Origin of the sequence: Stenotrophomonas sp. STK17_22 (genome assembly GCF_051983905.1) — a bacterium.
GTDB lineage: Bacteria > Pseudomonadota > Gammaproteobacteria > Xanthomonadales > Xanthomonadaceae > Stenotrophomonas > Stenotrophomonas maltophilia_A.
This window is the reverse complement of record NZ_CP197010.1, coordinates 228982-285129: the sequence shown is the minus strand read 5'-3', so window position 1 is coordinate 285129 and position 56148 is coordinate 228982. Positions and strand designations below refer to the sequence as shown.

Genomic DNA, 56148 nt, shown 5'->3' with positions numbered 1-56148 from the left:
TGCACGCGGCAGTCACGCAGCAGGCGCTCGATCGGGTATTCGCGGATGTAGCCGTAGCCACCGTGGATCTGCAGTGCTTCGTTGCAGACGTTGAAACCGGCATCGGTGGCGAAGCGCTTGGCCATCGCGCACCAGACGTTGGCATCGCTGGCACCGGCATCGAGCTTGCGCGCGGCGGTGTGCACCATCTGCCGTGCAGCCACCAGCTGGGTGACCATGTCGGCCAGCTTGAACTGCAGCGCCTGGAACTCGGCCAGCGCCTTGCCGAACTGGCGGCGCTCGCCCATGTAGCGGCGCGCGGCATCCAGCGCGCCCTGCGCGGCACCCAGCGAACAGGCGGCGATGTTGATGCGGCCGCCGTCCAGCCCCTTCATCGCCAGCTTGAAGCCGCCGCCTTCCTCGCCCAGAAGGTGGCTGACCGGCACGCGGACGTTTTCGAAGGTGATGCCACGGGTGGGCTGGCTGTTCCAGCCCATCTTCTCTTCCTTGCGGCCGAAGCTGATGCCCGGCAGGTCGGCCGGCACCGCAATGGCGCTGACACCACCGGCACCGGCACCACCGGTACGCGCCATCACCACCAGCAGCTCGGTGGCACCGGCGCCGGAAATGAAGGCCTTCGAGCCGTTCAGCACATAGAAGTCACCATCGCGCACGGCGGTGGTCTTCAACGACGCCGCATCGGAACCGGCACCGGGTTCGGTCAGGCAGTACGAGGCCAGCTTGTTGCCCGAAGACAGATCGGTGCCCCACGCATCGCGCAGCGCCGGCTGGCCCCACTTGGACACCATCCACGAGGCCATGTTATGGATGCTGATGTACGCCGCGGTCGACGGATCGACGTTGGCGAGCTCCTCGATGACGACGGCGGCGTCCAGTCGGCTCAGGCCGCTGCCGCCCACTTCCGGGTCCATGTACAGGCCGCAGAAACCCAGTTCACCGGCCTTGGCGATCGCCTCGCGCGGAAAGATGCCCTCCGCATCCCATCGCGCGGCGTGCGGCGCCAGTTCGGCCTGTGCGAAGTCGCGCGCCGCCTCGCGGTACGCCTGCTGCGCTTCTTCCAGTTCCGTCGTCATCGAGTGGCTCATGGCTGCTCCTGCCGTTACTTCAGGCTGATCGTGGTGTTGACGCCATGGCTGAGCGTCTCGTCATCGAACCAGCGCGCGGTGACCGTCTTGGTCTGGGTGTAGAACAGCACCACCTGCTTGCCGTACGGGCCCAGGTCGCCCAGCTTGGAGGCGCGCGAACCGGTGAACGAGAACAGCGGCACCGGCACCGGAATCGGCACGTTGATGCCGACCTGGCCGACGTCGATGTCTTCCTGGAACTTGCGCGCGGCGGCGCCGGACTGGGTGAACAGTGCGGTGCCGTTGCCGTTCGGGTTGCTGTTGACCATCGCGATGGCCTCTTCCAGCGTCTCCGCTTCGAGGATGACCAGCACCGGCCCGAAGATTTCTTCCTGGTAGATGCGCATGTCGGTGGTGACACCGGCAAAGATGGTCGGGCCAACGAAGTTGCCCTTCTCGAAACCATCGACCTGCGGCTTGCGGCCATCCAGCACCAGCTTGGCGCCCTGCTCCACACCCGATGCGATCAGGCCTTCCACGCGCTCGCGGGCGCTGCAGGAAATGACCGGGCCCACATCGGTGCCGGCGACGGTGCCGCCGCTGACCTTCAAGGTCTTGGCCTTGGTGACCAGGTCCTGCACCCAGTTGCGTGCTTCACCGACCAGCACCAGGGTGGAGGCGGCCATGCAGCGCTGGCCCGCGGCACCAAAGGCGGCACCGACCATCGCGTTGAGGGTCTGTTCCTTGTTGGCGTCCGGCAGCACCACGGCGTGGTTCTTGGCGCCCATCATGCACTGCACGCGCTTGCCGGCCAGCGAGGCACGGTTGTAGACGTGGGTGCCGACGCGGGTGGAACCGACGAACGACACGGCCTTGATGTCCGGGTGGTCGCAGATCGCGTTGACCACTTCCTCGCCGCCGTGGACGACGTTCAGCACGCCCTTCGGAATGCCTGCTTCCAGCGCAAGCTCGACCAGGCGCATGGTGACCATCGGGTCCTGCTCGGACGGCTTGAGGATGAAGGTGTTGCCCGTTGCAATCGCCATCGGGAACATCCACAGCGGGATCATCGCCGGGAAGTTGAACGGGGTGATGCCGGCGCACACGCCCAGCGGCTGCATGATCGTATAGGTATCCACGCCATTGGCCACGTTGTTGGCCAGCTCGCCCAGCTGCAGGTTGCCGATGGCGGCGGCGTGCTCGACCACTTCCAGGCCGCGGAACACATCGCCTTCGGCGTCCGGCAGGGTCTTGCCCTGTTCGGCGGTAAGGATGTGGGCCAGCTCGCTCATGTTTTCGCGGATCAGCTGCTGGTACTTCAGGAAGATGCGCGCACGGGTGCCGATCGGGGTCTTGCGCCAGGTCTTGAAGGCTTCCTTGGCGGCGGCGACGGCGGCGTCCACTTCGCCGGTGGTGGCGAACGGCACCTTGGCCAGCACGTCCTGGGTGGCCGGATTGATCACGTCCTGCCAGTGGGAGGTGGCCGATTCAACGAACTGGCCATCGATCAGCATGCGGATACGGGGCGCTGCAACAGTCATGACGACAATCCCACAGGGTGCGAAAGATGCTTGGCATTATTCACAGCACCCACCTCGATTTCCGGGCTGAATCCGCTTAATCTGGCCAACACGCCAGACGATTCATGTTAATTCTGTGAATTATTCAGCCACCCAGCGGCAGCTTGGCCTGCGCTTGCTACGGCTGCGCGAGCAGCGCGGCTACAGCCAAGTGGACCTGGCCCGCGCCTTGGGCCTGTCGGCCAGTTACCTGAACCAGATCGAGCGCAACAAGCGCCCACTCACCCCGGCCGTGCAGAAGAAGCTGGGCGAGGTACTGGGCGATGTTTCCTCACTGTTCGACGAAGATGAGCCCGCTGCCCTGCAGGAAGCGCTGGGCGAGACCCTGCGCGACCTCGGCTTGGCCGAAGTCAGCGCGACCGAGCTGCGCGCCCTGGCTGGCAACCTGCCGCAGGTCAGCCGCGCGCTGCTGGACCTGCACCGCCGCCACCTGGCGCTGCGCGAGCATGCCGCCGCGCTGGAGTTCCAGCTGGGCGAGCCCGGTGCCGGCAGCACCCTGCCCGCCGGTGACCAGGTGCGCGAGTTCTTCAACCGCATGCACAACCACATCCCCGAACTGGACGAGCTGGCCGAGCAGCTGTTCGCCGAATGGGGGCTGTCGCCCGGGCATGTGGCACCGCGGCTGCGCCAGCTGCTGGCCGACCGCCATGGTGTGCTGGTGGAAGTGGCCGCACTGCAGGCCGGGCGCGAGAAACGGCAATACGATGCCGGTGCGCGGCGGCTGTGGCTGCCCGATTACCTTGAGCCCGGCCAGCAGGCGTTCCAGATGGCGGCCGAGCTGGCCCTTCACGGCTACCTGCCGCAGATCGATGCGGTAGTGGCGCGCGCTGGCTTTACCGATGAGGCACGCATCGCGCAGGCGCGGATTGGCTTGTCGAATTACTTCGCCGGTGCGTTGGTGATGCCGTACATGCGTTTCCTGCGTGCGGCCGAGGCCAGCAGTTACGACATCGAGCTGCTGGCGCACCAGTTCGGCGTGGGCTTTGAAGCGGTCTGTCATCGGCTGAGCACGTTGGCGCGGCGCAGCGCGCCCGGCCTGCCGTTCTTCTTCATCCGCGTGGACCGTGCCGGCAACGTGTCCAAACGCCATTCGGCCACCGATTTCCATTTCTCGCAGGTGGGAGGGTCGTGCCCGCTGTGGATCGTCTACGAGGCGTTCAACCAGCCGGGGCGCATCCTTACGCAGACCGCGCGCATGCCCGATGGGCGTCGTCATTTCTGGCTGGCGCGGCAGGTCAGCAGTGGTCCGGTCGGCCATGGCCAGCCGCGCAAGACGTTCGCGGTGGCGCTGGGCTGCGATCTGCAGCACGCCGAGCGGCTGGTGTATTCACTGGGGCTGGATGTGCAGAGTCCGGGTAATTCGGTGTCGATCGGACCGGGGTGCCGGGTGTGTCCGCGTGAGGACTGCATGCAGCGCGCGTTCGCGCAGTTGCCGGGGCGGTAGGGTTGGTTCGGCAGGGCTGCGCCCTGCACCTGCGGTAGTGCCGGCCGCTGGCCGGCAACCTCAAAAGCAACAGCTGGCATTCCATGGGTTGGCGGGGCGGGTCCGGACAACCGATTTGGTAGGTGCCAACCTTGGTTGGCACAACCTTGCCGTGCGCGAAGTGCATCCACGCGTGGCGTGGCTCTACTAGTCCCAGAACACGGTCAACACGCGGTGACCTGTGGAGGGCGCAGGCGCGTCGATGTGTTGCCCGTACGGCCAGCCTTCGCCGACGCCGTCGCATTCCAGGCCCTGCAGCCAGCCTTCCACGGTTGCGGCATCGGCGCTGGTCAAGACGTGCACGTTCTCTGCAGCTGGCCATTCGCTGTCGTCTTCCAATGCACTGCCCCAGTCTTGGTGCAGGCCCACGTAGACACCTTCCACTTCAGGCTTTGCCGCAATCGCAACCAAGCGTGCGTATACCTCGGCAATCGGTGGGCGCCCATAGCCCCACTGGTTCGGTGCGATGCACTCCTCGAAATCGTTGCCTTCGAAATACGCGGCCAGCGGCACCACCGGCAGGTGCTCCGGATCGCGTTGATCGAGGCGTTCAAGCACGTCCAGCAGCTTCTGGCGAGGGGACATGGGGCATTCCTTGCAATGGGGAGCCGCGATTGTATCCATCGCGATCAATAGATCGGCGTCACCTTCATCTGCGGCAGCGGGCGCGGTGCGCCGTCGGTGAGGTCCGGGCCGAGGTCCTCCCAGGTACGTCCCTGCTCGACCATCAGCCCCCACAACTGCTGCGATGCCAGCCGCTTGTCTTCCGAGCCCAGCTTGTACGACGGTGGCGCCGGCTGGCCACTGGCAACCATCGAGTACGCCGCGCGGTAGGCCAGTACCTGCTGCGCCGGGTCGTCGGTGCGCGCCACTTCCAGCGTGTAGCGCTGGTAGGCCGAGGCCAGGTTGCGCCAGCGGATCCAATAGTGGTTCTCGAACGAGAACGAACAGAAGCGCGCACCGGTCAGGCTGCCCTTGTCGGCGATGCGGGTCAGCACCTCCTGTGGCATGTCCAGGTTCATGCCGCCTTCGTCGCCCTGCAGGCTGACGTGCACGATGCGATCGCGGTAGCCCGGTGCGCGCGCCTGCAGCAGGTCGCGCCAGTTCTGCATGGTCGCCACCACCGCGAACAGGAAACGGCCCAGTTCTGCGGCCGCCAGCGGCGTAGCGATCGACTGGTAGGTACGCTGCCAGCCGTGGCGGTTCTCGGTGGGCAGGAACACGGCGTGTTCCAGCGCCTGACGGCCACTGCTGCCGTGGCTCACGTCTTCGGCGTGCTGCGGGTAGACCAGATTGATGGCGAAGGTTGGCCAGCGCGGCAACGCGGCATCGAACAGGTGGATCGGGAAGTTGCTGCTGATGCCACCATCGGAGAACCAGCAGATGCGGAACGCGGTGATCACCGGTCCGCAGGTCTGCCCGGCACTGGTCAGCCCTTCCATGCTGTCGGCGACGTTGTGCTCCTGGTCGGCCGCAGGTGCGGTCGGTTCACAGCGACGCTCGCGGCGTGAGGGCTCATGCAACGGCACCGCGCTGATCAGCAGCGGGAAGCTCAGGCTCATGCGCGTGGCCACCAGCACCGGCAGCTTCGGGCCCTGCGGCAGGTGGTAGTACCGGCGCCCTTCCACCTCCAGTGGCGGGCCGGCCTGCGTCACCAGCCACTGCACCACGCTGGCCGGAAACAGCTGCTCGAACTCCTCGCGCAGGAACCAGAACTGCGCGCCGCCCAGCGGCAGCGTGCGCGGCTCGTTGTGCGACACACAGGTGGTGATCATCTGCAGGCTGATCGCATGCGGGCTGTCCGGCTCGCCGGCATAGCGCGGCGCATCGTGCAGGTCGGCGAACGTGAGCGGTGCATCCAGCGGCTTGCCGGACAGCTGCTGCAGGCATTCATGCAGCCACTCGGTCAACGCCGGCGTGCGTGCATCGCGGCCGAGGCCGCTGCACAGGCCCAGCAGGTTACGGCGCGCCACCCGCGCTACCCGCAGCGCGGCACCGGCCACGCCGGCACCATACGCGCACAGCAGTGATGGCAGCAGCGTGGCGGCCACACCGCTCCAACCGCCGCCCCACCAGCCCAGGCCGAGCAGCAACGCCAGCGACACCAGCACCTCCAGTGGCGCAATCTCGAACACCGCGATGGCCAGGCACAGCAGCTTGTGTGGCAGGCCGGCATTGCCGGTCAGCACCACCAGCAACCGATAGGCGGCGCGCGCGCCCCGTGCCGGCTGGAACAGGCTGTAGATGAAGCCGCGCCGCGACAGCTGCGCCGACACCGCCGACAGCCCGCCGTAGCCGGCATCGCCGGGCAGGTGCTCGCCGGCCTGCTGGCGACGATCACCGCACGCCGCCGCGGCCGCCACCGCTGCGGCAATGGCGCCGGCCGAGGTGCCGCCGATGCTCTTGAAGCGATACTCGCGCGCCAGCGCCAGTACCGCATTGGGGTACACGATGCCGCTGGTGATGCCGCCTTTCATGACCAGATCGCAGTACTTCGCCGCCACGAGCCACCTCCCGTCTGTCGGTGCCCAGTATGGCAAGAGGCGCTCTCACAGCCTGAGAAGCGAGCCACAGCCCTGCGCTTTCATTGGCCCTTGACCATTGGCCTCGACGCGTCCACCGTGGGCACGCCGAAGGTATCCTTGCCGTGGCATTGATGGCGGCAGGGATTTAAACGGGAATCCGGTGAAGGCGCCTTGCGCGCCCATTCCGGAGCTGCCCCGCAGCGGTGAATGGAAACGAATCCTGCCAACAGCACTGGGCTCACGCCTGGGAAGCGGCAGGTAGTAGGTGGGCTGCGGCCCGTGTCCATCAGCCCGAATACCGGCCCCGGCCGGGGGACACGACCGTCCCCTGACTCGACCTGGAATCTCCGCGGGGAGGTTGCCGGGGCCGTCGTTGTCCTGCGCCTGCAGGCGGTGCGGCCGCGTGCGTCCTGTTCACGGTTTCCGGCCAGACTGTTCACCCACGCGCTGATGCATGGGCCACCGCCGTTGCCGGCGGTCCATGCGGTACCTGACGATGACCGAGCTCCAACGCCCCACCCTGTCCCTGCCCGAAAACGGCCAGCGCCTGCTGCTGCACTCGTGCTGCGCCCCCTGCTCCGGCGAAGTGATGGAGGCGATCACCGCCTCCGGGATCGACTACGCGATCTTCTTCTACAACCCCAACATCCACCCGGTGAAGGAATACGAGCTGCGCAAGCAGGAGAACATCCGCTTCGCCGAACAGCACGACATCCCGTTCATCGACTGCGACTACGACACCGACAACTGGTTCAGCCGTGCACGCGGCATGGAAAACGAGCCCGAGCGCGGCATCCGCTGCACGATGTGCTTCGACATGCGCTTCGAGCGCACTGCGCTGTACGCGCACGAGCACGGCTACGACACCATCAGTTCGTCGCTGGGCATCTCGCGCTGGAAGAACATGGCGCAGATCAACGACTGCGGCATCCGTGCCGCGTCGCGCTATGAAGGCCTGCAGTACTGGGACTACAACTGGCGCAAGGGCGGCGGTGCCAGCCGCATGATCGAGATCAGCAAGCGCGAGCAGTTCTACCAGCAGGAATACTGCGGCTGCGTGTACTCGCTGCGCGATGCCAACCGTCACCGCCGCGAGAATGGCCGCGAACGGATCAAGATCGGCCTGCTGTACTACGGGCAGGACGCTGAGACGCCGCAGGGCGATTGACGTGTGGGCATGGGGCGGCCACGCTGGTCGCCCCTTCTGCTGTACCGGAACTGCCATGACCGCCCTGCCCGCCGATGTCGCCCTGCTGGTGATCGACCTGCAGCCGGACTTCATGCCCGGCGGCGCGCTGGCCTGCGACCAAGGCGATGCGCTGGTGGCACCGATCGCCGATCTGCTGGCACAGCGCCGCTACCGCACCGTGGTGGCAACACAGGACTGGCACCCGGCCGACCATGCCTCGTTCGCCAGCCAGCACCCCGGCCAACGCCCCTTCGAGACCATCCTGCTGCACGCGCAGCCGCAGACCCTGTGGCCGGACCACTGCGTGCAGGGCAGCGCCGGTGCCGCGCTGCATCCGGGCGTGGACTGGACCGTGGCCGACCTGATCCTGCGCAAGGGCACGCGCCAACAGGTGGATTCATACAGCGCCTTCCGCGAGAACCATGGCCCCGATGGCGAGCGCCCGGCCACCGGCCTGGCCGGCTGGCTGCACGAACGCCGCATCCGCGAAGTGCACGTGTGCGGCCTGGCCCGCGACTACTGCGTGCTGTGGAGCGCGCAGGACGCGGTGAAGTCCGGCTTCCGGGTGAAATTCCTGTGGGAGCTGACCAAGCCGGTGACCGACGCCAACGACGCGATGGTGCGCGAGGCGCTGGGCAAGGCGGGGATTTCGATCGCCTGAGGCGTGACCGCCGGGCATGGCCCGGCGCTACCGCGCACGTCGCTTATGCCGCTTGCGCGCTCCTGCCCACGACAACACAATCGATTCATCCAGCCCCCTAACTACGCCCCCCTACAGATCGCGGGACGGCCGAACCGGGGGCTTTTCATTGGATGAAATCAGGATTCGGTAGTGCCGGCCGCTGGCCGGCAACCTCGGGATCTCTGCAGTTGCCGGCCAGCGGCCGGCACTTCCGGATAGCACCCGTGGTAGCGCCGGGCCATGCCCGGCGGACGCGGGATGGGCGATTACCGGAACACCACCGTTCGGTGCCCGTTGAGCAGGATGCGGTGCTCCACATGGCGGCGCACGGCGCGCGCCAGCACCAGCGATTCGGTATCGCTGCCCAGCCGCACCAGCTCGCGCGGCGCCATCGCGTGGTCCACGCGGGCCACGTCCTGTTCGATGATCGGGCCTTCGTCCAGATCCTCGGTGACGTAGTGCGCGGTGGCGCCGATGATCTTGACCCCGCGCGCGTGTGCCTGGTGGTACGGCTGCGCGCCCTTGAAGCTGGGCAGGAAGCTGTGGTGGATGTTGATCGCACGGCCGGCCAGCGCGCGGCACAGCGTGGGTGACAGGATCTGCATGTAGCGCGCCAGCACCACCAGATCGATGCGTTCGCGCTCGACCAGGTCGATGATCTGCTGCTCCTGCACCACGCGCGTATCAGCGGTCACCGGCAGGTGGTGGAACGGCACCTGGTAGGACGCCGCCAGCGGCGCGAAGTCGGCGTGGTTGGACGCTACTGCGGCAATGTCCACCTTCAGCTGGCCGCTGTGGGCACGGAACAGCAGGTCGTTGAGGCAGTGCCCCTGCTTGCTGACCAGCACCAGCAGGCGTGCACGGCGGCGGCCATCATGCAGCTGCCAGTCCATGCCGAAGCCGGCGGCGAGCGTGGCCATGGCGGCGTGCACGGTCTCCAGCGGCAGGCCGGCATCGCGATCGAAATGCACGCGCAGGAAGAAGCGGCCACTTTCCTCATCACCGAACTGCTGGGCGTCGAGGATGTTGCAGCCGTGGTCGAACAGCAGGCCGGATACGCGGTAGACGATGCCGGTACGGTCGGGACAGGACAGGGTGAGGATGGAATCGGGGCGCATCGCCCGAGTGTAGGGCAGCAGCCTGTCCTCGGGATCGATGGTCACCGATGCAACCGACCTGCTTGGTTCAGTCCCAAGCGATACTTGGGTTTCTCCATGGCAAGCTGGTCGGTCATGAACCTGTTGCAACTGATCCGCAGCTTCACCCGCACCGCAGAGACCGGCAGCATTGCCGCAGCGGCCCGCATCCTTGGCATCAGCGCCACCGCAGTCGGCCAGAACATCAACCGGCTGGAGGCGCATCTGGGCGTACGGTTGCTGAACCGAAGTACGCGCCAGCTGGCCCTCAGCGAGGCCGGCGCGCTGTACCTGGCGCAGGTGCGCCACATCGAAGCCGACCTGGCGCGCGCGCAGGCGATGGTCACCTCTGGTGACATCGAACCGGCCGGACCACTACGCATCGCCAGCAGCAGCGCGTTCGGTCGCCACGTACTTGCCCCCTTGCTGCCTTCGCTGCAGCAGCGCTACCCGCAACTGCAGCTGGAGCTGCGCCTGACTGACCGCGCCGTGCAGCACGGCCCGGAAGCGGTGGATGCCAGCATCCGCATCGGTGCACAGCTGGAGGACGGGGTCGTCGCACGGCAGCTGGCGCGCGTGCCGTTCGTGTTCTGCGCCTCGCCGGCCTACCTGAAGGCACACGGCACCCCGCAGCAACCCTCCGAGCTGAGCGGCCATCGCGGGCTGCTGCACCGCTTCCCCACCGATGGCCGGCCGCTGCGATGGGGCCTGTTGAAGGATGGCCAGCGCGTGGACGCCGCACTGCCGCCGAGCATGGTCTGCGATGACATCGATGCGCTGGCGACGCTGGCCGCAGCCGGTGCCGGCATCACCCGGCTGGCCGCATTCGTGGCCGAGCCGTACCTGCGCGATGGCCGCCTGCAGGCGGTGTTCGGCGCCGACACTGCATGGCGCCCCGAACCGATGGAAGTCTATTTCTGCGTCAGCGACCGCCGCGATTTCACTGCCAAGATCCGCGCGCTGTTCGAGCACCTGCAGGCCGGCATGGCGCCGGCCTGGCGGGTGTGAGCCTCAGCGCGTCTTGAACACGCCGCGCGCATCACGCGGCTCGCAGCGCAGGTACTGCGGTGCCGGCTCCACGCTGTCACGCAGCGCGGCGGCGGCATGCCACGGCCAGCGCGGGTCGTAGAGGATGCCGCGCGCCAGGGCTACCGCATCGGCGTGGCGATGGCGCAGGATCGATTCGGCCTGCTCCGGCTCGGTGATCATGCCCACGGCGATGACCGGCATGCGCACCTTGGCCTTGATCGCCGCCGCGAACGGCACCTGATAGCCCGGGCCGACGGTGATCTTCTGGCGCTCGTCCAGGCCACCGCTGGAGACATGCAGGAAGTTGCAGCCGCGCGCGTCCATCACCTGCGCCAGCGCTTCGCTCTGCACCAGATCCCATCCACCATCGACCCAGTCGCTGGCGGAGATGCGCACGCCCACCGCGACCTTGTCGGACACTGCCGCACGCACCGCATCGAACACCTCCACCAGCAGGCGCAGGCGGTTCGGCAGCGAGCCACCGTAGCCATCGGTGCGGCGGTTGCTCAGCGGCGACAGGAACTGGTGCAGCAGATAACCGTGCGCGGCATGCAGCTCGATCAGCTCGAAGCCCAGGCGCTCGGCGCGCACCGCACTGGCGGCGAAGGCGGCGATGACCTCGGCGATGCCGGCCTCGTCCAGTTCCTGCGGTGCCGGATCGGCGGCATGGAACGGCAGCGGCGACGGCGCCACGGTGGCCCAGCCACGCGCATCGTCGGCCGGCAACTGGCCACCACCGTCCCACGGACGCCTCACCGAGGCCTTGCGGCCGGCATGGCCCAGCTGGACGCCCAGCGGCATCGGCGACCAGCGGCGGACGCTGGCCAACACCTGCGCCAACGCGGCCTCGGTGCCGTCATCCCACAGGCCCAGGTCGGCCCAGCTGATGCGGCCGCGCGGTTCGACCGCGGTGGCCTCCAGGATCAGCAGGCCGGCACCGGACTGCGCCAGGTTGCCCAGATGCATGGCGTGCCAGTCGCTGGCGCGGCCATCTTCGGCGGAGTACTGGCACATCGGCGCGATGACGATGCGGTTGGACAGGGTCAGGGGGCCGAACGAGATCGGCGAAAACAGCTGGCTCAAGACGGTGATGAACGACGTAGGGGGTGCGTATTGCACCGCCGCACGGCCTGCGAATCAACCGTCTGGATGGATCGCTGTTTCGCGGTGGGCGTGCAGCCGAGCGTGTGCTCGGCTCAGGACGAAGCCCACGCGGCCAGCGCCTCGGCGCAGTCCCGTTCATCCTTGAACTGCAGCAGGTCGTCGGCGCGGGTGCGGCCACGGTTCAACGCCGCCACCGGCAGCCCTGCCCTGGCCGCCGCCTGCACGAAGCGGAAGCCGGAATAGACCATCAGCGATGAACCCACCACCAGCACGGCGTCGGCCTGCTGCAGGTGCTCCTGCACCGCCTGCACGCGCTCCCGCGGCACGTTTTCGCCGAAGAACACCACATCCGGCTTCAACACGCTGCCGCAATGCGGGCACTCGGGCACCACGAACGCGGAGAAATCGGTCTCCAGATCGGCATCACCATCGGGCGCGATGCCTGCCTCCAGCGCGTCCCAGCCGGGATTGGCGTCCAGCAGGCGCTGCTGGAAATCCTCGCGGCCGCTGCGACGCTCGCAACCCATGCAGCGCACCAGATCCAGGCGGCCATGCAGGTCGATCACGTTGTGGCTGCCGGCACGCTGGTGCAGGCCGTCCACGTTCTGGGTCAGCAGCACCTGCAGCTTGCCTCGGCTTTCCAGCGCGGCCAGGGCCTGGTGGGTGCCGTTGGGCCGGGCCAGGCCGAAGCGCGGCCAGCCGAGCAGGCTGCGCGCCCAGTAGCGCTGGCGGGTGGCCGCCTCGCCCATGAAGGCCTGGTAGGTCACCGGCGGCGTGCGTTTCCACTGGCCGTCGGCATCCCGGTAATCGGGAATGCCCGAGGCGGTGCTGCAGCCGGCGCCGGTCAGCACGAACAGGCGCTGGGCACGGTCGATGAAGTCGGTCAGTGGCAGGGTCATGGCTGCCAGATGGGGGTGCGGTGGCGCCCCCGCAAGCGCCGGTCCGTTGGCCGGGTCAGGCCGCCGGCAGCGGCGGTACCGCGATCGGGTGGCCTTCCTCGTCCAGCGCGATCATCACGAAGTGGCCGCGGGTGCACAGCTTGCGCTCGCCGCTGTGCAGGTCTTCGGCGACCAGTTCCACCTCCACCTTCATCGAGCTGCGGCCGACTTCGACGATGCGGCCGATGGTTTCCACCATCTGGCCGATGCGGATCGGCAGCTTGAAGTCGACCTGGTCGCTGCGCGCGGTCACCACGGTGCGGCGCGAGTAACGGGCGGCGGCCAGGAAGGCAGCCTTGTCCATCCACGCCAGCGCCTGGCCACCGAACAGGGTGCCAAGGTGGTTGGTGTGGTTGGGAAAGACGATTTCGGCCATGCGCACTTCGGTGGGCGGCACGGTCTCGGGGATGGGGGTCATGGGGGGGCTTCGGTGTGGGGTGCTGCGGATTCTAAGCGACCGGCGTGATGGCCATCGGAATGCACGTGCAACGGTCACCCGGCAGCGGTGCCTGCGCAGGCCGCGCCTGCGGCAGGCGTTACACTGCGCCACGCCCACTGCCAGGACCGCCCATGCCCGCCACTTCCGACCTGCTGGCCTTCGCGCTGGTTTCACTGGCCATGGTGCTCACGCCCGGGCCGAACATGATCTACCTGATCTCACGCTCGATCTGCCAGGGGCCGATGGCAGGCCTGATCTCGCTGGGCGGGGTGGCGCTGGGCTTCGTGTTCTACATGCTGTGTGCGGCACTGGGCATCACCGCCCTGCTGATGACCGTGCCGTTCGCCTACGACGCGCTGCGCATCGGCGGCGCGCTGTACCTGCTGTACCTGGCCTGGCAGGCGCTCAAGCCCGGTGGCCGCTCGCCGTTCGCGGTGCGCGAACTGCCGCAGGACAGCCCGCGCAAGCTGTTCACGATGGGCTTCCTGACCAACCTGCTGAACCCGAAAGTGGCGGTGATGTACCTGTCGCTGCTGCCGCAGTTCCTGCATCCGGACGGCGAGGGCAGTGTGCTGATGCAGTCGATCGTGCTGGGCTCCACCCAGATCGCGGTGAGTGTGACCGTGAACGGCATGATTGCGCTGACCGCTGGCAGCATCGCCGGTTTCCTGGCCGCGCGCCCGACCTGGCAGGTGGTGCAGCGCTGGCTGATGGGCACGGTGCTGGCCGGGCTGGCGGTACGCATGGCGGTGGAAGGGCGACGCTGATTGTAGAGTCGAGCTTGCTCGACCGCTTTGCGCGAACGGCAGTCGAGCAAGCTCGACTCTTGTGTCTTGGATCGTGCCCTGATCAGGCACAATCCCCCGGTGACCCGGGAGGCTCCGATGACGCTGCCTCGGCTCTTAAGCCTTCGAGCTTGCAAAGTAGATTCAGCGCGTCGGCGGCCTGACACCGCCATGGAACTTGAACGGTATCTTAGGCCCGCCATCGGGTGAGAGCCTGTACTCACAAGGGCAAGTCTGGCGGCTTCCGATCACGATCGTAAGTTCAAGCTGGAGCGAAATCATGCAATTTATCGGCATCGACGCAGCCAAGGCGACTTTTGACATCGCCCTGCCTCTATCTCACGGCAAGTATCGAACCAAGGCCAAACTCCCCAATACGCCAAAGGGTTTTGATGAGCTTCTGGCTTGGCGCGCCAAGCATGCGCCGAACGCGGCGGTAGGTATGGAGGCTACAGGCATCTATCACGAGGCCTTGGCTCAAGCACTGGTGGAGGCGGGGGTCGTGGTTCATGTGGCCAATCCCGCCCGAGTAAAGGCGTTTGGGCAGGCGGAGGGGATGCGGACCAAGACTGACCGCAGCGACGCCAAGCTGATTGCCCGGTTTTTTGAGGCACAACGCTCGGAAAAGCTGCATCCCTACGTTCCGCCGACGCCCTCGGAGGTGAAGCTGCGCGCCTTGGTACGGCGTCGAGATGATCTCCAGGAAATGCTGCAGATGGAGCACAACCGCCTGGACGTTGCCGATATCTCGGTCCAGCAAGGGATCAAGGATGTGATCCGGACGTTGGAAGAGCAGATCAAGCAGGTCCAGAAGGCGATTGAGGACCATATCGATAACGATCCGGACCTGCGCCGGCGTCATCAACTGCTTACCAGCATCCCCGGTGTAGGCAACACCAGCAGTGCCCAGCTGTTGGCCATTCTGGGGGATCTAAGCAAATACAGCGACGTGCGCCAGGTGGTTGCCCACGCGGGCCTGAATCCGGCCCAGCGTCAATCAGGAAACTACGAAGGCAAATGCCGGATATCACGCGTCGGCGACGCCAATTTCCGCAAAAAGCTGTACATGCCGGCGCTGACCGGGAAGACCCACAACCCCACACTGAAGTCCTTTGCAGACCGGCTCAGCGCGAAAGGCAAGCCCTTCAAGGTCGTCATGTGTGCAGTGATGCGCAAGCTCATCCATCTGATTTGGGGCGTACTGAGAAGTGACCGCCCCTTTGAGCCTGACCTCGCCCTTGCCTAGGCGAGGGCGACACGGTATCTACAAAGGCCCGCGTGCAGCATGACGGCCCGGTAGCACCAGGCAGGCTCCGCCGGGCATGGCCCGGCGCTACCAACAAAAAACCCCGGCGTTGGCCGGGGTTTTTCGTTGCGACAGATCTGACCGGTTCGATCAGAAGTTCATGTCGAAGGCGACTTCGCCCTGCACGCCGACCTGGTAGGCCGAGACGCGGCGTTCGAAGAAGTTGGTCAGCTCCTGCACGTCCTGCAGTTCCATGAACGGCAGCGGGTTGCGCACGTTGTACTTCTTTTCCATGCCCAGCTTGGCGAAGTGCTGGTCGGCGCAGTGCTGCAGGTACTGGCGCATGTCGCGGGTCGAGATGCCGGCCACGCCGCCGGACAACACGTCCTCGGCGAACTGCACTTCGCATTCGATGGCTTCGGCCAGCATGTCGTAGACCTGCTGCTTCATCTCGTCGTCGAACAGGTCCGGCTCTTCCTCACGCACCACGCGCACCGACTCGAACGCGAACTCCATGTGCGCGCTCTCGTCGCGGAACACCCAGTTGGTGCCCGAGGCCAGGCCCGGCAGCAAGCCGCGCGAACGGAAGTAGTACACGTAGGCGAAGGCGGCGAAGAAGAACAGGCCTTCGATGCAGGCGGCGAAGCAGATCTGGTTGAGCAGGAACTGGCGGCGCTCGGCACGGGTCTCGATGCGCTTCAGGTCCTGGATCGAGTCGATCCACTTGAAGCAGAAGTCGGCCTTCTTCTTGATCGAGTCGATGTTCTCCACCGCGGCGAAGGCTTTGACGCGCTCTTCCGGATCCGGCAGGTAGTTGTCGAGCAGGGTCAGGTAGAACTGCACGTGCAGCGCTTCTTCATACAGCTGGCGCGACAGGTACATGCGCGCTTCGGGCGCGTTCAAGTGCTGGTACAGGTTCAGCACCAGGTTGTTGGACACGATCGAGTCGCCGGTGGCAAAGAACGCGACCAGGCGGTGGATCAGATGGCGCTCACCCGGCGACATCTTGCTGTGCAGGTCGGTGATGTCGATCTGGAAGTTGATCTCTTCCACCGTCCAGGTGTTCTTGATCGCATTCCGGTACATGTCATAGAACTGCGGGTAGCGCATCGGGCGCAGGGTCAGTTCAAAACCGGGATCGAGCAGCATCTGCTTGGGCTTGTCGGCCATGGGTGTTTCCTTGTCTTCTCGGGTCAAAACGCCGGGCATGGCCCGGCGCTACCTTGGTGTTTTCTGCAGTCGAGCATGGCTCGACTCTACAAAGGGGTGTGCCGGCCAAAGGCCGGCACGGCCGCTTTTATTGGCAGGCCTCGCAGGCTTCCGGGTTTTCCAGCGAGCAGGCGATGGCTTCGTCCGGGCTGAACACCTTGGCCGGGGCTGCGCTGCTCACCGTGGTCTTGGCGATCTTGGTGGCCGGGCGCGAACGCAGGTAGTAGGTGGTCTTGATGCCCTGCTTCCAGGCGTACATGTACATGGAGGACATCGCGCCGATGTTCGGGCTTTCCATGAACAGGTTGAGCGAGGCCGACTGGTCGATGAAGGCACCACGCTCGGCGGCCATGTCGATCAGCGAACGCATCGGCAGTTCCCACGCGGTGCGGTAGACCTCGCGCAGCGTTTCCGGAATCTGTGCCACGCCGGCGATGGAGCCTTCGGCCAGCTTGATGGCGTCGCGCATGTCGGCGGTCCACAGGCCCAGCTTCTTCAGCTCGTTCACCAGGTAGCGGTTGACCTGCAGGAAGTCACCGGACAGGGTCTCGCGCTTGAACAGGTTGGACACCTGCGGCTCGACGCACTCGTAGCAGCCGGCGATCGAGGCGATGGTCGCGGTCGGTGCAATCGCGATCATCAGCGAGTTGCGCAGGCCATGCTCCTTGATGCGGGCACGCAGGGCATCCCAGCGCGCGGTGTCTTCCGGCACCACGTTCCAGGCGTCGAACTGCAGTTCGCCACCGGCGGCGCGGGTGTCGTTGAACGACGGGTGCTTGCCGCGTTCCTGGGCCAGCTCGCAGGAGGTTTCCAGCGCGTGGAAGTAGATCGCTTCGGCGATCTTCTTCGACAGGGCGCGGGCTTCGGCGCTGTCGAACGGCAGGCGCTTGCGGAAGAACACGTCCTGCAGGCCCATGCAGCCCAGGCCGACCGGACGCCAGCGCAGGTTAGCGCGGCGGGCGGTTTCGATCGGGTAGAAGTTCAGGTCGATGACGCGGTCGAGCTGGCGCACGGCCAGGCGCACGGTCTCGGCCAGCTTCTCGAAGTCGAACTCGTTGTGCTCGTCGAAGTGGTTGCCCAGGTTGATCGAACCCAGGTTGCACACCGCGGTTTCATCGTTGGAGGTGACTTCCAGGATTTCGGTGCACAGGTTCGACAGGTGGATCACGTTGCCCGGACGCAGGGTCTGGTTGCTGGCGCGGTTGCACTTGTCCTTGAAGGTCATCCAGCCGTTGCCGGTCTCGGCCAGCGTACGCATCATGCGGGCGTACAGCTTGCGCGCGGAGATGGTGCGGTTGGCCTTGCCCTGGGCTTCGGCCTGCAGGTAGGCCTGCTCGAAGGCTTCGCCGAACAGGTCGGTGAACTCCGGCACGACGCGCGGATCGAACAGCGACCATTCCTGGTCGGCTTCGACGCGCTTCATGAACAGGTCCGGCACCCAGTTGGCCAGGTTCAGGTTGTGCGCACGGCGGGCTTCGTCACCGGTGTTGTCGCGCAGTTCGAGGAAGTCCTCGATGTCGGCGTGCCAGGTTTCCAGGTACACACAGGCTGCGCCCTTGCGCTTGCCGCCCTGGTTCACCGCGGCCACGGACGAATCCATGGTCTTCAGCCACGGCACGATGCCGTTGGAGTGGCCGTTGGTCGACTTGATCAGCGAACCACGCGAACGCACGCGGGTGTAGCTGACGCCGATGCCGCCGGAGAACTTCGACAGCTGGGCGATGTCGCCGTACTTGGAATAGATCGACTCCAGCGAGTCCTGCGGCGAATCCAGCAGGAAGCACGAGGACAGCTGCTCGTGGGTGGTGCCGGAATTGAACAGGGTCGGGCTGGACGGCAGGTAGTCCAGGTTGCCCATGCGCTTGTACAGCGCCAGGGTCTCGGACACATCCTCGCTCAGCGCGCTGGCAATGCGCAGGAAGAACTGCTGCGGGGTCTCGATCACCTTGCGGGTGTGCGGGTGGCGCAGCAGGTAACGGTCGTACAGGGTACGCAGGCCGAAGTAATCGAAGTTCAGGTCCAGCGAGATGTCGATGGCATCGTTGAGCTTGCGCGCGTTGGTCTGCACGAAGTTCAGCAGGCGGTCGTTGATCAGGCCGACTTCATGGCCACGGCTGACCGACTGCGAGAAGGCGTAGATTTCCTGGCCCGAGACTTCCTTGGCGATGTAGTTGGCCAGCAGGCGCGCAGCCAGGCGGCCGTACTCGGGCTCTTCACCGATCAGCAGGGCGGCGGTGCGGATGGACAGTTCGTCCAGCTCGCGGGTGGTGGCGCCGTTGTACAGGCCGGAAATGGTGCGGGTGGCCACGCGCATCGGATCGACGGCGTGCAGGCCTTCGGAGGAACGCTGCACCGCGCGCACGATCTTGTTCAGGTCCACCAGTTCGGTCGTGCCATTGCGCTTGGTCACACTCATCGCGTTGGCCGTCGGCGGCGACGTCAACAGGAATTCGCTTTCCTTCTCGATGGTGGCGCTGGATTCGGTGGTCACGGCGTGTGTCCTCTTGGCGTGATTGGTGGGTGCTCGATGCATCGGGTGACGCAGCCCGGGACATGACAGCCCAGGATGGCAGGACGGCGTCGCAGGGGATGAGACCCTGCGCCTGCCACTGCCGTTGACGATCGCGGATGGGTACCCCGGGCACCCCTGGAATTGGGGTTGCTGCGACCGACGGCCACAAGATAGTGGGGGTGATGGGGTCCGTCAACGCCAAATGTAGTGAAATTCGGCAATCCCTTGCGCCGCAAGGATCGTGCCATCGGCGCCCGGATCAGACGCTTCAGACCTGCCGGAACAGGCTGCGCAGTCAAGCCCGAAAGGCGTCATCGCGGTGGTACAACGCACCGCGAAAACGGAACAATGACAGCTTCACATGACAGTGATGAAACTGGCTAGGGACAACCCTGTGGATAGCTGGTGGGCAGCCGGTGGGAAAGCCGGTATGGCCGGACGAATCGCCATCGCGCAGTGACTTTCGGCGGGTGACGGCGCCTGCCGAACGCGGGATGCTGAGGTCCTGCAATGACCGGAAAGGATTCCACCATGCGCCTGTCAGCACCCGCCTTGGCCCTGCTGGCTGCTGTGGTCACCGTACCTGCAATTGCCGCTGACACCCCGAAGCTGCGCGCGGACCAGTGCGGTATCCACACCGACTATGACGTGCTGGTGGACAGCGGTGGCATCTGGCTGCGGCATGGCCCGCAGGCACCGCACGAGGTGGTGTTCCACGATGGCGTGCTGAGCCTGGACGACACGGTCGTGCCGGTCAGCGAGGCCGACGCCGCCCGCCTGCGGCAGATGGAGGCCGGGGCGCGGCAGCTGATGCCGGCGGCCACCGCGCTGGCCCATGAAGTGAGCGGGTTGAGCTTCGACGTGCTCGACGGGGTCTATGAGAGCCTCACCGGCACCGCCAACAGCCGCAAGGTCCGGCGCCTGCGCCGGCAGGCCGATGACTGGATCGGCGGCACGCTGGGCAAGGGCTACTGGGAACAGGCGGTGTTCGGGCCGGGCTTCGAGGCCAAGGTGCAGGACATGGCCGAGTCGCTGTCCGCCTCCATCGCCCGCAGCATGCTGTGGCAGATCTTCACCGGTCGCGGCGATGCGATGGAGGCACGCGCCGACCGTCTGGACGCGCGGATGGAACAGCAGCTGGAAGGCCGCGCCGAACGCATCGAGGCCCAAGCACAGTCGCTGTGCCCGCTGGTGCAATCGCTGGCAGCGGCCCACGACGCGCTGGAGGTGCGCTACCAGGGCCAGCCACTGCGGCTGCTGGAGCGCGGCGAGAGCGTACGGGTAGAGCACGGCGATGGCTCGGGCCTGCATGTGTCGGCCCGGCCGGATGAGCGGCCGCGTGGGAACGCCGTGGCGCCGACCCGGTAACCGCGCGGCGGATGCCGGCCAGCGGCCGGCACTACCGGAACCCTGGCCGGCAACGCATTTACCTGGGTGGCGCCCTCACGCCCGGTGCGGGGTGCCCAGGTACTCGGCGCTCTGCATCTCGATCAGGCGCGAGGCGGTGCGTTCGAAAGCGCCCTGCAGGCGCTGGCCGGTGTACAGCTCGATCGGCGAGGTGCTGGCGGTGCAGACCAGGTTGACGTGGCGGTCGTACAGTTCGTCGATCAGGTTGACGAAGCGGCGCGCGGCATCTTCGTTCAGGCGGTCGAAGGCGGGAATGCCGCCCAGCAGCACCGTGTTGAACTCGTGCGCGATCTCGATGTAATCCGAGGGCCCGCGCGGGCCTTCGCACAGCGCGGCGAAATCGAACCAGGCAATGCTCTTGCCGCGGCCACGCACCGGAATCTTGCGGCCCTCGATCTCGATGTTGCCGGGCTTGGCCGGCTGGCCGCCGCTCAGCTCGTTCCAGCGCGTGGCCAGCCACTCATCGCTGTCGGTCGCCAGCGGTGCGCGGTATACCGGCGAGCGGGTCAGCGCGCGCATGCGGTAATCCTCGGTACCTTCGGCATACAGCTCGACGCAGAAGCGCTGCAGCAGGCCAATGGCCGGCAGGAAGCTCTCGCGCTGCAGGCCGTTGAGGTACAGGTTCTCCACTGCGGTGTTGGAGGTGGTGACCAGGGTCACGCCCTCGGCGAACAGGCGCTCCAGCAGCCGCGCCAGCAGCATCGCATCGCCGATGTCGGTAACGAAGAATTCGTCCAGCACCAGCACGCGCAGGTTGCTGCGCCATTCCTGGGCGATCTTCGCCAGCGGGTCGCTCTGGCCCTGGTGCTCGCGCAGGCGCTCGTGGACGCTGCGCATGAAGCGGTGGAAGTGGGTGCGGTACTTCTGCTTGATCGGCAGCCCGTCGTAGAACAGGTCGACCAGGAAGGTCTTGCCGCGGCCGACGCCGCCCCAGAAGTACAGACCCTTGACCGGCTCGGGCTTCTTCCAGAACGAGGACAGGCGGTCCAGCCAACCGTCCTCGGCACTGTCCAGCAGGCCCAGGTGGATGCGGTCCAGCTCGGCCAGCGCCGCATGCTGGGCCGGGTCGTTCTGCCAGTCGCCACGGGCAACCCCTTCCGCGTACCGCTGCGACGGGGTCAGCTCGGTTGCACTCATGCCGCCGCGCCCAGCCAGTGCTTCACGCCGTGGGTCAGCGCGCCGCGCAGGTCGATCAGCTTGCGGTGGAAGAAGTGGCTGGTCTCGGGCATGCGCACCAGCTCATGCGGGAAATCCAGCGAGTCCAGCCACTGGTAGACCGCCTGCGGGTCGACGATCTCGTCCTGCTCGCCCTGGATCACCAGCCAACGGGCCGGCGGGGCGATGCCATCGAAGTCCCAGCGGCCGGCCGGCGGCGCGATCGAGATCAGCGCTTCCGGCTGCAACTCGGCCGCGGCCTTCAGTGAAACGAACGCGCCGAAGCTGAAACCGGCCAGCCACAGGCGGTCGTCCGGACGCTGGCTGCGCACCCAGGCGGCGACGGCCTTCAGGTCGTCCTGCTCGCCCACGCCATGGTCGAACTCACCGGCCGAACCACCCACGCTGCGGAAGTTGAAGCGCACCGTGGCGATGCCCAGCTCGCGCAGGGTGGTGGCGGTCATGGTGACCACCTTGTTGTGCAGGGTGCCACCCTCGGTGGACAGCGGATGGCAGACGATGGCCACGATCGGCTGCACCGGCGCATCGGCCTTGGGCAGGTCGACGACCACTTCCAGCGGGCCGGCCGGGCCGTCCAGTTCGAGGCAGGCGGTTTCGCCGGGGGCGACGGGGAACGAGTGCTTGTGCATGGCACCATGATACCGTCCCCCGCCCCTGCCCTGTGCCCGTCCCATGCTCTACCTGTCTTTGGCCGTGATCTGCAGCGTGCTGGTTTCGGTGTTGTTGAAGGTGGCCGGACGCCGCCAGCTGGATGTTTCGCAGATGGTCACCTGGAACTATCTGGTGGCGGCAACGCTCACCGCCGTGGTGCTGCGGCCGCCGCTGGATGCGCTGCGCGCGCCGCACGCGCCGTGGCTGTCATTGCTGGCGCTGGCGGTGGTGCTGCCCTCGATTTTCCTGGTGCTGGGCCGCGCGGTGGCGGTGGCCGGCATCGTCCGCAGCGACGTGGCGCAGCGGCTGTCGCTGCTGCTGTCATTGGCCGCCGCCTTCCTGTTCTTCGGCCAGACTGCCACGCCGTGGAAGCTGGCCGGGCTCGGCCTGGGCCTGCTGGCGATGGTAGCCATCAGCCTGCGCCCGCGCAGACCGGCGGTGGCGTCCTCGCCCGGTGGCTGGGGCTGGCTGCTGGGGGTATGGGCTGGGTTTGCGGTGGTGGACGTGCTGCTCAAGCAGGTGGCGCTGTCCGGCACGCCGTCGATGGCGGCGGTGCTGGCCAGCTTCAGCGTGGCCTTCGTGCTGATGCTGGCGTTGCAGCTGTGGCGGCACGCCGGTGGCCGCAGCCGGTTGGCCTGGCGCAACCTCGGTGCGGGCGCGCTGCTGGGCCTGCTCAACGGCGGCAACATTCTTTTCTATGTGCACGCGCATCAGTCCATGCCGGAGAGCCCGGCCACCGTGTTCGCCGGCATGAACATCGGCGTGGTGGTGCTGGGCGCGCTGGTGGGCGTGTTCGCGTTCGGCGAGGCCACCACCCGGTGGAACCGCGCCGGGCTGGCGCTGGCGGTGCTGGCGATCGGGTTGATTGCCTGGGGCTGAGCATTTGATTGCGACGGACCATTTCCGGCAAATCGTTTCCGCAACTCCGGAGAGGTGTCACTTTCTTTGCGCGCAAAGAAAGTAACCAAAGAAACGCTCCGCCAGCCGCGAGCCGGTGCTGTGCACCGGTACCCTGCGCTTCTCGGTGAACCAGGGGACGGCGCCGAACTCGCTACGCTCAGACATCGGCGCCTCTTCGCCCCTGATTCACCTGCGATGCTCGGCTCGCTTGAAGGCGGACTGAAAGGTCAAAAGCAACAGCAGGATCAGTGCCGCCCCATGTACGCGCCTACACCCAAGCGGATGCCCAACCGCTGGGTTATTTATCGAAACCCAGCAGCAGCGGGTCGTGGTCGGAGCTGCGCCACGGGCCCTGCACGTTGCGGCCCTGGTAGCCGCTGGCGTCCTGTTCGTCGGCATTGCTGTGCCACTCGGCGGCACCGCGCAGGCGCTGGGCCATGCCCGGGCTCAGCAGCGCATGGTCGAGGCGGCCGGTATAGCCGTTGTAGACGTAGCTGTAAGGATGCTCGACCTGGGCGACCTTGAATGCGTCCTGCCAGCCCAGGTCATGCAGGGTGCGGATCGGGTCTTCCATCGCGTAGGCGTTGAAATCGCCCAGCAGCACCACGTCCTTCACCTTCAGGCGGCCAGCTTCGGCCTGCACCCACTGGTTCAACTGCTTTGCCGATTCCACCCGGGTGGCATTCCAGCAACCCTGGCCATCGTTGCGGTCGGCATCGCCGCCGCTGGCATCACGGCAGCCCTTGGACTTGAAATGGTTGGCGACCACCATGAACGGTGCGCCCTTGCCCTGGAAGGCCTGCGCCAGCTGTGCGCGGCTGTGTTCGGCGAACGGACCGTCGGTTCTGGTCAACGGCTTGCCCAGCGGCTTGAACGCGCTCCTGCGATAGATGATGCCAACCCGGATCGGGTTGCTGCCCGGCCCCTCGTCGGCATCGACGAAGGCCCACTGCTTGTCGGCGGCAAGACCGGCGTTGAGGGCGCTGACCAGTTCGGCGATGGCCGACTGCGGGCCATAGCCATCGTTTTCCAGTTCCATCAACGCGGCGATGTCGGCACCGAGCGCGTTGACCGTGGCCACCAGCTTGCCAACCTGCGCCTTGTGCTCTTCCAGCGTGCGCGCGCCGCGCAGGGTCGGGAAGCCACCGCCCTGGCCATCGCCATTGAAGAAGTTCTCCAGGTTGAATGCAGCGATATGCAGGCTGCCCGGCACCGTCGGCACCGCCGGACGCTTCAGCTCGGGCAACGTGAGTGCACCCTCGACCTGCAGGCGCGGACGGCCCTGTGCATCCACGTGCACGACACCTTCCACATTGCGCAGCTGCATGCCGGTGCGCAGCACCGGGTTGGCTGGCAGGTAGGCCACGCTGGCCGGGTCGCGGGCTTCGCTGCCGTCGTCCAGCAGCAGGCGGCGGCGCTGGTTGTCGGCCATCACCTGCTCATAGCCGGCAGTACCCGGCGCGGCCACTTCAGTCGGCTGCCAGAGGCGGCCATCGAAGGCCACGGTGAGCTGCCCAAAACGCTCCAGGCCATCGGTGCCGGCCAGGGTGAGCGGTGCGGCGATGCGCACGCGCTGGCCATCCAGCGCACGCCAGTCGGCCGGCGCGGTGGTCAGCACCACGGTGGCGCTGCTGCGCGCGGCGGACGGCGACGCGACCGGTGCGGCCTGCGGCTGGGCCTGGGCAAAGGCGCCGGCCGGCAGCAGCAGGGACAGGGCAAGGGCGAGGGAACGGCGGCGCATCGACGGGCGACTCCATGGAAGAGGCGCACAGACTAACCCTGAAATGCGAAACCCCGCCTGCGGGCAGGGTTTTGACCTTGGTGGGCAAAGCCTGGGGAGTGCCGGCCGCTGGCCGGCAACCTCATGACCTTCAAGCCATGCGTGGTTGCCGGCCAGCGGCCGACACTACCGGTTACTTCAGGTTGCCCAGCATCCAGTCCACGGTGGCGTGGATCTGTTCCTCGGTCAGCGCCGGGTTGCCGCCCTTGGGCGGCATGATGCCGCCATCCGGACCGGTATAGCCCTCGATGGCGTGCTTGTAGAGAGTGTCCTTGCCCTGTGCGATGCGCTTGTCCCAGTGCGAATGGTCCAGCGTCGGCGCCATGCCCACGCCGGTGGTGTGGCAGGCGGTGCACAGGTTGTCGAAGATGACCTTGCCGTCCTTGGTGCCGCCGTAGGCCACCTGCGAGGCGGCCTTGGCCAGCGCGGCGGCCTTGGCCGCAGCCTGCGCGGCGGCGCCGGTGCTGCCGGCATAGACCGCGCCGGTGGGCGAGATGCGCTGCTCGGTGCGCTTGGCCGCGGTCGGCGACACCTCGGGTGGAATCCGGGTGTGGATGTAAGCGGCAAGGAGGATGAGGCCGAGGGTGATGGTCGCCAGCAGCGCGATCACCATGGAGAAGCGTTTCAGGAACTCCAGATCGTAATTCCGCACTCTTCGTTACCCCTGGCTGATAGTCGTTGGACCACGGCTGAGCGACTGCGTGATGGACCGAGTATAGAACGCGCTTTGCGTGCGACAACAGGCGTCACTGCTGGTGCGGCGCAGCATTCGGACCCGGTAGTGCCGGCCGCTGCCCGGCATCGCCAGCCCGCCGGATGGATCGTGCAGAAGCCGGCCAGCGGCCGGCTCTACGGATTACCGGGCGCCGATCGCGCGCAGGCAGAAGCTGCAGATCGCATCCACCAGTGCGTCTTCGTCGCGGTGTGCTTCGCGGCTGGGCGCGGTCGGGCCGACCATCGCCTCGGTGAAGGCGCCGACCAGGCAGGCGGCGGCCACATGCGCGTCCTGCGCCGGCAGCTCACCGGCGGCCACGCCCTCCTCCACCAGCCGCAGGAACACGTCGCCGAAGGCGCGACGACCACGCATGCGCTCGGCTTCCACGTCCGGGTCGACCGGTTCGACGATGAAGGCATGCGCCAGCCCCGGCCCGGCCAGGGCGCGGCGGACGAAGGCGGTGATCGCCAACCGCAGGCGCTCGCTGGCCACCTCCGGGCCGCTGGCGATGCGCTCCATGATCGCGACCTCGTGGGCCACCGCGGCGTTGAGCACCTCCACGAACAGCTCGGCCTTGGACGGGAAGTGGCGGTAGATCAGGCCGGTGGACACCCCCGCCTGGGTCGCCACGGCGGTCACCGGGGCATTGCGCCAGCCGCCGGTGGCGACCAGCTCACGGGTGGCCAGCAGGATCCGTTCACGGGCCCCGGCCAGGCGTTCTTCCATCAGTGCAGAGCGTTTGTAGGCCATGTTTTGATTCTAGTTTCAATTTTTGAATTTGTATTCACTTCTTACCCGAACCCCGCTACGCTGGGGTCCAATCGCCCGTGCGGGCAGCGGTCCTGCAGACCGCCGCCCGCTCCCCCGCCGGGTGCGCCCATTTCCTGCCATCCCGTCGTGGAGCCACCACAATGCACGTGCCATCCCTGAACTTCGACCTTGGCGAAGACATCGACCTGCTGCGCCAGAGCGTGGCCCATTTTGCCGCCGCCGAGGTCGCACCGCTGGCCGCCGAGGCCGATGCCAGCAACCAGTTCCCGCTGGCCCTGTGGCCGAAGCTGGGCGAACAGGGCCTGCTCGGCCTCACCGTGGAAGAAGAATACGGCGGCACCGGCATGGGTTACCTGGCCCATGTGGTGGCGATGGAAGAAATCTCGCGTGCCTCCGGCGGCATCGGCCTGTCCTATGGCGCGCACTCCAACCTGTGCGTGAACCAGCTGCGCAAGAACGGCAACGAAGAACAGAAGCAGCGCTTCCTGCCCGGCCTGTGCAACGGCAGCCTGGTCGGCGCGCTGGCGATGAGCGAGCCGGGTGCCGGTTCGGACGTGGTGTCGATGAAGCTGCGCGCCGACAAGCGCGGCGACCGCTACGTGCTCAACGGCAACAAGATGTGGATCACCAACGGCCCTGACGCCGACGTGCTGGTGGTCTATGCCAAGACCGACATGGAGGCCGGCGCCAAGGGCATCACCGCGTTCCTGGTCGAGAAGGGCATGAAGGGCTTCTCCACCGCGCAGAAGCTGGACAAGCTGGGCATGCGCTCCTCGCCCACCTGCGAGCTGGTGTTCCAGGACTGCGAGATTCCCGAAGAAAACGTGCTGGGCCAGGTCGGTGGTGGCGTGCGCGTGTTGATGTCCGGCCTGGATTACGAGCGCGTGGTGCTGTCCGGTGGCCCGCTGGGCCTGATGGCCGCGGCCATGGACGTGGTCATGCCCTATGTGCACGAGCGCCACCAGTTCGGCGAACCGATCGGCAGCTTCCAGCTGATCCAGGCCAAGATCGCCGACATGTACGTGGGCCTGGGCGCGTGCCGCGCCTACGTCTATGCCGTCGCGCGCGCCTGCGACCAGGGCCGCACCACCCGCCAGGATGCCGCCGGTGCCATTCTGTACGCCGCCGAGAAGGCCACCTGGCTGACCGGCCAGGCGATCCAGATCCTGGGCGGCAACGGCTACATCAACGAATATCCGACCGGCCGCTTGTGGCGCGACGCCAAGCTGTATGAAATCGGCGCCGGCACGTCGGAGATCCGCCGCATGCTGATCGGCCGCGAACTGTTCCAGCGCACCCTGTAAGGCCAACGCGATGACCGTCCTGAACAGCCAGCTGCAACCGGGCAGCGAAACGTTTGAAAGCAACCGCGCCGCCATGCAGGCCGTGGTCGACGACCTGCATGCCACCCTCGCCCGCACCGCGCTGGGCGGCAGTGAAGCCGCGCGCGCCAAGCACACCGCACGCGGCAAGCTGCTGGTGCGCGACCGCATCGACGCCCTGCTCGATCCCGGCAGCGCCTTCCTGGAAATCGCACCGCTGGCCGCGCACGGCATGTACGAAGACGCCGTGCCCGCCGCGGGCGTGGTGGCCGGCATCGGCCGCGTCAGCGGCGTGGAATGCGTGATCGTGGCCAACGACGCCACGGTGAAGGGCGGCACCTACTACCCGATGACGGTGAAGAAGCACCTGCGCGCGCAGGAGATCGCCGAGCAGAACCACCTGCCCTGCATCTACCTGGTCGATTCCGGTGGCGCCTTCCTGCCGCTGCAGGACGAGGTGTTCCCCGACCGCGATCATTTCGGCCGCATCTTCTACAACCAGGCCAACCTGTCCGCGCAGGGCATCCCGCAGATTGCCTGCGTGATGGGCAGCTGCACCGCCGGCGGCGCCTATGTGCCGGCGATGAGCGATGAGACGGTGATCGTGCGCGAGCAGGGGACCATCTTCCTCGGCGGCCCGCCGCTGGTGAAGGCCGCCACCGGTGAAGTGGTGACGGCCGAGGAACTCGGCGGTGCCGACGTGCACACGCGCATTTCCGGCGTGGCCGACCACATGGCCGACAACGACCTGCAGGCGCTGGCACGGGTGCGCGCGATCATCGCGCAGTTGAACTGGCGCAAGCCGGAGCCGGCGATGGCGGTGCAGGCCAACGAGGAACCACTGTTGCCGGCACACGACCTGTACGGGGTGATCCCGGCCGACACGCGCAAGCCCTACGACGTGCGCGAGGTCATCGCGCGCCTGGTCGATGGCTCGCGCTTCGATGAGTTCAAGCCGCGCTACGGCGCAACGCTGGTGACCGGCTTTGCGCATCTGAACGGCTACCCGATCGGCATCATCGCCAACAACGGCATCCTGTTCTCCGAGTCGGCACTGAAGGGCGCACACTTCATCGAGCTGTGCACCCAGCGCAACATCCCGCTGGTGTTCCTGCAGAACATCACCGGCTTCATGGTCGGCCGCAAGTACGAACAGGGCGGCATCGCCAAGGACGGCGCCAAGCTGGTGATGGCGGTGGCCTGCGCCAAGGTCCCCAAGTTCACCGTGGTCATCGGCGGTTCGTTCGGTGCCGGCAACTACGGCATGTGCGGCCGCGCGTACTCGCCGAACTTCCTGTGGATGTGGCCGAACGCGCGCATCGGCGTGATGGGCGGCGAACAGGCCGCCAGCGTACTGGCCACGGTCAAGCGCGATGGCATCGAAGCCAAGGGCGGCCAGTGGCCGGCGGCGGAAGAAGACGCCTTCAAGGCGCCGATCCGCGAGCAGTTCGAGCAGCAGGGCCACCCGTACTACGCCAGCGCGCGCCTGTGGGACGACGGCGTGATCGATCCGGCCGACACCCGCCGGGTGCTGGCCCTGGCGCTGTCGGCCAGCCTCAACGCCGCCCCGCAGCAGACGCGCTTCGGCGTGTTCCGCATGTAACCCGTGCCATGACCGAGTCTGTTGCCATGTTCACCAAAGTCCTGATCGCCAACCGTGGCGAAATCGCCTGCCGCGTCATCGCCACCTGCCGCCGCCTCGGCATCGCCACCGTGGCGGTGTATTCCGATGCCGACCGCAACGCCCGCCACGTGCGCCTGGCCGACGAAGCCATCCACATTGGTCCTGCCGCCGCACGTGAGAGCTACCTGCGCGGTGATGCCCTGCTCGATGCCGCACGCCTGACCGGCGCGCAGGCGATCCACCCCGGTTACGGCTTCCTGTCCGAGAATGCCGACTTCGCCGATGCCTGCGCGGCGGCCGGCATCACCTTCATCGGCCCGCCGGCCAGCGCCATCCGCGCGATGGGCGACAAGAGCGCGGCCAAGGCGCTGATGGCCAAGGCCGGCGTGCCGCTGACCCCGGGCTACCACGGCGACCAGCAGGACCCCGCGTTCCTGCGCGCACAGGCCGACGGCATCGGCTACCCGGTGCTGATCAAGGCCAGCGCCGGCGGCGGTGGCAAGGGCATGCGCAAGGTCGAGCGCAGCGAGGACTTCGTCGATGCACTGGCCAGCTGCCAGCGCGAGGCGGCCTCGGCGTTCGGCAACGACCATGTGCTGGTCGAGAAGTATGTCGAGCGCCCGCGCCATATCGAGATCCAGGTGTTCGGCGACAGCCACGGTGAGGCGGTCTATCTGTTCGAGCGCGACTGCTCGGTGCAGCGCCGCCACCAGAAGGTGCTGGAAGAGGCGCCGGCGCCGGGCATGAGCGCAGAACGTCGTGCTGCAATGGGCAAGGCGGCAGTCGATGCCGCGCGCGCGGTGGGCTACGTCGGTGCCGGCACGGTGGAGTTCATCGCCGGCCCGGACGGCGATTTCTACTTCATGGAAATGAACACCCGTCTGCAGGTCGAGCACCCGGTGACCGAGTACATCACCGGCACCGACCTGGTGGAGTGGCAGCTGCGCGTGGCCTCGGGCCAGCCGCTGCCGCTGCGCCAGGAACAGCTGGCGATCCACGGCCACGCCATCGAAGCGCGCCTGTATGCCGAAGATGCCGACCGGGGCTTCCTGCCCTCCACCGGCACCCTGCGCCGCCTGCGCCTGCCGACCCCGTCGGCCCATGTGCGCGTGGATACCGGCGTGGAGGAAGGCGACAGCATCACGCCGTACTACGATCCGATGATTGCCAAGCTGATCGTCTGGGACGTGGACCGCGACGCCGCACTGCGCCGCATGAGCCAGGCGCTGGCCGACTGCCAGGTGGTGGGCGTGACCACCAATGCCGGCTTCCTGCGCCGGCTGGTGAACACCGATTCGTTCGCGCACGCCAAGCTGGATACCGCGCTGATCGAGCGCGAGCAGGTCGCGTTGAATGCAGTGGGCGACACAGATGATGCCCTGTGGCAGCTGGCTGCGGTGGCTGCGGTTGCAAGCACGGGCGGCGCCAGCACCGACGCGCGCGATCCGCATTCGCCGTGGCAGGCACAGGATGGCTGGCGCCTTGGCGCATCGGCACCGCGCGTGCTGCCGCTGCAGCAGGGCGAACGCAAGCACACGCTGAAGGTATGGGTGCAGGCCGATGGCTGGCGCGTGCAGTGCGATGCTGCTGCACCGGCCACGGTGCTCGGCAGTGCCAAGGGCAGCAGCCTGTCAGTGCAGCTGGACGGCCGCCGCTGGCAGCTGCAGCTGCTGCGCGAAGGCGACCAGCTGTATCTGTTCGGTGCCGATGGCCAGCACCGTTTCACCCTGCACGACCCGGTGGGCGAATCGGACCACGCCGTGGCCGACGCGGGCAGCCTGCTGGCACCAATGCCGGGCAAGATCGTCGCGACACTGGTCGCGGCCGGTACCGAGGTCAAGCGCGGCACGCCGCTGGTGGTGCTGGAAGCGATGAAGATGGAGCACACCCTGCAGGCACCGGCAGACGGCACGGTGAAGGGTTACCGCGCCAAGGCCGGCGACCAGGTGGGTGACGGTGCGGTGCTGGTGGACTTCGAAGCGGCGTGAACGATGACGCGCCGGGCCCTAGGGCCCGGCTGCATCGGCATTCCCCGCGCGTGGGTCCGCCCGCGGCCACACGTGGCCATCCGGGTCCAGCTCCGCGGTGATCTTTGTGCCACTGCGCCAGCCCAGCCCGCAGATCGCCAACGCACCTTCGGCCATCGGCTGCAGGCCAAGCGCACGCCCTGCCTCGGATTCATTGATGGCCGCTGTAACAAAAGCGCCCAGGCCCAGTGCGGTGGCCGACGCATACAGTGCCTGTGAAACATGGCCTGCATCCAGCGTGACAGCGCGGTAGGCCTTGGCATGGTTCCGATACTTCCAGAAGTTGCGCTCGAAGCGGCACACCAGCACCAGCAGCACGTGTGCATCGGCGAACCAATGCTGCCCGGCCAGCAAGCGCTGGCACAGCGACTCCAGGTCCTGTGGCTGTGCCGGCAGCCGGCCCAGCTCGTGCGCCACCGCATGGTAGTGATACAGCCCCGGGGCCATTCCCTCCACGTTGCGTACCAGCAAGTAGGCCTCCAGCGGATGCAGGCTGCCGGCTGAAGGCACGTTCTTCTTGAGGAACCGCACACCTGGATCGGTTTCCACCTCGGCCTGTGCCATCAGCACCTGCTGCAGCACGCGCGCCAGCAGTGGCAACGGCAGCGCACGCGCGCTATCGAAGTTGCGGCAGGTAGCCCGTGCCTGCAGCTGCGACTGCATCGGATCATCCTCGTAGCACGGCAGTGCCTGCGCGCCATGTATACGCGGAGGTGCCTCGGGTGGCGGACTGCCGTAGCTGCGCACCAGATCGCGTGCGGTCACCAGCTGGTGCTGCTCCATGTCCTGCACGCTGTCCACCTCGTCCCAGCACGACTGCTGGTAGTGCAGCGCCGACAGCGGCCACCAATGACTATCGCGCAGACGCTGCTCGGCAGCGCAGGCCTTGGCGTGGGCCGGATCATCGCTGACCAGCAGGCCCTGCTGCAGCAATGACAGCACCCGACCGCGCGCGTCCGCTGCTTCCGGCAACGGCTGCCACTGTTCGGCACTGCAGGCCAGCAACCAGGCACAGCTTTCCGCGTCGATCACCTGCACCGACGGCAGGTGCGCCGCACGCACCTGCAGGACCGGCTGCAGCTGCACGCCGGTACCACCAGCCAGCAGTTCCTGCAGGTTGAAGGACGGGCGTTCGACCGGCTCGACGAACAAGGTCCGGCAACGACGGAATCTCATCGCAATGGCATCCGAGGGCTGTTCGGGGCGCCGATCATAGCGTGGCGGGTGCACGTACCCATCAACTTCGCGGCGCCACCGCCGATAATTCCATTTTCCCATTCTGCTGGTGCTGATCCCATGTCTGCTTCCCCCCTTTCCGCCGACGTTGTCCAGCAGCTGCTGGAGCGCCTGGCCAGCGATGATGCCTTCCGGTCCGAGTTTGCCAAGGATCCCGGCCTGGCCCTGCTCGCACTGGGTGCGGACGAAGACACCGTACGTGCCTGCCGTGCATCACTGGCGTCCCTGGGCAGCAAGATGGAGTTCGCCCAGGCCGCATCACGCATGCGGACCCTGCTTGGGACACGCGCCGCCTTCAATGTGCCGTTCCTTTTCGAGGATGGCTTGCCTGGTCTCCAGCAGGAGTAACGATCAGGGTGCCGCTGCGTCCGGGCTGCTGTGAGAGGCCACGGGACTCTCCATCAATGCCAGCCGCTGCACGTCGTTCACGTTCAACGGCAGCAGTGCGTAGTCGCCGATGTTCTCTGCAAAGGCCAGGCCGGCATGGTGTTGAAGCCAGCGCAGCTGACGCTGCGCTGCATCGTGCTGACCTTGGGATCGCAGCAGATCCAACTGCAGCACGCGCCACTGGAACAAACTTGCCTGGCGCTGCTGCGCCAACAACTGCTGCGCACGCAGCGTTTCTCCAGCGTCCAGGGCCATGCGTGCCTGCAGCAGGTTCCACAGTTCGCGCAGGCGGGGATCGTCGTCGCGTTCGGGCAGCGCCTGCAGCGCGTCCCTTCGCTGCATGACCACCGTTGCCTGGCCGGCGCGCAGCGCATGGTAGGCAGCGGCAAGAGCGATGAATGCGTTGCGCCGTGCCGGTGCAGGCTGGCCACGATCGATCGCCGCGAGCGCGCGATCGAGCACCTGCTGGTACTCCTGCCCCGGCACGGAAACGCCTTGCCGTGCGCGCCAGGCCAGCGCCTGCAAAGCGAGGATGTCACACATCCCACCTGCGCTGGGGCACTGCGACGCAGCCTGCTGCATGTCGCCCGCAGCTTCAGCGCTGCGACCCTGCATGGTCAGCACGGCAGCCCGCTCCATGCGTGTCCCGGGGCCCAGTGGCCCCATCGCGGTGAACCCGGCGTTGGCCGCTTCGAAGTCGCCAGCCAATGCGGCAATCACCGGCTCCATGCCATCGCCGTTCCAACCCGGGTGCAGCCGCGCACCGCGCAGGGCTGCTTCCGCTGCGGAGGCTTCGCCACGGGCCAATTGGATGCGTGCAACAAACGCCAGCACCAATGCACGGCGCGAATGCTGGCGTCCCAGCAGCGGCTGCGTCGCGGCCAGTGCGCCATCGTAGTCACCCTGCGCGAACTGCACCATCGAGTAGTTCATCCAGCCGGCCGGGTCGTCCGGGTACAACTCGGTCAGCATGCGCCATTTATCAGCGATGCGTGCAGGCGGTGCCCCTTCGAAATCGGCCGCCCAGGCATCGAGATAGAGCTGGTCGCGCGCGGTCAGGTGCGTACGTTGGCTGACCGCCTTGCGGTACAGCGCCGCGGCCTGCTCCAGATTGCCCTTTGCGTGCTGGATGTTCATCTGCCCGACGTAGGCGAAGGCAAAGGCAGGATCCAGCCGGGTCGCCTGCTCGAAGAACATCAACGCATCGTCATAGCGCGCGGCAGCCGTTGCATCGACGCCCTTGGCATAGGCATGCAGTGCGTCCAGATTGGCGGTAGCCACGGTTGGCAGCGGCCGCTGGTCTGCGCCGACGTCACGAAGCGCTTCGCCAAGGTCGGTACGCAGCGCCGCAACCACGTGATCGGTCGAGGCGAGGATCGAATCCAGCCCGCGACCGTCGGCAAAGCGCGTGTAAACGGTCTGTCCGCTACGCGGATCCACGACTTCGACACTGACCCGTACTTTGCCATTGAGCTCCAGCACACTGGGGATCAGTACCGCACGAACTCCGTCACGCAGCGCGACCTCGATGGCCAGCCTGCGGTCCAGCCGCGCCTGCGGCGGCCGCTGCATCAGCTGCAGGGTGTCACGCACCTTCAGCTCGCTGAGGATGTTGACGAAACGCGACTGCCCCAGGCTGATGTACAGCGCCTGCTCCAGGCTGCTGTCCAACTGGGGATAAGCCGTGGCGTTGTGCACCGCCGCCACGATCACCCAGTCGCGTTCGGCGAAGGCGATGGCCGGTGCCGGCCGAAACAGCGTCCACAGCACTCCGCATAGCGCCAGCATGAGTGCCGCCTCGGTCACCAGCGCCGCTGGGCGACGCCACAGCGGCAGATCCCGCCACGCTTTTTCACCCGAGCGCGGGCGACGTAGCGGGGCGCTGCCACGCAATCCCACTTCGAATACTTCCTGGCGTTCGCCGATGCCCTTGAAGCGCCAGCAGCCGTGATCCTTCCAGCGCAGCTCGTCAGCCGCCCAGGGCAGTTCGCTGGCTGCCCGACGCGTCATCTGTTCGGCGGCCGCGGACAGCAGGACCTGTCCAGGCCACGCCAGCTGCATCAGGCGCGCAGCCATGGGCTTGGCCAGGCCTTCCACCTCCACCGGTTTTGCGCCGTGGGCAACGGCCTCGGCACTGTTGTTCCACAGCAGCACGTCACCCACGTGCAGGCCGGCGCGTGCACGCAGAACAACGCCACGTTCGCGCCCCAGTGCATCAACGGCGTTCTGGTAGGAAAGAGCAAAGCCAATGCCATCGATGGGACGTTCGAACAGGATGAACAATCCGTCAGACCGATCGATCAGCTGGCCGTTCCAGCGCTGCTGCAGGCCAAGCACCAGGCGGTCATGCTGCTGGAACAGCTCAGCGGCGGCAATGTCACCGATCCGCTCGACCAGCTGCAGCGAATCGCACAGATCGGTGAACAGCAGAGTCCGCACCTGCGAACTCTGCATCGGGAGAAAATCCGGAATGCCGTCCATTGCCACCTCTGCTGCTCATTGTCCGCTTTCGGAGTCGCCGCCCCAGCGCAGGCAGTTGCCACCATCGCGCTTGGCCTGGTACAGCGCGCGGTCCGCGTTGGCGTACCACTCGCTCCAGCCCGCCTCCGGCGCCAGCAGGCTGGCACCGATGCTGACCAGGCTGACGTGCGGCGTGCCATGACTGCGTTCGAGCAGGCCATGCACCGCGCTGAGGATGAACTCGGCCGCGTGCTGCACGATCTCATGGTTGCCACGGCGCAGGATCAGGCAGAACTCATCGCCGCCGAGGCGGCAGGCCAGGTCCTGCTCACCGGCCATCGAGCGCAGGATGTTGCCCATGCTCTGCAGTACACGGTCGCCGGCCTGGTGGCCGTGGCGATCATTGATCTGCTTGAAGCGGTCGCAGTCGATCAGCAGCAGTGCCTGCGGCAACCCTTCGCCATCGGCGCGGCATTCCTGCAGGTACAGGGTGAGGCCACGACGGTTGTGCAGCCCGGTCAGTTCATCGGTACGCACCAGTTCACGGGTGTGGGTCAACTGGTGGGTGGTGATGTACAGGTTGTCCAGCGCGGTTTCCAGATCGTGGTTGCGCCGGCGCAGCTGGCTGATCAGCGCCTGCTCGTTGGTCAGCACGCGCATGATCGTACGGCGCAGGAAGTAGGCGACCAGGCCGGGATCGGATTCCACCAGGCGATGGAAGTCGGCCGGGCCCAGCTCCAGTACTTCACAGTCGGCCAGCGCGCGTGCACTGGCGCTGCGCAGGTGATCGCCGACCAGCAGGCCAAGCTCACCGAAGAACTCATGCTGGCCGAGCGTCTTGATCACCAGGTCCTCGCCGAAGTCCAGTTCGATCTGGCCTTGGAGGATCACATACATCCGTTCGCCGCGATGGCCACGCTGGAACAACCATTGTCCGGCATGAAGCTTGCATGGACGGGCAAATCTGGCGAACAATGCGACCTCGGCAGCGGACAGCAGCGCGTGCACGATCTCGGCCATCGCCACCCGGGCGATACCTGACGTCACATCACTGTTCTCGGCCGCACCCCTGCCGGTCATTCCCTGCACCCGCCGCCAGCGTCCCCTGGTGAGCCGCGGAGCATAGCACCGCTTTAAAGTGTGCGCCCTATCTCATTTTGACCCGTCTGCCGATCTTGATTGATGTGAAGATCGGTGGTGGCCCGTTCTGGTCACGGGTGTCCGGGCAAAACCCCTGCTGGATCAATCCGATGCTGGGTTTCACAGGCTTTCGGCCAAGTTGCCGGCACGCGGGGTGCGCCTGATTGACGCTGGCTGCGCGCTGCTCCCTTGCATCGATACAACAACGCCGGCAGGTCCCCCGACCGGCCGGCGTTGTCTGGCCCTTCCCTGGCCACCCTGATCGGATTTCGCGGCTCCGGTAGTGCCGGCCGCTGGCCGGCTTCCCTGTGCTGCCCGAAGGATCGCGTGGTTGCCGGCCAGCGGCCGGCACTACCGCATCACGCCGCGCGTTCGCTGCGCCCGCCGTGGAACTGCTCTTCCTCGGTCGAACCGGTCAATGCGGTGGTCGACGACTGGCCCTGCTGGATCGCCTGGGTCACCGCATCGAAGTAGCCGGTGCCAACCTCACGCTGATGCTTGACCGCAGTGAAGCCGCGCTCTGCCGCCTCGAACTCGGCTTCCTGCAACTCGACGAACGCGCTCATCTGGCGGCGCGCATAGCCGTGGGCCAGGTTGAACATGCCGTAGTTCAGCGCGTGGAAACCGGCCAGGGTGATGAACTGGAACTTGTAGCCGTAGCTGCCCAGCTCGCGCTGGAACTTGGCGATGGTGGCGTCGTCCAGGTTCTTCTTCCAGTTGAAGCTGGGCGAGCAGTTGTAGGCCAGCAGCTTGCCCGGGAACTTCGCATGGATCGCCTCGGCGAACTTGCGCGCGAACTCCAGGTCCGGCTTGCCGGTCTCGCACCACACCAGGTCGGCGTAGGGCGCATAGGCCAGGCCACGGCTGATCGCCTGGTCCAGGCCGTTGCGGGTCTTGTAGAAGCCTTCCACGGTACGCTCGCCGGTGGCGAATGGCTTGTCGTTGCCATCGATGTCGCTGGTCAGCAGATCCGCGGCCTCGGCATCGGTACGTGCCACCAGCAGGGTCGGCACGCCCAGCACGTCGGCGGCCAGGCGCGCAGCGTTGAGCTTCTCGATCGCCTCGCGGGTCGGCACCAGCACCTTGCCGCCCATGTGGCCACACTTCTTCACCGAGGCCAGCTGGTCTTCGAAATGCACGCCAGCGGCGCCGGCTTCGATCATCGCCTTCATCAGTTCGAACGCGTTGAGCACGCCGCCGAAACCGGCTTCGGCATCGGCCACGATCGGCTGCAGGAAGTCGATGTCGTCCTTGCCTTCGGCGTGGTGCAGCTGGTCGGCGCGCAGCAGCGTGTTGTTGATGCGCTTGACCACCGCCGGCACCGAATCGGCCGGGTACAGCGACTGGTCCGGGTACATCTGCCCGGCCAGGTTGGCGTCGGCCGCCACCTGCCAGCCGGACAGGTAGATCGCCTTCAGCCCGGCCTTGACCTGCTGCATGGCCTGGTTGCCGGTCAATGCACCGAGCGCGTTGACGAACTCGCGCTCATGCAGCGATGCCCATAGCTTCTCTGCGCCCAGGCGGGCCAGCGAATGCTCGATGTGGACGGTGCCGCGCAGGCGCACCACGTCAGCGGCGCTGTAGTTGCGCTGGATGCCTTCCCAACGCGGGTTGGTATCCCAGTCGTGCTGGATCTGTTCGGCAGTGGGCAGCTTGCTCATGTCTTTCTCCAGTTCGGTTCGTGCGTGCAGCGGGGAGGGAAACGGCGGTAGACGCGGGCGGCAGTCAATCGATGCGCGCGTAGGCCGGCAGGGTCAGGAAATCGGTCAGTTCGTCGCTGCGGCTCAGTTCGCCGAGCAGGGCGATGGCCTCGCCGATGCGTGCGCCACCGGGCAGCGCGGTGGTGTCACCCAGCCGTGCCGGCAGCTGCGCCAGCGTGGCATCCAGCAGTGCCAGGTCGATGGCGGTGCCGTCGTCCAGCTGCTGGCCCGGCGTATGCAGCCACTGCCACAGCTGGCTGCGGCTGATCTCGGCGGTGGCCGCATCCTCCATCAGGTGGTGGATCGGCACGCAGCCGTTGCCATCCAGCCAAGCGGCCAGGTAGCGCACGCAGACTTCCACGTTGCCTTCGAAACCGGCGCGGGTGATGGTGCCCGGCGGCCGTGCGATCAGTTCGTCGCGGCCGACGCGCACGTCCTGGCGCAGCACGCTGTGCTGGTTCGCACCGGGCATGTGTTCGTCGAAGATCGCCATCGCCACCGGAATCAGCGCCGGGTGCGCAACCCAGGTGCCGTCATGGCCGGCGGTGACTTCGCGCAGCTTGTCGGCGCGCACGCGGGCCATCGCCTGTTCGTTGGCGGCGGCATCGTTGTTGATCGGAATCTGCGCGGCCATGCCGCCCATCGCATGCGCACCGCGGCGGTGGCAGGTCTGGATCAGCAGTTCCGAATAGGCCTTCAGGAACGGCTGGGTCATGGTCACCTGGCCGCGTTCGGGCAGCACGCGGTCGGCGTGGCGGCGGAAGGTCTTCAGGTACGAGAAGATGTAGTCCCAGCGCCCGCAGTTCAGGCCGACGATGCGGTCACGCAGCGCGTGCAGGATCTCGTCCATCTCGAACACCGCCGGCAGCGTTTCGATCAGCACCGTCACCTTGATCTGGCCATGCGGCAGGCCGAGCATGCCTTCGATGTGCGACAGCGCGGTCTCCCACAGCGCCGCCTCTTCCATGCTCTGCAGCTTGGGCAGGTAGAAGTACGGGCCGCGGTCCTTCGCCTGCAGGGTGCGGGCGTTGTGGAAGGCGAACACCGCCGCGTCGAACAGGCCACCGGCGATGAACTGGCCATCGATGCGCACGTGCTTCTCGTCCAGGTGCCAGCCGCGCGGGCGCACGATCAGCACCGCCTGTTCGTCGAACGGGCGCAAGGTGTAGTGCTTGCCGGCCTTCCCGTTGGATGCCGGTGCGGTGTACTCGAGATCGCCACGCACCGCGGCGGCCAGCGACTGCTGCCCGGCCAGCAGGTTGCGCCAGGTCGGCGAGGTCGAATCCTCGAAGTCGGCCATGAACACCTTGGCGCCGGAGTTCAGCGCGTTGATGACCATCTTCGGGTCGGTCGGGCCGGTGATCTCGACGCGGCGGTCCTGCAGCGCGGCCGGCAGCGGGGCAACGCGCCAGTCGCCGTTGCGGATCGCGGTGGTGTCTTCGCGGAAGTCCGGCAGGCCGCCCTGATCGAAGAACGCCTGGCGCTCGCGGCGGGCCTGCAGCCGTGCCTGCCGGCCCGGTTCCACCGCACGGTGCACCGACACCAGCAGGGCCAGCAGCGGCGCCGGCAGCACGGTGTCCTGGCCGGCCACGCGGGTCGCCAGGGCGATGCCGGGGGTAGCCTTGCTGGCAGGGGTGGGAACAGCGGAAGCGACGGCGGACATGGGGCGACTCCAGCGGTGGGGGAACGACTCCACGGTGCCGCTGGTACGGAGTATTTGGCAAAACAGTTTTTGCAATGCTTTACATAAATTGTGCTAATACTTGTGACGCCATGACCACGCGCCCCTCGCCAAGTCCGCGTTTTTCCTACAAATCCGACCGGTTGAAGCCGCTGCGCGCGTTCTGCCAGACCGTGCGCCTGGGCTCGGTCTCACGGGCGGCTGAGGCGCTTTTCGTCAGCCAGCCGGCCATCAGCCTGCAGCTGCAGGCGCTGGAGCGTGAGCTGGGGGTACCGTTGTTCGAGCGCAGCGGGCGCCGCCTGGTGCCCAGCCGCGAGGGCCAGCTGCTGTACGAGATGGCACAGCCGCTGGTGGAGAACCTGGATGGGCTGGAGGCGCGTTTCCGCGACAAGGTGCGCGGCCTGGACGCGGGCGAGCTGAACATCGCCGCCAACAGCTCGACCATCCTGTACTTGCTGCCGAAGATCGTCGAACGCTTCCGCCTGCATCATCCGGATGTGCGCCTGACCCTGCACAACGCGATCAGTGCCGATGGCACCGACCTGCTGCGCGAGGATGCCGCCGACCTGGCGATCGGCTCGATGACTGATGTGCCGGCCGATCTCAGCTACGCACCGGCCTACCGTTTCGAGCAGGTGCTGATCGCGCCGCACGACCATCCGCTGGCCAGCGGTGGCGAGCTGGAACTGGCCGACATCGCGCGTTTTCCGCTGGTGCTGCCACCGAAGCGGCAGATCACCTACCGCCTGGTCGACCAGGTATTCCAGCGCCACCGCATCGCCTACACCGTGGCGCTGGAGGTGGGCGGCTGGGAGGTGATCAAGCAGTACGTGGCGATGGGCATGGGCATTTCCATCGTGCCGGCGCTGTGCCTGAACGAGGCCGACCGCGAGCGGCTGGCGGCGCGGTCGATGAAGCGCTGGTTCCCGGAACGCAGCTACGGGGTGATCGTGCGCCGGGGCAAGGCGTTGTCGGCGCAGGCACGGGCGTTCATCGAGCTGATCCAGCCGGAGCTGTTCAGTCCGCGCGATTACGACCAGAGCGGGCATTCCGAGCGGTGAGGGTGTGCGGCAGGGCTGCGCCCTGCACCTGCCGAAGCCGAAGCCACGTCAACGTCAACTTCAAAAGCCGGGCTCCCGTGGGATGGCGGGGTGGGCCCGGTTGCGGGGGACGCCGTAAACCCGTCCATGAAGTGACCCCCGGGAGTTGGACGCTAGATCCAACCCCGAGGGATACATGAACAAATACGACGCGCGTTTCAAACTGCAGGTCGCCAAAGAGGCCTGCAAGACCTCCACATCGGTCAAAGCCATTGCCCGTCGCCACGGCCTGGAGTTCTCCACGGTCAGGCGCTGGGTGGCGACCTATCGGCTGCATGGTTGGCGGGGATTTCATCGCCAGGCCCGGTCCTATGACCTCCCGTTCAAGCTGGCTGTCCTGGAGAAGATGAGCCAGGACGGCCTGTCCGGGCGCGAGGCCACCACCTACTTTCAAATTGGCGATGCCGGCGCGGTGGGGCGATGGCGGCGCCTGTATGCTCAAGGCGGTGCCCAAGCGTTGGCACCCCCTCCGCCGCCGCCCCGAAAGCCGATGAAGAAGACCCGTTCGTCCAAGCCGCCTGAAGATATGAGCCGCGATGAGCTGCTCAAGGAAGTCGCCTATCTGCGTGCGGAGACCGACTACCTAAAAAAACTCGATGCCTTGATCCGGGAAGAGCAGGCGGCGCAGGACGCAAAGCGCAAGCCGTCCAAGGATTGAGGCAGGTTCATACGCTGTCGCTTCTGCTCGAAGCAGCTGAGCTGTCACGCAGTACGTTCTATTACCAGAACCATGTCCTGGCCCATCCGGATCAGGATGAGGCAGCCCTGTGCGAGCGCATCCGTGCAATCTACGATCAAAGCCAAGGGCGCTATGGCTATCGCACGGTGACGCTGGAATTAGCCAATCAGGGCCATCGGACCAATCACAAGCGGGTTCAGCGCCTGATGGGGGAGATGGGGCTGAAATCGCGGGTGCGTGTGAAGCGCTACCAGGCCTTCAAGGGGGCGGCCAATGTTGTGGTTGGCAATGACCTCAATCGCCAGTTCCATGCAGAGCGGCCCAACCAGAAGTGGGTGACTGACGTGACCGAGTTCAAGGTGCAGGGTATGAAGCTGTACCTGTCGCCGATCATGGACCTCTACAACGGCGAAATCGTGGCTTATCAGATCAAGCGTCGGCCCGTATTTGATCTGGTGGGTCAAATGCTGGAGGAGGCCATCAAGAAGCTTTCCCCGGATGAGCGCCCCATGATCCACTCCGACCAGGGCTGGCAGTACCAGCATGAAAACTACCGGCACATGCTGGAAAAGCACTCGTTGAAGCAAAGCATGTCCCGGCGCGGCAACTGCCTGGACAATGCGGCGATGGAGAGCTTCTTTGGAACGCTGAAGTCGGAGTTCTTCTACCTGAACAGCTTTGACAGCCTCGAGAGTCTGGAGGCTGGGCTGGTGGAATACATCCAGTACTACAACGAAGAACGCATCAAACTGAAACTGAAAGGTCTGAGCCCGGTAAAGTACCGGGAGCAGGCCCAATCGGCCGCCTGACCCCGTCCAAGTCTCGGGGGTCACTTCACCATGGGGGCTTGGTCGCGGCATCCATGCCGCTCACACCCCCGCAACCGGGCCCACCCCGCCTTCGACAGTTTCCCGCTGCTGTTGGTGCCAGCTGCTGTTGGTGGGTGCCGACCGTTGGTCGGCACGGGGTCGGATCCCGTTGCTGCGCAACGGGCTCTGACCCCATCTCTGATTCATTTCCGGCTGACGATGAATAAACTGACGCCATGTCCATCGAACTCCGCCATCTTCGTTACTTCCTTGCCGTCGCCGATACGCTGCACTTCGGCCAGGCGGCGGAGCGGCTGGGCATGTCGCAGCCGCCGCTCAGCCAGCAGATCCGCCAGCTGGAAGACCTGATCGGTGCGCGCCTGTTCGTGCGCAGCCATCGTCGTGTGCAGCTGACGCCTGCGGGCGAGCTGCTGCAGGAACGTGCGCGCGCCATCGTGCAGCAGGTGGAAACGGCGGTGGACGAAGTCCAGCGCGCGCAGCGCGGCGAGCAGGGCGAGCTGCGTATCGGCCTGACCCGGGCCACGCCACTGTCGCCGCAGATTCCGCGCTCGATCCTGCAGTACCGCCAACGCTATCCGCAGGTGCGGCTGCAGCTGAGCGAGATGAACACCCTGCAGCAGATCGATGCGCTGCTCGACGGTTCACTGGACGTGGGCATCATCCGCAAGCGCGCATTGCCGCCGGAGCTGGTGGCGCACAGCCTGTTCGTCGATCCACTGGCGTTGATCGTGCATGCCGACCACCCTGCCCTGCGCAGGCTCTCGGCGCAGGGCACGCTGTCGCTGCACGACTTCGCGCAGGAACCGTTCGTGGCATTCCGCCGCAGCGCCGGTGCAGGCATCCATGACCACATGATCGCGCTGTGCGCGGCCGCCGGGTTCACCCCGCGCATCGTGCAGGAGGCCGGTGAGGCCTCGACCCTGATCAGTCTGGCCGCTGCCGGTCTGGGTGCGGCGATCCTGCCGTCGTCATGCGATCACATCCGGGTGGAAGGCGCGCGCTTCGTGGCGCTGGCCGATGCCGGTGCGCATTCGGAGGTGCAGCTGGCGTGGCACCGCGAGGGCGTGACACCGTTGATCCGCAATTTCGCCGGGCTGCTGCGTGAGGCGTTCGCCGAAGGGTAAGCGTGCAATCCACCCGGTAGTGGCCAACCTTGGTTGGCCCACGGCCACAGCGCCGACCAAGGTCGGCATCTACCAGAGCAGGATCACGCCGTCACCGGCTGCGGGGCGCGCTGCTGCAGCGCCCAGACAATGCCACCGCCGATCAGGGTCAGCACGGCGGCGAACAGGCACACGCCCAGCCAATCCCACGCTGCATAGGCCAGGCCGCCTACACCACCGAGCACGCTCGAACCCAGGTAGTAGGCGAACAGGTACAGCGCCGACGCTTCGGCGCGCATCGCGCCAGCGCGGCTGCCGACCCAGCTGCTGGCCACCGAGTGACCGCCGAAGAAGCCGAACGTCACCAGCGCGATACCGAGTGCCATCGTGCTCAGCCACGGCATCGCCAACAGCACGATGCCGGCACCAATCAGTGCGAACGAGATCGACAGGATGCGACCGCGCCCGTAGCGCGTGGCCTGCTGGCCCATCCACGCCGAACTGAAGGTACCAACCAGGTATACGCTGAAGATCAGCCCCACCACGGTCTGGCTGAGGTGGTACGGCGGCGCCAGCAGGTGATAGCCGAGATAGTTGTAGAGGGTGACGAACACGCCCATCAGCACGAACGAGGTAGCGAACAGCCACGGCAGGCCCGGGTCGGCGAACAGCGTGCGCCAGCGCGACGGCAATTGGCGCAGGCCATCGCGGCGCGGGTGGAAGTGGCGCGACGGCGGCAGCTGCAGCCAGAGCAGGACGGTACTGGCGATGGCGATGATCGAGACGACGCCGATGCCCCAGCGCCAGCCCCAGTGGTCGGCGATGATGCCGGCCAGCAGGCGCCCGCTCATGCCACCGATGGCGTTGCCGCCGATGTACAGGCCCATCGCCAGGCCCAGCGCGCGGCTGTCCATTTCCTCGACCAGGTACGTCATCGCCACTGCCGGCACGCCGCTCAACGCCAGGCCGAGCAGCGTGCGCAGCACCAGCAGCGTGGTCCAGTCATCCACCAGCGCGGTGCACAGCGACAGCGTGGCCGAGGCCAACAGCGCGACGATCATCAAAGGACGGCGGCCGACCGCATCGGACAGCAGGCCTGCCAGCAACATCGCCACCGCCAGCGTGCCGGTGGTCAACGACAGCGACATCGCGCTGCCGGCGGCGGACACGCCGAAGTGGCGGCTGAACTCCGGCAGCAGCGGCTGCACGGTGTACAGCAGGCCGAAGGTGGAAAAACCGGCCAGGAACAGCGCCAGCGCGGTGCGGCGGAAGGCCGGCGTGCCCTGCTGGATGCGGGTCTCGGCGATGGGATCGACAGTGGGGGGGCGGCGTTCGACGGCCGCCGCGGTTTCGCCAGTCATGGGATCGATGGGCCGGTGGGGCGGCCAAGCGTGGGAGGGAACGGGCCTCAGACTAGGCCCGTCGATCCAGTCGATCCATAACCTGATAGGCCAGGATTGATACATAAGAAGTATCAATTCAGCTTACAGACGCTGCCACTCGAAACCGTCGCCCCGGCGGTAGTACACCGCCACGGCGCGGCCGTAGAGCTTGTCGGCGTCAACGAAGCCGAAGAAGCGACCGTCGAAGCTGTTGCCGCGGTGGTCACCCAGCACCAGTACCTTGCCGTCCGGCACCACCAGGTCAGCGATGTCCGGGCCGCCGCCCATGTCCAGGTCGAGGCTGGCATGGTGCTCGCCGAAGGCTTCCACGTCCTGCAGGTCGGCGATCTGCAGCGGCTGGCCGTTGATGCTCAGATGGCCTCCGCGCAGCTGTACATGATCACCGGCCACTGCAGCCACGCGCTTGATCAGGCGGGTGCCGTCGGCCGGTGAATCGAACACCGCCACTTCACCGCGCTGCGGAACGCCGGTCGACATCAGTTCCTTGCCGGTGAACGGCAGGCGCAGGCCATAGGCGCGCATGTCCACCACCACCCGATCGCCGGGCTGCAGGGTCGGCTGCATCGAGCCGCTGGGCACCACGTAGTGGTTGGCGAGGGTATCGCGGGCGGCGGCGAGCAGGCCGAGCATCACCAGCAGCGGCAATGCTTCCTTCTTCAGCCAGGCCAGCGCGCGTTCGGAAAAGGGAGGGCGGGCAACAGCATCCATGACAGGCTCCGGGTAGGTGATAGCGGTATCAGACCACATGCGGGCGCAGGAGGTTCCCGCGCCTGGAACCTGTAGAGCCGAGCCCATGCTCGGCTTGCTCTTGTAGCGTCGAGCTTGCTCGACTGAGGCGCAGAGCAGTCGAGCAAGCTCGACTCTACGGAACGGCAGCCGAGCATGGGCTCGGCTCTACAAAACGGGTTACGCAGGTTTTACGCCCCGGCCCGGCAGCGGGCATCGCACCTTTACGGGCAGCACGCGCATCGTGTGCCCACCGCGCCACAGGGCGCATTCCGCAAGGTGTTGTATGACCCTCCTGGTGATCCGCCACGCGTCTTCGTCGGCGCCGCGCCCGCAGCTGCCGGCGCAGCTGGCCGGCCATCGCGTGCTGTGCAGCGACTGCGCCAGCCTGTCCGAGGTACGCCAGTGCCTGTGCCAGCCGCAGGCGCGCTCGGCCGACTGGGTACTGCTGGATGTCGGCGCCGCCGACGAGACGCAATGGCAGGCCGAAGGTGACGCGCTGCAGGCGGCGCTGGAACGGCTGCCGGCGCAGTACATCGAGCTGCAGGCCCCCAGCGAACCCGGCCTGGATTCGCGCCTGCGCCTGCAGCATGGTCCTGCCGCGGTAGTGGTCGACCAGCGCAGCCAGCAGGCCGGTTACCCGTTGTCGCTGGCCATTGTCGGCCGCCGCCTGGCACAGGAGGGCTGAGCCATGTCGATCTTCATCATCCGTGGCCCGGAAGCAGCCGGTGCATTGATCCGCACAGCGATGCCGCTGCCGGCGCCGGTACTGAAATCGCTGGTGCACCGCGCGATCGACGCCGGTACTAGTGTGGCGATCCGTGCCTGCGGTTCGGAACAGGAACTGCTGGACGCGCTGCGCGTGGCCGACCACAGCCGCGGTGAGGTGACCCTGCTTGACCCGGGTGCGTGTGCCAACAGCCTGCGCCTGCAGCGGCTGCTGCCGTACCTGCACAACGCCTATGTGGAAGTGCATGACGACGGCGCAGTGGCCGAGCCGTGCCTGCCGGCCGGCGTCGGCCAGCGGCTGGGCATCGCTGCTGGGTATGGCGCGCAGAGTTATGTGCTGGCGCTGGATATCGCGCTGGATCACCTGGGCCTGGCCGAGCAGGCGAACCGGGTGCACGTGGGCACGTAAGCCGCTTGTGTAGAGTCGAGCTTGCTCGACTGGCTTTTCGTGGAAAGACCGTCGAGCAAGCTCGACGCTACACAAAGAAAAACGGCGGGGTTGCCCCCGCCGTTTTCGCTTTCTTATTTCAGCCCGCGGAACTTCAGCAGCGGTTCCACCGACGGGTCCTTGCCGCGGAAATCGCGGTACAGGGTCGACAGCTCCACGCTGTTGCCGCGCGAGAGGATCTTGTCGCGGAACTCCTGGCCATTGGCCGCGGTCAGGCCACCGTGTTCGGTGAACCACTGGTAGGCATCATGGTCCAGCACTTCGGCCCAGAAGTAGGCGTAGTAACCGGCCGAGTAACCACCACCCCAGATGTGGTCGAAGTAGGTGGTGCGGTAACGCGGCGGCACCTGCGGCAGGTCGACCTTGAACTTCTTCAGCGCACTGGCTTCAAAGGCGCCGACATCCTGCAGCGGCGCATCGGCCTTCTGCGTATGCCAGGCCAGGTCCAGCAGCGCGGCCGACAGGTACTCGGTGGTCGCATAGCCCTGGTTGAAGCTGCGTGCCTTGAGGATCTTGTCGACCAGTTCCTGCGGCATCGCCTCGCCGGTCTTGTAGTGCTTGGCGTAGTTGGCGAACACCTTCGGATCCAGCGCCCAGTGCTCGTTGAACTGCGACGGGAACTCGACGAAATCACGCGAGGTGGCGGTGCCGGCGATCGACGGGTACTTCACGTTCGAGAACATGCCATGCAGTGCGTGGCCGAACTCATGGAACATGGTGGTGACGTCGTCGAAGCTGATCAGCGCAGGCTGGCCGGCGGCCGGCTTGGTGAAGTTGCAGACGTTGTAGACCACCGGCTTGGCACCGGTCAGGCCGTCCTGTTCGACGAACACGTCCATCCACGCGCCGCCGGACTTGCTGTCACGCTTGAAGTAGTCGGTATAGAACAGGGCCAGCGAGGTGCCGTCCTTGTCGAACACTTCGTACACCTTCATGTCCGGGTTGTAGGTCGGAATGTCGGTACGCGGCTTGAAGGTGATGCCGTACAGCTGGGTGGCAGCGTAGAAGACGCCGTTCTGCAGCACGTTGTCCAGTTCGAAGTACGGCTTGATCTGCGACTCGTCCAGATCGTACTTGGCCTTGCGCACCTGCTCGGCGTAGAAGTCCCAGTCCGAAGCAGCGACCTGGAAACCACCCTTCTGCGCGTCGATCACCTTCTGGATCTCGCCGGCTTCGGCACGCGCCTTGGCAGTGGCGGCCGGCACGGTGTCGGTCAGCAGCTTGAGCGCGGCAGCCGGGGTCTTGGCCATCTGGTCGCCCAGCTGGTAGTCGGCGAAGGTGTCAAAGCCGAGCAGCTTGGCCTTCTGCGCACGCAGCTGGGCCAGGCGCTGCACGGTCTGCCGGGTGTCGTTGGCATCGCCACGCTCGGCGCGGGTTTCCGAAGCCTTCAGCACGGCGGCACGCTGGTCGTGGTCGCTCAGCGAGCCGAGCACCGGCTGCTGGGTGGTGTTCTGCAGCGGCAGCAGGAATTTGCCATCCAGCTTGCGATCCTTGGCGGCAGACGCAGCGTTGTTGATCGCATTGTCGTCCAGGCCAGCCAGCTTGGCCTTGTCATCGACAACGACGGCAGCAGCGGCGGTGGCGGCCACCAGGCGGGTGTGGAACTGGGTGGAGAGAGTGGTCTCTTCCACGTTGAGCTTGCGCAGGGTGGCCTTGTCGGCGTCGGACAGCTGCGCACCGGCGCGCACCAGACCGTCGTAGTAGTGCTCGACCAGGCGCTTCTGCACCGGGTCCAGCTCCAGCGTGTCACGCTGGTCGTACAGCGACTTCACGCGCGCGAACAGCTTCGGATCGAGGTTGATCTCGTCCTGGTGCGCGGCCAGCTTCGGCGCCACGTCTTCCTGGATCTTCTGGCGCGCATCGTTGGTATCGGCCTGGACCAGGCCGAAGAAGATGCGCGACACGCGGTTCAGCGTCTCGCCGCTGCGCTCCATCGCCACGATGGTGTTGTCGAAGGTGGCCGGCTCGCTGCTGTCAGCGATCTTGCGCACGTCGGCCAGGTGCTGGCGCATGCCTTCCTCGAACGCCGGCAGGTAGTCGCTGTCCTTGATCTTGTCGAACTGCGGCGCCTGGAACGGCAGCGTGCTGGCGCTCAGCAGCGGATTGGTGGAGGCTTCGGCCGGCTGCTGGGCCGGGGCTTTCTGGGCATCGGACACGGGGGTGGACTCCTTGCCGGAACAGGCCGCCAGCGCCAGGCTGATGGCGGCGGCCAGGACTACGGTACGCGACATGTAAAACACTCCTTGGGCAGACGGTACGGGATACCAGCCCTCCACCCTACTCCTGTCGCGCTCGCCCGGCATGTGCCGGACGTGGCGTCTATGCGGCGGCCTGCGGCCGGCTCAGACCGTACCGCGGGTCTTGCCGATCCAGGGCCGGTAGAACTCGCGGATGGCGGCCATGTCGGCGGCGTCATCGCCGGTCGGCGTGAACAGCGGGCCGATGCCGATGGTCTTTTCCGGGTAATGGAAATACGCGGCCAGGATCGGCACGTCGGCCATCCGCGCGATCTTCAGGAAGCCGGCCTTCCAGTCCTTCACGGCCTTGCGGGTGCCCTCGGGCGTGATGGCGAACCACATCTTCTCGTTGTTGCGCAGCAGGTCCACGGCCTGGCCGACGGTGCCCTGCGGCGAGCTGCGGTCCAGCGGGATCACGCCCAGCTTGTGCAGCAGCGGGCCGAGCGGCCACCAGAACAGCGATGCTTTGCCCAGCACCTTCACCTTCATGCCCAGCGCGATCTTCGCGGCCATGCCCCACAGGCCGTCCCAGTTGGACGAATGCGGGGCGATGATGAAGACCAGCCTGGGGATGTCAGGCAGGGTACCGGTCACCTTCCAGCCGCCCATGCGCAGGGTGCAGCGCGCCAGCCAGCGCAGGAAGGCGTTGGGTTTGACCTGCGGCATCTGCGGCGGCACGGCCGGCAGCAACGAAGTCGGGTTGTTCAAGCAATCACTCCCAGTCACGTGATGAGCGCCCGCGCTTGATCTGCGCGCGCCCGCGTTTGGCGTCCAGACGACGCAGTTTCGACCCGAGGGTTGGCTTGGTGGCCTTGCGCGGCTTGGGCACGCTCAGCCCGGCCTGGATGAAGGCCGCCAGCCGATCGCGCGCATCCTCGCGATTGCGATCCTGGGTCCGGAAACGTTGCGCGTCGATGACCAGCACGCCTTCGCCGGTCATGCGCCGGTCACGCCGCGCCAGCAGGCGCGCGCGCAACGGTTCGGGCAACGAGGGCGAGTTGGCCACATCGAAACGTAGTTCCACCGCGGTGGAGACCTTGTTGACGTTCTGGCCACCGGCGCCACTGGCACGCACGAACCGCTCGACGATCTCGCCGTCGGGGATTTCAAGCTGCGCGCTGATGGTGACCGGTCCACTGCCCATCCGCGCATTGTAGCGGCAGCCACGCACCGGAGTGCGGCATCGCGCCCCGTATGCCGCCGATCAGGTACCGAACACGCCGCCTTCGCCTTGGCTGCGGGTATGCTGGCCGTCCCATGTACTGCAGGAAGCCCCGCATGACCCGCACCGCACCCGCCCTGCCGTCCCTGCTGCGCCGCGCCGCCCTGCTGCTGGCGCTGGCCGTGGCCAGCGTTCCGGCCCTGGCCGCGCCGCCGACCGATGGCGACATCAACCGCCTGCTGTCGGCGTCACGCGCGCAGAGCATGATCGACACCATGCTGCCGCAGATCGAGGCGATGCAGCAGCAGCAGTTCCAGCAGGTAGCCGCACAGCGCCAGCTCAATGCCCAGCAGCAGGAACAGCTGAAGCGGATCCAGGCGCGGACCAGCCAGACCCTGCGCCAGGCCCTGTCCTGGCAGCAGCTGCGGCCGATGTACGTGGACCTGTACAAAAAGACCTTCAGCAAGGAAGACGTGCTGGCGATGGCCGAGTTCTACGAGAGCGCGGCCGGCCAGAGCCTGCTGGACAAGACCCCGGCGCTGATGCAGAACGTGATGGTCGCGATCCAGGCGCGCATGCAGCCGCTGTTTGCGGACCTGCAGAAGGATCTGGAAGCGATCGTCAACGAGCCGGAAAAGAAATGAGGTAGTGCCGGCCGCTGGCCGGCTCCCCATTACATCTGGAATCGCGCAGATGCCGGCCAGCGGCCGGCACTACCGTCAATCGGTATCCACCTGCCAGCCGAACAGGTCCAGCGCCTTCTGGAACCCGCCGTCCAACGGCGCACGCACGTCCACCGTGCCACCGTCCGGATGCGGGAAGCGCAGGCGCTCGGCGTGCAGCAGCATGCGGTGCACGCCCTGCATGCGGAAGATGCGGTTGTGGCGGCCATCGCCGTGGCTGGTGTCGCCGATCATGTGATGCGAGAGGTGCTTGAGGTGCCGGCGGATCTGCCGGAAGCGTCCGGTCTGCGGCTGGCAGCGCAGCAGTGCGTAGCGCGAGCTGGTGAATTCACCGACCGGCACCGACAGCTCGCCGGTGGCCAGGCGCTGGAAGTCGGTGATCGCCGGCTTTTTCACCGGCTTGCCCGGGCCGCCGTCCAGATCATGATCGACCTGCCAGGCGAGCTCGGCCGGCCAGCCCCGGCAGACCGTCAGATAGTCCTTCAGCACTTCGCCGCCCATCAGTGCCTTGCCCAGCGCGCTGGCGGTGTCGCGGTCGAAGGCCAGCAGCAGGCAGCCACTGGTGGCCCGGTCCAGGCGATGCACGAGGAAGATCGGGCGGCCCAGCTGCTCGCGCAGGCGGTCGGCCAGGAAGTCGTCTTCGCCACGGGCCAGCTTGCTGTCGTGGACCATCAGCCCGGCAGGCTTGTTGACCACGGCCAGGCGCTCATCTAGGTGCAGCAGCTGCAGGGGCGCGGTGTCAGTCTCGACCGCGGCGAGGGTATCGGGTTCGGTGCTCACGGCAGGATTATCGGGGCTGGGCATTGAATGGGGTAGAGCCGGCCGCTGGCCGGCTGTCTCCGGGCAGTCGGATGGCTGCTGCTGCCGACCAGCGGCCGGCAACAGCGTGCCAACCAAGATTGGCACCTACCTGTAGAGCGGTCAGGCGCTGCGCACGGCCAGCAGCTCGCCGTTGCCCACCGGCACCAGGCTGGTGCTGAAGTCCGGATCAGCGTCCAGCAGCACGCGCAGCGGTTGCATCTCTTCCGCATGCGAGGTGGCGTTGTCCACCACCAGCAGGCCACCCGGGCGCAGCACACGACGCAGCTGCGGCCACCAGCCGGCGTACTGCCCGCGGTCCGAATCGAGGAACAGCAGGTCGATGCAGGCATCGGCGGCCTGCGCCAGCCAGAGCCCGGCATCGTCGTGGACCAGCGTGATGCGATCGGCCAGGCCACTGCGCGCGAAGGTGTCACGTGCCATCGCCACCTTGTCCTCGGCGTACTCCAGCGTGGTCACGTGGCCGTCGATGGCGGCGGTTGCCTCGGCCAGCCACAGCGTGGAATAGCCGTTGGACGTACCGATTTCCAGCACCCGGCGAGTGTTGCCGAAGCGCACCAGCACCGACAGGAATTCACCGGTGTCGGGCGTGATGTTGAGCATGCGTCGGCCGCGCTCGCTTTCGCGTGCGTCGTTGTCGGCGCCGAAGCGGATCAGTTCGTCCTTGAGTGCCTGCAGCATGGGGCCTACTTCCACCACGCGCGCAGCAGCGCCACTGCGCCGACCGCACCGGACAGCCAGCTCCACGCCGGCACGTCGCCCCAGTACCAGCCCGGCGGCTGCAGCACATACATCAGTGCAGCGATGGCCAGCAGGCCGACGCCGGTGATCGCGCCGACCGCATGCTTCTGCAGGCGCTGCACGCTGGCATCCAGTGCGGCCAGGTCGCGCGAGCGCATCGCCAGTTCATGGCGGCCTTCCACCTGCTGGGTCAGCCAGGCGTGCACCAGGCGCGGCATGTCCGGTGCGTGGGTCATGATCTCCGGCAGGCGCTTGCCGATCTCGCGCACCACCCGCCGCGGGCTGTAGCGCTCGCGCAGGATCTTCGCGAGCACCGGCTTGGCCACCGCCCAGATGTCGATCTGCGGATCCAGCTGGCGGCCGACACCTTCGATGTTCAGCAGGGTCTTCTGCAGCAGGATCAGCTGCGGCTGCAGGGTCAGCTGGTAGCGCTGCGCCACGCGGAACAGCTTCATCAGCACTTCGGCCAACGAGATCTGCGACAGCGGACGGGTGAAGTACGGCTCGCACACCGAACGCACGGCTGCTTCCAGATCATCGATGCGCACGTTGTCCGGCATCCAGCGCGCCTGCACGTGCAGTTCGGCGATGCGGCGGTAATCGCGGTTGAAGATGGCCATGAAGTTCTCGGCCAGGTAGTACTGATCTTCCTGCGAGAGCTGGCCCATGATGCCGAAGTCCAGCGCGATGAAACGCGGATTGGCACGGCGCGACGGATCGGTGTCGACCCAGATGTTGCCGGCGTGGGCATCGGCGTGGAAGAAGTTGTCGCGGAACACCTGGGTGTAGAACACCCGCACACCCTTGGCGGCCAGCGCCTTGCGGTCGATGCCGGCCTTGTCCAGCGCGGCGATGTCGTCGGACGGAATGCCCCACACGCGCTCCAGGGTCAGCGCGCGCTCGGCGGTGTGGCTCCAGATCACTTCCGGCACGTACAGGTCATCGCTGTTCTCCCAGAAGCGACGCAGCACGCTGGCATTGGCGCCTTCGCGCTGCAGGTCCAGCTCGGCGGCCAGGGTGTTCTCGACTTCGGCCACCACTTCGCGCGGGCGGATCTTGTCGGCACGCGGGTGGGTGCGCTCGACCAGGGCGGCCAGCGAGTTGAGCAACGCGATGTCGGCGTCGATCTGCTTCTCGATGCCCGGGCGCAGCACCTTGACCACCACCTGGCGGCCATCGGCCAGCGTGGCCGCATGCACCTGCGCGATCGAGGCCGAGGCCAGCGGTTCGGTATCGAAGCTGGCGAACGCCTCGCTGACCGGCAGGCCGAGTGCTTCCTCGACGATGCGGCGCGCGGTATCACCATCGAACGGCTTGACCCGGTCCTGCAGCAGGGTCAGTTCGTTGGCCACGTCCGGCGGCACCAGGTCGCGGCGGGTGGACAGGATCTGGCCGAACTTGACGAAGATCGGGCCGAGATCCTGCAGCGCCAGGCGCAGGCGCGCACCGCGCGACTGTGCGGCGATGTCGGCCGACGCACGCGGTACGAACGGTTTGGCCAGGCGCAGCCAGCGCTCGGCCGGCGTGCCCTGCAGCAGGTCGTCGAGGCGGTAGCGCAGGATCACCCGGCCGATGCGGCTTGCCCGCAGCACGGCCTTCATGCGGCACCCCGCAGGCGCTGCACGCGCGCGCCGAGACGTTCGACGTCGTCACGCAGCACGTCCACGTCATCGTGGAAGGCATCCAGTTCGGCGCGCGGCACCACGTCGCGCGATTCCTCGGTGATGAATTCGGCGGCGCTGTGGGCCAGGTCGATCGCGCCCTGGCGCGCGTGCTGCAGGGCGCTGCGCAGGGTGTTGGCAACCTGCACACCCAGCACCTCGCCGAACACGCTGACGAACGGCTGCTGCCAGTCCGGGTCGAAGCCCTTGGCCAGCTGCTGCAGGCGACGCGCCAGTTCGGCGTCGCCGGCCACGCGTACGCGGCCCTTGCCGTTGTTGTCGCCGCGCCGAGCGTTGGCCAGCAGCGGCAGCTGCGCCAGCACCCCGGCCAGGCTGCTGCGCACGGCCAGGTCGGCTTCCTGCGCATCCACCGGGCCGACCCGCAGCTGGTCACCGTCGACACTGATGCGCATCGCCAGCGACGGTGCTTCCAGGGTCAGGTCGATGTGCCGGCCATCGAGGTTGGCCAGTGCATGGCGGGTATCCGGATCCAGCGCCAGCGCGCGGTTCAGGGCGATCTGCAGGGCGCGGCCAGCGACCGGCTTGAGGGACTTGAGCAGGGAGAGAGCCATGTGCGCATTCTACCTGCGTGGGTGGGGGGCTTGGGCCGGGCTGCCGCCCGGCACCCGCAGATGCCACTGCCAGAGCAACATCAAAGGCTTGCTTCCTGTGGAGAGGCGGGGTGGGTTCGGTTGCGGGGGCCGCTGCAAGTACGTCCCTGTAAGCTCGGTCGCCGCATGCTCGTGTGCGCTGTCCTGCGCACACGGCAAGACCGGGGTTGGGCGTCCTGCCCAACCCGCCCGAGGCATGCCTCGGGCCCATGCGGCTCACGCCCCCGCAACCGGACCCACCCCGCCTTCGACAGGTTCCTGCGATCTGCCGGAACGTGCTCTGGTAGATGCCGACCTTGGTCGGCGCTGGATTTCCGAGGGTGCCAACCAAGGTTGGCCGCTACTCGAGCCGGCCGCCAGGCGGTTCATCTGTGCCTCACCTGTGCGGCAATGGAAGGTTCATGCTGTACGGCCACGCAACGCACAGGACATCGCAACACCATGGCACGGACCCGGGTCGGCATCATCTTCGGGGGCAAGTCCTCCGAGCACGAAGTTTCGCTGCAGTCGGCGAAGAACATCCTCGATGCGCTTGATCGCGAGCGCTTCGAGCCGGTGCTGGTCGGTATCGACAAGCAGGGCCAGTGGCATCTGAGCCAGCCGGATACCTTCCTGATCAATGCCGATGATCCGTCGCGCATCGCGCTGCATCGGTCCGGTACGTCGCTGGCGGTGCGCCCGGGTGTGGAACAGGCACAGCTGCAGCCCTCCGATGCGGCCAGCGCGCTGGGCCAGATCGATGTGGTACTGCCGATCGTGCACGGGCCGCTGGGCGAGGACGGTGCGCTGCAGGGGCTGCTGCGCATGGCCAACCTGCCTTTCGTCGGTTCTCCGGTACTGGGCTCGGCGGTGGCGATGGACAAGGACGTGACCAAGCGCCTCTTGCGCGACGCTGGCCTGCAGGTGGCGCCGTGGCTGTGCATCCGGCGTCACCAGGCCGCTGACGTCGATGTCGATGCGGTGATCACGCAGCTCGGCCTGCCATTGTTCGTGAAGCCGGCCAACCAGGGTTCGTCGGTGGGTGTGAGCAAGGTCAAGGATGCGGCGGGCTTCGCCGAGGCACTTGCATTGGCGCTGCGCTATGACCACAAGGTGCTGGTCGAATCGGCGGTGGCCGGCCGTGAGATCGAGTGCGCGGTGCTGGGCAACGAACAGCCGCAGGCCAGCCTGTGCGGCGAGGTGGTGGTGCACGACGAGTTCTACGCCTACGACACCAAGTACATCAACGAGGATGGCGCCGAGGTGGTCGTGCCGGCGGATATCGATGCTGCAACCCAGGCACGTATCCAGCAGATCGCGCTGCGGGCCTACCAGGCGC

The 56148-nt window shown here is 66.7% G+C and carries 49 protein-coding genes and 1 riboswitch (2 of these 50 cut by a window edge); of the genes, 19 read left to right on the top strand and 30 right to left on the bottom strand.

Annotation, left to right across the window (positions count from 1 at the left end):
• Both ACSYS9_RS01225 and ACSYS9_RS01220 read right to left on the bottom strand, forming a co-directional pair.
• On the bottom strand, positions 1-1085 hold the 5' portion of the coding sequence (locus tag ACSYS9_RS01225) for an acyl-CoA dehydrogenase family protein (RefSeq protein WP_071229412.1). The gene continues 82 nt to the left of window position 1, outside the view; the window shows 1085 of its 1167 coding nt (coding positions 1-1085); the start codon lies at positions 1083-1085; its stop codon lies off the left edge, out of view.
• A 14-nt stretch (positions 1086-1099) separates the two neighbouring features.
• On the bottom strand, positions 1100-2605 hold the full coding sequence (locus ACSYS9_RS01220; protein WP_049399840.1) for a CoA-acylating methylmalonate-semialdehyde dehydrogenase: 1506 nt from the start codon (positions 2603-2605) through the stop codon (positions 1100-1102).
• 115 nt (positions 2606-2720) lie between these two features.
• On the opposite strand from ACSYS9_RS01220, the gene ACSYS9_RS01215 reads away from it, so the two are divergent.
• Complete coding sequence (locus ACSYS9_RS01215) at positions 2721-4088, top strand: helix-turn-helix domain-containing protein (RefSeq protein WP_012478808.1); 1368 nt, start codon at positions 2721-2723, stop codon at positions 4086-4088.
• Positions 4089-4274: 186 nt separating this feature from the next.
• On the opposite strand, the gene ACSYS9_RS01210 is transcribed toward ACSYS9_RS01215, so the two are convergent.
• Both ACSYS9_RS01210 and ACSYS9_RS01205 read right to left on the bottom strand, forming a co-directional pair.
• Positions 4275-4712, bottom strand: coding sequence for a hypothetical protein (locus ACSYS9_RS01210; protein ID WP_071229413.1), 438 nt, complete (start codon positions 4710-4712; stop codon positions 4275-4277).
• A gap of 44 nt (positions 4713-4756) precedes the next feature.
• Positions 4757-6631, bottom strand: a complete 1875-nt coding sequence (locus ACSYS9_RS01205; protein ID WP_081352359.1) for a patatin-like phospholipase family protein — start codon at positions 6629-6631, stop codon at positions 4757-4759.
• Positions 6632-6758: 127 nt separating this feature from the next.
• Positions 6759-6973, top strand: a riboswitch (cobalamin riboswitch).
• A 160-nt stretch (positions 6974-7133) separates the two neighbouring features.
• Here ACSYS9_RS01205 and ACSYS9_RS01200 point away from each other — a divergent pair.
• Together ACSYS9_RS01200 and pncA are read left to right on the top strand one after the other, a co-directional pair.
• Positions 7134-7820: an epoxyqueuosine reductase QueH gene (locus ACSYS9_RS01200; RefSeq protein ID WP_080291760.1), complete on the top strand. Its 687-nt coding sequence runs from the start codon at positions 7134-7136 to the stop codon at positions 7818-7820.
• Between the two features lie 55 nt (positions 7821-7875).
• Entirely contained in the window at positions 7876-8502 is a 627-nt protein-coding gene (gene pncA / locus ACSYS9_RS01195; RefSeq protein ID WP_032128204.1) for a bifunctional nicotinamidase/pyrazinamidase, read from the top strand.
• Positions 8503-8789: 287 nt separating this feature from the next.
• Here pncA and purU read toward each other — a convergent pair whose 3' ends face one another.
• Positions 8790-9641 carry a formyltetrahydrofolate deformylase gene (gene purU, locus ACSYS9_RS01190; RefSeq protein WP_049421018.1) on the bottom strand — a complete coding sequence of 284 codons (852 nt, stop codon included), beginning with the start codon at positions 9639-9641 and terminating at the stop codon, positions 8790-8792.
• A 114-nt stretch (positions 9642-9755) separates the two neighbouring features.
• On the opposite strand from purU, the gene ACSYS9_RS01185 reads away from it, so the two are divergent.
• Entirely contained in the window at positions 9756-10667 is a 912-nt protein-coding gene (locus ACSYS9_RS01185; RefSeq protein ID WP_049399772.1) for a LysR family transcriptional regulator, read from the top strand.
• Positions 10668-10670: 3 nt separating this feature from the next.
• Here ACSYS9_RS01185 and ACSYS9_RS01180 read toward each other — a convergent pair whose 3' ends face one another.
• The 3 genes from ACSYS9_RS01180 to ACSYS9_RS01170 form a co-directional block, all read right to left on the bottom strand.
• The gene (locus ACSYS9_RS01180; RefSeq protein WP_032128207.1) at positions 10671-11771 is read right to left on the bottom strand and encodes an NADH:flavin oxidoreductase/NADH oxidase; all 1101 of its coding nucleotides are present in this window, start codon (positions 11769-11771) and stop codon (positions 10671-10673) included.
• Positions 11772-11884: 113 nt separating this feature from the next.
• Positions 11885-12691: an NAD-dependent protein deacetylase gene (locus ACSYS9_RS01175; RefSeq protein WP_049399769.1), complete on the bottom strand. Its 807-nt coding sequence runs from the start codon at positions 12689-12691 to the stop codon at positions 11885-11887.
• Positions 12692-12746: 55 nt separating this feature from the next.
• Entirely contained in the window at positions 12747-13148 is a 402-nt protein-coding gene (locus ACSYS9_RS01170) for an acyl-CoA thioesterase (RefSeq protein ID WP_004153688.1), read from the bottom strand.
• Between the two features lie 152 nt (positions 13149-13300).
• Between ACSYS9_RS01170 and ACSYS9_RS01165 the strand changes: the two genes are divergently transcribed.
• Both ACSYS9_RS01165 and ACSYS9_RS01160 read left to right on the top strand, forming a co-directional pair.
• Entirely contained in the window at positions 13301-13936 is a 636-nt protein-coding gene (locus tag ACSYS9_RS01165) for a LysE family translocator (RefSeq protein ID WP_032128209.1), read from the top strand.
• Between the two features lie 298 nt (positions 13937-14234).
• The gene (locus ACSYS9_RS01160; RefSeq protein ID WP_440568761.1) at positions 14235-15200 is read left to right on the top strand and encodes an IS110-like element ISStma4 family transposase; all 966 of its coding nucleotides are present in this window, start codon (positions 14235-14237) and stop codon (positions 15198-15200) included.
• A 150-nt stretch (positions 15201-15350) separates the two neighbouring features.
• Here ACSYS9_RS01160 and ACSYS9_RS01155 read toward each other — a convergent pair whose 3' ends face one another.
• Together ACSYS9_RS01155 and ACSYS9_RS01150 are read right to left on the bottom strand one after the other, a co-directional pair.
• Positions 15351-16370, bottom strand: a complete 1020-nt coding sequence (locus tag ACSYS9_RS01155) for a ribonucleotide-diphosphate reductase subunit beta (RefSeq protein WP_008264781.1) — start codon at positions 16368-16370, stop codon at positions 15351-15353.
• Positions 16371-16497: 127 nt separating this feature from the next.
• Complete coding sequence (locus tag ACSYS9_RS01150; RefSeq protein ID WP_071229567.1) at positions 16498-18900, bottom strand: ribonucleoside-diphosphate reductase subunit alpha; 2403 nt, start codon at positions 18898-18900, stop codon at positions 16498-16500.
• A gap of 552 nt (positions 18901-19452) precedes the next feature.
• Here ACSYS9_RS01150 and ACSYS9_RS01145 point away from each other — a divergent pair.
• A complete protein-coding gene (locus ACSYS9_RS01145; protein WP_071229566.1) occupies positions 19453-20289 on the top strand; it encodes a DUF2884 family protein in 837 nt (278 codons plus the stop codon).
• 75 nt (positions 20290-20364) lie between these two features.
• On the opposite strand, the gene zapE is transcribed toward ACSYS9_RS01145, so the two are convergent.
• Positions 20365-21465 (bottom strand): cell division protein ZapE, encoded by a 1101-nt coding sequence (zapE, locus tag ACSYS9_RS01140; protein WP_049419242.1) that lies wholly within the window; start codon positions 21463-21465, stop codon positions 20365-20367.
• Positions 21462-22133, bottom strand: a complete 672-nt coding sequence (locus ACSYS9_RS01135) for an alpha/beta hydrolase (protein ID WP_071229565.1) — start codon at positions 22131-22133, stop codon at positions 21462-21464. Before ACSYS9_RS01135 ends, zapE begins: the two co-directional genes overlap by 4 nt.
• Before the next feature lie 43 nt (positions 22134-22176).
• Here ACSYS9_RS01135 and ACSYS9_RS01130 point away from each other — a divergent pair, with 43 nt between their 5' ends.
• Entirely contained in the window at positions 22177-23034 is an 858-nt protein-coding gene (locus tag ACSYS9_RS01130; RefSeq protein ID WP_071229564.1) for an EamA family transporter, read from the top strand.
• A 57-nt stretch (positions 23035-23091) separates the two neighbouring features.
• On the opposite strand, the gene ACSYS9_RS01125 is transcribed toward ACSYS9_RS01130, so the two are convergent.
• From ACSYS9_RS01125 to ACSYS9_RS01110, 4 genes are all read right to left on the bottom strand, one after another.
• Positions 23092-23220, bottom strand: a complete 129-nt coding sequence (locus tag ACSYS9_RS01125) for a hypothetical protein (RefSeq protein WP_256201534.1) — start codon at positions 23218-23220, stop codon at positions 23092-23094.
• Between the two features lie 133 nt (positions 23221-23353).
• Positions 23354-24796 carry an ExeM/NucH family extracellular endonuclease gene (locus tag ACSYS9_RS01120; protein WP_440568757.1) on the bottom strand — a complete coding sequence of 481 codons (1443 nt, stop codon included), beginning with the start codon at positions 24794-24796 and terminating at the stop codon, positions 23354-23356.
• 172 nt (positions 24797-24968) lie between these two features.
• Entirely contained in the window at positions 24969-25487 is a 519-nt protein-coding gene (locus ACSYS9_RS01115) for a c-type cytochrome (RefSeq protein WP_005407662.1), read from the bottom strand.
• A 204-nt stretch (positions 25488-25691) separates the two neighbouring features.
• On the bottom strand, positions 25692-26300 hold the full coding sequence (locus tag ACSYS9_RS01110; protein WP_005407661.1) for a TetR/AcrR family transcriptional regulator: 609 nt from the start codon (positions 26298-26300) through the stop codon (positions 25692-25694).
• A gap of 161 nt (positions 26301-26461) precedes the next feature.
• On the opposite strand from ACSYS9_RS01110, the gene ACSYS9_RS01105 reads away from it, so the two are divergent.
• From ACSYS9_RS01105 to ACSYS9_RS01095, 3 genes are read left to right on the top strand one after another with little or no spacing between them, the layout of a single operon-like run.
• Positions 26462-27625 (top strand): isovaleryl-CoA dehydrogenase, encoded by a 1164-nt coding sequence (locus tag ACSYS9_RS01105; RefSeq protein WP_014645571.1) that lies wholly within the window; start codon positions 26462-26464, stop codon positions 27623-27625.
• 10 nt (positions 27626-27635) lie between these two features.
• On the top strand, positions 27636-29246 hold the full coding sequence (locus ACSYS9_RS01100; protein WP_071229562.1) for a carboxyl transferase domain-containing protein: 1611 nt from the start codon (positions 27636-27638) through the stop codon (positions 29244-29246).
• A 26-nt stretch (positions 29247-29272) separates the two neighbouring features.
• Complete coding sequence (locus ACSYS9_RS01095; protein WP_071229561.1) at positions 29273-31255, top strand: acetyl-CoA carboxylase biotin carboxylase subunit; 1983 nt, start codon at positions 29273-29275, stop codon at positions 31253-31255.
• Between the two features lie 18 nt (positions 31256-31273).
• Here ACSYS9_RS01095 and ACSYS9_RS01090 read toward each other — a convergent pair whose 3' ends face one another.
• Positions 31274-32470, bottom strand: coding sequence for a putative peptide maturation dehydrogenase (locus ACSYS9_RS01090; protein WP_071229560.1), 1197 nt, complete (start codon positions 32468-32470; stop codon positions 31274-31276).
• 120 nt (positions 32471-32590) lie between these two features.
• Between ACSYS9_RS01090 and ACSYS9_RS01085 the strand changes: the two genes are divergently transcribed.
• Positions 32591-32878 (top strand): NHLP-related RiPP peptide, encoded by a 288-nt coding sequence (locus ACSYS9_RS01085; protein WP_049462810.1) that lies wholly within the window; start codon positions 32591-32593, stop codon positions 32876-32878.
• Between the two features lie 3 nt (positions 32879-32881).
• Here the strand turns inward: ACSYS9_RS01085 and ACSYS9_RS01080 are convergent, their stop codons facing one another.
• From ACSYS9_RS01080 to aceB, 4 genes are all read right to left on the bottom strand, one after another.
• Positions 32882-35371: a putative peptide modification system cyclase gene (locus tag ACSYS9_RS01080; RefSeq protein WP_177179534.1), complete on the bottom strand. Its 2490-nt coding sequence runs from the start codon at positions 35369-35371 to the stop codon at positions 32882-32884.
• 42 nt (positions 35372-35413) lie between these two features.
• On the bottom strand, positions 35414-36457 hold the full coding sequence (locus ACSYS9_RS01075; RefSeq protein ID WP_071229558.1) for a GGDEF domain-containing protein: 1044 nt from the start codon (positions 36455-36457) through the stop codon (positions 35414-35416).
• 419 nt (positions 36458-36876) lie between these two features.
• Positions 36877-38178: an isocitrate lyase gene (aceA, locus tag ACSYS9_RS01070; protein WP_004153647.1), complete on the bottom strand. Its 1302-nt coding sequence runs from the start codon at positions 38176-38178 to the stop codon at positions 36877-36879.
• 64 nt (positions 38179-38242) lie between these two features.
• The gene (aceB, locus tag ACSYS9_RS01065; RefSeq protein ID WP_071229557.1) at positions 38243-39880 is read right to left on the bottom strand and encodes a malate synthase A; all 1638 of its coding nucleotides are present in this window, start codon (positions 39878-39880) and stop codon (positions 38243-38245) included.
• A gap of 110 nt (positions 39881-39990) precedes the next feature.
• On the opposite strand from aceB, the gene ACSYS9_RS01060 reads away from it, so the two are divergent.
• The 3 genes from ACSYS9_RS01060 to ACSYS9_RS01050 all read left to right on the top strand — a co-directional run bounded on the left by ACSYS9_RS01060 (position 39991) and on the right by ACSYS9_RS01050 (position 43631).
• A complete protein-coding gene (locus tag ACSYS9_RS01060) occupies positions 39991-40959 on the top strand; it encodes a LysR family transcriptional regulator (protein ID WP_071229556.1) in 969 nt (322 codons plus the stop codon).
• Positions 40960-41134: 175 nt separating this feature from the next.
• A protein-coding gene (locus tag ACSYS9_RS01055; RefSeq protein ID WP_132809301.1) for an IS3-like element ISStma2 family transposase occupies positions 41135-42486 on the top strand; the annotation gives its coding sequence in 2 pieces (ribosomal slippage) (positions 41135-41582 and positions 41582-42486; 1353 coding nt in all).
• 236 nt (positions 42487-42722) lie between these two features.
• Positions 42723-43631 carry a LysR family transcriptional regulator gene (locus tag ACSYS9_RS01050; RefSeq protein WP_071228780.1) on the top strand — a complete coding sequence of 303 codons (909 nt, stop codon included), beginning with the start codon at positions 42723-42725 and terminating at the stop codon, positions 43629-43631.
• Between the two features lie 83 nt (positions 43632-43714).
• On the opposite strand, the gene ACSYS9_RS01045 is transcribed toward ACSYS9_RS01050, so the two are convergent.
• Both ACSYS9_RS01045 and lepB read right to left on the bottom strand, forming a co-directional pair.
• Positions 43715-44971, bottom strand: coding sequence for an MFS transporter (locus ACSYS9_RS01045; RefSeq protein ID WP_071228781.1), 1257 nt, complete (start codon positions 44969-44971; stop codon positions 43715-43717).
• A 123-nt stretch (positions 44972-45094) separates the two neighbouring features.
• Positions 45095-45721, bottom strand: coding sequence for a signal peptidase I (gene lepB / locus ACSYS9_RS01040; protein WP_071228782.1), 627 nt, complete (start codon positions 45719-45721; stop codon positions 45095-45097).
• A gap of 304 nt (positions 45722-46025) precedes the next feature.
• Here lepB and ACSYS9_RS01035 point away from each other — a divergent pair, with 304 nt between their 5' ends.
• Together ACSYS9_RS01035 and ACSYS9_RS01030 are read left to right on the top strand one after the other, a co-directional pair.
• Positions 46026-46427, top strand: coding sequence for a hypothetical protein (locus ACSYS9_RS01035; RefSeq protein ID WP_071228783.1), 402 nt, complete (start codon positions 46026-46028; stop codon positions 46425-46427).
• Between the two features lie 3 nt (positions 46428-46430).
• A complete protein-coding gene (locus ACSYS9_RS01030; RefSeq protein ID WP_004153636.1) occupies positions 46431-46877 on the top strand; it encodes a 3-dehydroquinate dehydratase in 447 nt (148 codons plus the stop codon).
• A 113-nt stretch (positions 46878-46990) separates the two neighbouring features.
• On the opposite strand, the gene dcp is transcribed toward ACSYS9_RS01030, so the two are convergent.
• From dcp to arfB, 3 genes are all read right to left on the bottom strand, one after another.
• Positions 46991-49147: a peptidyl-dipeptidase Dcp gene (gene dcp, locus ACSYS9_RS01025; protein ID WP_071228784.1), complete on the bottom strand. Its 2157-nt coding sequence runs from the start codon at positions 49145-49147 to the stop codon at positions 46991-46993.
• Positions 49148-49258: 111 nt separating this feature from the next.
• The gene (locus ACSYS9_RS01020) at positions 49259-49819 is read right to left on the bottom strand and encodes a lysophospholipid acyltransferase family protein (protein ID WP_223276957.1); all 561 of its coding nucleotides are present in this window, start codon (positions 49817-49819) and stop codon (positions 49259-49261) included.
• Between the two features lie 46 nt (positions 49820-49865).
• On the bottom strand, positions 49866-50297 hold the full coding sequence (gene arfB, locus ACSYS9_RS01015; protein ID WP_032130467.1) for an alternative ribosome rescue aminoacyl-tRNA hydrolase ArfB: 432 nt from the start codon (positions 50295-50297) through the stop codon (positions 49866-49868).
• Between the two features lie 134 nt (positions 50298-50431).
• Here arfB and ACSYS9_RS01010 point away from each other — a divergent pair, with 134 nt between their 5' ends.
• A complete protein-coding gene (locus ACSYS9_RS01010; protein WP_010487093.1) occupies positions 50432-50959 on the top strand; it encodes a DUF2059 domain-containing protein in 528 nt (175 codons plus the stop codon).
• Positions 50960-51034: 75 nt separating this feature from the next.
• Here the strand turns inward: ACSYS9_RS01010 and ACSYS9_RS01005 are convergent, their stop codons facing one another.
• From ACSYS9_RS01005 to ACSYS9_RS00990, 4 genes are all read right to left on the bottom strand, one after another.
• The gene (locus ACSYS9_RS01005) at positions 51035-51778 is read right to left on the bottom strand and encodes a pseudouridine synthase (RefSeq protein ID WP_049421002.1); all 744 of its coding nucleotides are present in this window, start codon (positions 51776-51778) and stop codon (positions 51035-51037) included.
• 141 nt (positions 51779-51919) lie between these two features.
• Positions 51920-52498 (bottom strand): O-methyltransferase, encoded by a 579-nt coding sequence (locus ACSYS9_RS01000; RefSeq protein WP_049421001.1) that lies wholly within the window; start codon positions 52496-52498, stop codon positions 51920-51922.
• A gap of 5 nt (positions 52499-52503) precedes the next feature.
• Positions 52504-54159 carry a ubiquinone biosynthesis regulatory protein kinase UbiB gene (gene ubiB, locus ACSYS9_RS00995; protein ID WP_071228785.1) on the bottom strand — a complete coding sequence of 552 codons (1656 nt, stop codon included), beginning with the start codon at positions 54157-54159 and terminating at the stop codon, positions 52504-52506.
• A complete protein-coding gene (locus ACSYS9_RS00990) occupies positions 54156-54791 on the bottom strand; it encodes a ubiquinone biosynthesis accessory factor UbiJ (protein ID WP_071228786.1) in 636 nt (211 codons plus the stop codon). The genes ubiB and ACSYS9_RS00990 overlap by 4 nt, the downstream gene beginning before the upstream one ends.
• Positions 54792-55271: 480 nt before the next feature.
• Between ACSYS9_RS00990 and ddlA the strand changes: the two genes are divergently transcribed.
• On the top strand, positions 55272-56148 hold the 5' portion of the coding sequence (gene ddlA, locus ACSYS9_RS00985) for a D-alanine--D-alanine ligase (RefSeq protein WP_071228787.1). Its footprint extends 218 nt past the window's final position; the window shows 877 of its 1095 coding nt (coding positions 1-877); it begins with the start codon at positions 55272-55274; its stop codon lies off the right edge, out of view.

Excerpts from the sequence above, each read along its gene's own strand:
- ACSYS9_RS01125 (WP_256201534.1), bottom strand. The coding sequence starts at position 23,220 with ATGTCTGAGCGTAGCGAGTTCGGCGCCGTCCCCTGGTTCACCGAGAAG.
- ACSYS9_RS01060 (WP_071229556.1), top strand. The coding sequence starts at position 39,991 with ATGACCACGCGCCCCTCGCCAAGTCCGCGTTTTTCCTACAAATCCGAC.
- ACSYS9_RS01155 (WP_008264781.1), bottom strand. The coding sequence starts at position 16,370 with ATGGCCGACAAGCCCAAGCAGATGCTGCTCGATCCCGGTTTTGAACTG.
- ACSYS9_RS01035 (WP_071228783.1), top strand. The coding sequence starts at position 46,026 with ATGACCCTCCTGGTGATCCGCCACGCGTCTTCGTCGGCGCCGCGCCCG.
- ACSYS9_RS01085 (WP_049462810.1), top strand. The coding sequence starts at position 32,591 with ATGTCTGCTTCCCCCCTTTCCGCCGACGTTGTCCAGCAGCTGCTGGAG.
- ACSYS9_RS01080 (WP_177179534.1), bottom strand. The coding sequence starts at position 35,371 with ATGCAGAGTTCGCAGGTGCGGACTCTGCTGTTCACCGATCTGTGCGAT.
- ACSYS9_RS01110 (WP_005407661.1), bottom strand. The coding sequence starts at position 26,300 with ATGGCCTACAAACGCTCTGCACTGATGGAAGAACGCCTGGCCGGGGCC.
- ubiB (WP_071228785.1), bottom strand. The coding sequence starts at position 54,159 with ATGAAGGCCGTGCTGCGGGCAAGCCGCATCGGCCGGGTGATCCTGCGC.
- purU (WP_049421018.1), bottom strand. The coding sequence starts at position 9,641 with ATGCGCCCCGATTCCATCCTCACCCTGTCCTGTCCCGACCGTACCGGC.
- lepB (WP_071228782.1), bottom strand. The coding sequence starts at position 45,721 with ATGGATGCTGTTGCCCGCCCTCCCTTTTCCGAACGCGCGCTGGCCTGG.
- ACSYS9_RS01050 (WP_071228780.1), top strand. The coding sequence starts at position 42,723 with ATGTCCATCGAACTCCGCCATCTTCGTTACTTCCTTGCCGTCGCCGAT.
- zapE (WP_049419242.1), bottom strand. The coding sequence starts at position 21,465 with ATGAGTGCAACCGAGCTGACCCCGTCGCAGCGGTACGCGGAAGGGGTT.
- ACSYS9_RS01135 (WP_071229565.1), bottom strand. The coding sequence starts at position 22,133 with ATGCACAAGCACTCGTTCCCCGTCGCCCCCGGCGAAACCGCCTGCCTC.
- ACSYS9_RS01120 (WP_440568757.1), bottom strand. The coding sequence starts at position 24,796 with ATGCGCCGCCGTTCCCTCGCCCTTGCCCTGTCCCTGCTGCTGCCGGCC.
- ACSYS9_RS01200 (WP_080291760.1), top strand. The coding sequence starts at position 7,134 with ATGCGGTACCTGACGATGACCGAGCTCCAACGCCCCACCCTGTCCCTG.
- ACSYS9_RS01075 (WP_071229558.1), bottom strand. The coding sequence starts at position 36,457 with ATGACCGGCAGGGGTGCGGCCGAGAACAGTGATGTGACGTCAGGTATC.
- ACSYS9_RS01100 (WP_071229562.1), top strand. The coding sequence starts at position 27,636 with ATGACCGTCCTGAACAGCCAGCTGCAACCGGGCAGCGAAACGTTTGAA.
- aceA (WP_004153647.1), bottom strand. The coding sequence starts at position 38,178 with ATGAGCAAGCTGCCCACTGCCGAACAGATCCAGCACGACTGGGATACC.
- ACSYS9_RS01045 (WP_071228781.1), bottom strand. The coding sequence starts at position 44,971 with ATGACTGGCGAAACCGCGGCGGCCGTCGAACGCCGCCCCCCCACTGTC.
- ACSYS9_RS01220 (WP_049399840.1), bottom strand. The coding sequence starts at position 2,605 with ATGACTGTTGCAGCGCCCCGTATCCGCATGCTGATCGATGGCCAGTTC.
- ACSYS9_RS01170 (WP_004153688.1), bottom strand. The coding sequence starts at position 13,148 with ATGACCCCCATCCCCGAGACCGTGCCGCCCACCGAAGTGCGCATGGCC.
- ACSYS9_RS01160 (WP_440568761.1), top strand. The coding sequence starts at position 14,235 with ATGCAATTTATCGGCATCGACGCAGCCAAGGCGACTTTTGACATCGCC.
- arfB (WP_032130467.1), bottom strand. The coding sequence starts at position 50,297 with ATGGGCAGTGGACCGGTCACCATCAGCGCGCAGCTTGAAATCCCCGAC.
- dcp (WP_071228784.1), bottom strand. The coding sequence starts at position 49,147 with ATGTCGCGTACCGTAGTCCTGGCCGCCGCCATCAGCCTGGCGCTGGCG.
- ACSYS9_RS01105 (WP_014645571.1), top strand. The coding sequence starts at position 26,462 with ATGCACGTGCCATCCCTGAACTTCGACCTTGGCGAAGACATCGACCTG.
- ACSYS9_RS00990 (WP_071228786.1), bottom strand. The coding sequence starts at position 54,791 with ATGGCTCTCTCCCTGCTCAAGTCCCTCAAGCCGGTCGCTGGCCGCGCC.
- ACSYS9_RS01010 (WP_010487093.1), top strand. The coding sequence starts at position 50,432 with ATGACCCGCACCGCACCCGCCCTGCCGTCCCTGCTGCGCCGCGCCGCC.
- ACSYS9_RS01090 (WP_071229560.1), bottom strand. The coding sequence starts at position 32,470 with ATGAGATTCCGTCGTTGCCGGACCTTGTTCGTCGAGCCGGTCGAACGC.
- ACSYS9_RS01175 (WP_049399769.1), bottom strand. The coding sequence starts at position 12,691 with ATGACCCTGCCACTGACCGACTTCATCGACCGTGCCCAGCGCCTGTTC.
- ACSYS9_RS01095 (WP_071229561.1), top strand. The coding sequence starts at position 29,273 with ATGTTCACCAAAGTCCTGATCGCCAACCGTGGCGAAATCGCCTGCCGC.
- ACSYS9_RS01145 (WP_071229566.1), top strand. The coding sequence starts at position 19,453 with ATGCGCCTGTCAGCACCCGCCTTGGCCCTGCTGGCTGCTGTGGTCACC.
- aceB (WP_071229557.1), bottom strand. The coding sequence starts at position 39,880 with ATGTCCGCCGTCGCTTCCGCTGTTCCCACCCCTGCCAGCAAGGCTACC.
- ACSYS9_RS01185 (WP_049399772.1), top strand. The coding sequence starts at position 9,756 with ATGAACCTGTTGCAACTGATCCGCAGCTTCACCCGCACCGCAGAGACC.
- ACSYS9_RS01130 (WP_071229564.1), top strand. The coding sequence starts at position 22,177 with ATGCTCTACCTGTCTTTGGCCGTGATCTGCAGCGTGCTGGTTTCGGTG.
- ACSYS9_RS01210 (WP_071229413.1), bottom strand. The coding sequence starts at position 4,712 with ATGTCCCCTCGCCAGAAGCTGCTGGACGTGCTTGAACGCCTCGATCAA.
- ACSYS9_RS01030 (WP_004153636.1), top strand. The coding sequence starts at position 46,431 with ATGTCGATCTTCATCATCCGTGGCCCGGAAGCAGCCGGTGCATTGATC.
- pncA (WP_032128204.1), top strand. The coding sequence starts at position 7,876 with ATGACCGCCCTGCCCGCCGATGTCGCCCTGCTGGTGATCGACCTGCAG.
- ACSYS9_RS01165 (WP_032128209.1), top strand. The coding sequence starts at position 13,301 with ATGCCCGCCACTTCCGACCTGCTGGCCTTCGCGCTGGTTTCACTGGCC.
- ACSYS9_RS01000 (WP_049421001.1), bottom strand. The coding sequence starts at position 52,498 with ATGCTGCAGGCACTCAAGGACGAACTGATCCGCTTCGGCGCCGACAAC.
- ACSYS9_RS01020 (WP_223276957.1), bottom strand. The coding sequence starts at position 49,819 with ATGCCGCAGGTCAAACCCAACGCCTTCCTGCGCTGGCTGGCGCGCTGC.